This window comes from Mesocryomonas fontinalis (assembly GCF_055730125.2).
Genome location: NZ_JBUZWG020000001.1, coordinates 112293 through 167927, shown reverse-complemented (window position 1 = coordinate 167927; position 55635 = coordinate 112293). Strand labels below are relative to the sequence as shown.

Sequence of the window (55635 nt, the reverse complement as noted above, 5' to 3'; positions counted from 1 at the left end):
GGCGTCGGGCTTCTGGGTCATGACCTTCGGCTTCGCACTGCTGGCGACCGACGCCTTCACCCGCCTGCGGCCGACGCCGTTGCAGCGCATCGCGATGCTGGCGGGCGTTTTCCTCGCGGCATGGGGACTGCTTGCCTCCGGCCAGTGGGACGGGCTGTCGATCATGAAGGAATATGCTGGTCGCGCCGACAGCTTCTGGACCGAGATGGGCCGCCACGCGGTTCTGGCGTTCGGCTCGCTCGCCGCCGCCGCGCTCGTCGGCCTGCCGCTTGGCGTCGTCTGCCACCGCGTGCCGCGGCTGCGGGCGGGGGTGCTGGGCGTCCTCAACATGGTGCAGACCATTCCCTCCATCGCACTCTTCGGCATCCTGATCGCGCCGCTCGCCTGGGTGGCGGCCAACGTGCCCGGTGCGTCCGCCGTCGGCATTCGCGGGATCGGCGGCGCCCCGGCCTTTGTCGCGCTCTTCCTCTATTCGCTGCTGCCGGTGGTGGCGAACACCGTCGTCGGCCTCGCCAGCGTCTCGCCCGCCGCCAACGATGCGGCGCGCGGCGTCGGCATGACCGACCGCCAGCGGCTTTTCGGCGTCGAACTGCCACTGGCGCTGCCGCTGATCCTCACCGGCATCCGCATCGTCCTGATCCAGAACATCGGCATGGCCACCATCGCAGCGCTGGTCGGCGGCGGCGGGCTCGGGGTCTTCGTCTTCCAGGGCATCGGCCAGACCGCGCTCGACCTCGTCCTCCTCGGCGCACTGCCGACGGTGGCGATGGCGTTTGCCGCCGCCGTTATCCTCGATGCCGGCATCGAGCTCAGCCGGCCCCGCGGGGCAGAGGGACAGAGGAAGGCGTCATGATCGAGATCGACGGTCTCACCAAGCGCTATGGCGAGACGACCGTGGTCGACGGCGTGTCGATGGTGATCGAGCCGCGCAGCATCGCCGTCATCGTCGGCACGTCCGGCTCCGGCAAGACGACGCTGATGCGGATGATCAACCGGCTGGTCGAGCCGACATCGGGGACGGTGCGCCTCGACGGCGAGGACAACCGCAGCCTCCCCGGCTTCGAGCTGCGGCGGCGCATCGGCTATGCCATCCAGGGCGACGGCCTGTTCCCGCACCGGACGGTGGCCGAGAACATCGCGACCGTCCCGGCTCTCCTCGGCTGGGACCGGGCGCGCACCGAGAAGCGCGTCGCAGAACTGCTCGAGCTCTTCTCGCTCGACCCCGCATTGTTCGCAGCCCGCTACCCGCACGAGCTCTCCGGCGGCCAGCGCCAGCGCGTCGGCGTCGCCCGGGCGCTGGCGGCTGAGCCGAACGTCCTGTTGATGGACGAGCCTTTCGGCGCGCTCGACCCGGTGATCCGCGCCAAGGCACAGACCGATCTCCTCGACATCCAGAAACGCTTCGGCACGACGATCATCCTCGTCACCCACGACATGGAGGAGGCGATCCTCCTCGGCGACAAGATCGCAGTGATGGATGCCGGCCGGCTGATCCAGTTCGCCACCCCGGCGGAGATCCTCGCGCGGCCTGCGACGCCTTTCGTCGAGACGCTGATCGGCACGGCCGAGCGGCCGTTCCGGCTGCTGTCGCTCGGGACGGTCGGCGCACTGGTGGAGCCTGGCACCGCGGAGGGCACGGCGATCGCAGCGACGGCCTCGCAGCGCGATGCGCTGGCCGAACTGCTCTGGTCCGGCCGCACTGCAGTGCCGGTGGCGGACACCGACGGGACGATGATCGGCCGGGTGACGATCGAGGCGCTGGTGCGCCATGCGGCGAGACCCGCGCCGTGAGCCGCTGGTGGCCGGTGCTGCTGCGGCTGGTGGCGCTCGCCCTTCTCATCGCGTTCCTCGTCGACCCCGAGCCCTTCGCGCCGCTGCTGCGCCCGTTCACCAACAACAACGCGCCGGCGGTCTACAACCAGGGCAGCCTGCTCGCGCTGACGCTGTCGCATCTGCGGACGGTGTTCCTCGCGACCTCGGCGGCGGCGATCGTCGCGGTGTCGCTCGGCCTCCTCGTGACCCGGCCGATCGGGGCGGAGTTCCTGCCGCTGTCGCGCAGCATCGTCAACATCGGCCAGACCTTTCCGCCGGTGGCGGTGCTGGCGCTGGCCGTGCCGGCGGTGGGCTTCGGCGAGAAGCCGACGCTGATCGCGCTGTTCCTCTACGGGCTGCTGCCGATCTTCGAGAACACCGTGTCGGGCCTGACCGGCCTGCCGCCGACGATCCGGGAAGCCGCACGCGGCGCCGGCATGACCGGCTGGCAGCAGCTGTGGCGGGTGGAACTGCCGCTGGCCTTGCCCGCGATCCTTTCCGGCATCCGCCTCTCGGCGGTGATCGGACTTGCCACCGCCACCATCGGCTCGACGGTGGCTGCCAAGACCCTCGGCGAAGTCATCATCGCCGGCCTCGTCTCCAGCAACCTCGCCTTCGTCCTGCAAGGCGGCCTGATCGTCGCGGTGCTGGCGGTGCTGATCTATGACGGCCTGTCGGGCCTCGAGCGCTGGGTGGCGCGGCGGGGCAGCAGCCGGTAAGGCGCGCCCCTCAACGCGCGAAAGGCCCCCCGGCATACGCCGGAGGGCCCTGGTTAAGCCGCGATGTGCTGGTCGCGACGGGGAGACGCGAGGTCGCCCGCGCGGCTTAAGGGGAAGCTCGGTCTCTTACTGGAAGAGACGGAGGACGTTCTGGGCCGACGAGTTGCCGATCGAGAGGGCCTGGTAGGCCAGCTGCTGCTTGACCTGCAGGGCGGTCGACTTGGCCGACTCTTCCTCGAGGTTGGCGTCGACGATCGAGCTCAGCGCGTTCTCGTTGATGCTCTTCAGCGTGGTCTGGAAGTCGAGCTGCGAGCCGAGCATTTCCGAGAAGGACGAGACGCTAGCCTGCAGGCCGACGACTTCGCCAAGGGCAGCCGTGACTTTCGTCGAGAGCGCGGCGATGTCGGCGCCTGTCGCCGCAGCCGTTGCAGCGGTCTTCAGCGCGGCATAGGCCGTACCGGTCTCGAGATCGGTGCCGACATAGGCGATCGACGCGCCGGTCTCGGTCGACAACTTGACCGTTTCGGTTGCGGTACCCTTGAGCAGGTTGGTGCCCTGGAAGCCCGAGGACGCGGTGAGCGCGGTGACCTGGGTCAGGTAGGAAGCGATCTTGCTCGACGCTGCGGAGACCTCTGCGGCTGTGGAGGTGGAGGTCGTCGACGAGGCTACATCGGCCATCTTGGTGAGAATGTCGCTGATCTTGTCCAGGCCGGCGCCGGCGGCATCGGCACGGGCCTTCGAGAGGCCGATATTCGCAGAGAGCGTGTCCTGCGACTTGACGTTGCTGCGGATGCTCTGGGCGGTGGTGAAGAGCGCAGCGTTGTCGGAGTAATTGTTGATCTTCAGACCCGTACCGATGCGGGTCTGGTTCGTCGCGATGTCCTTGTTGATCTGGCGGAGCGAAGCGAGAACTGCAGAGTTACCGGCGGTGTTGTTGATGCTGACCATTGTAGTTTTCCCCGTGAGTGCCGCAGAAGCGTTGTGCTCGTTGCTTGCAGGGATACTTATGCAGCTATTCTTTGAACGATCTCATTGCTAGCTATCGACAATTTGAATGAATCGCTCTTTCGGTGTTTGGCTACTTATATTTGGTTTATTGTTGGTTTGGGCGCTCCTGAAAATTCGTGCTTTCTGTTTCAGTAAAACTTAACCTCGATATCGGCAGCGGCGCAGGACAGCCAAGTCCGCGCCATGAAAAAGGGACCGGAATCGCTGTGATTCCAGTCCCTTACATCGAAAGCGCAGGACTATGTCCGCGCCGTGCTCGGCTCAGCCCTTCGGCTTGTAAATCTGATCGAACGTGCCGCCATCGCCGAAATGCTCGGGCTGCGCCTTGGCCCAGCCACCGAACAGCTTGTCGTCGATGCTGATGAGCTTCACCTGCGGAAACCGCGCGATGTCTTCCTTCGCCGCGAGCTCCGGCTTGAACGGCCGGTAGAAGTGCTTTGCCGCGATCGCCTGGCCTTCCGGCGAGTAGAGATAGTTCAGATAGGCCTCGGCGACTTCGCGCGTCCCCTTGGCGTCGACGTTCTTGTCGACCACCGCCACCGGCGGCTCGGCAACGATCGAGATCGACGGCACGACGATCTCGAACTGGTCGGCGCCAAGCTCCTCCAGAGTCAGGAAGGCCTCGTTCTCCCAGGCCAGCAGCACGTCGCCGATGCCGCGCTGGGCGAACGTCGTGGTGGCACCGCGGGCGCCGCTGTCGAGCACGGGCACGTGGCCGTAGAGCTGGCCGACGAATTCCTTGGTCTTGGCCGCGTCGCCGCCGTACTGCTGGTTCGCCCAGGCCCAGGCGGCAAGGTAGTTCCAGCGCGCCCCGCCGGAGGTCTTCGGGTTCGGGGTGATCACCTCGACGCCGTCCTTGATGAGGTCGCCCCAGTCCTTGATCGCCTTCGGATTGTCCTTGCGCACGAGGAAGACGATGGTCGAGGTGTAGGGCGCGCTGTTGTTCGGCAGACGGCCGCGCCAGTCGGCGTTGATCTTGCCGGATTTCTCGGCGATGGCGTTGATGTCCGCCTCCAGCGCCAGCGTCACCACGTCGGCATCGAGCCCGTCGATCACCGTGCGCGCCTGGGCGCCGGAACCGCCGTGCGACTGGCGGATGGCGACGGCATCGTGGCCCTCCGCGGCCCAGTGCTTGGCGAAGGCGGCGTTGAAATCCTTGTAGAGCTCGCGCGTCGGATCGTAGGAGACGTTGAGGATGGTCTGCTGCGCGGCCGCCGGCAGCACCGGCAGCGCAAAGGCCAGCGACAGGCCGAGGGCGGCGAGAAGCGTCGTCGATCGGGACATGGATCTCCTTTCGGCGGCCGGATTTCGGCCGGGGGGAAACGGACGGGAAGTGTCCTGCGAGGGTGCCGCGCCAAACGCGATCTCTGGCCCCGAGACTAGTCAATCTACCGAAACAGTCGATATTAAACTTTCTGTTTTACCGGCCCCCGCAGGAATTTCATTCCGCGGGGGCGCTGGCACTGACCGGCCTGGTCCCGGTGCTGCAGCATCGGCCCGAAAATCGGAATCGATTTACGGACAGTCCGATGCGTAGATTAAAGGAGTTAGAGCGTCCTTTGTGCGTGCGAACGCACGCGCGGCGCTCTAAACGGCCTTGCCCGCCGTCAGGCTGGAAAGGCTGCGGCTGACATAGGCGCCATCGGCCTTCGTGCCCTCCAGCACGCCGTCGCGCAGCATGACCTTGCCGCCGAGCACCACCGTCACCGGCCATCCGGTGATCTCGATGCCCTCGTACGGGCTGTAGTCGGCACCGTCGTGCAGGTCGGCATGGCGGATGGTGCGCTTGACCGCCGGGTCCCAGATCGCGATGTCGGCGTCGCAGCCGATGGCGATGCGGCCCTTCTTCTCCAGCCCGTAGAGTTTCGCATGGTTGGTCGAGGTCAGCGCGACGAAGCGCGGCAGGTCGATGCGGCCGGCCATCACGCCTTGCGAGAACAGGATCGGCAGCCGCGTCTCGACGCCCGGAATGCCGTTCGGGATATGGCGGAAATTCTTGGCGCCCTTCGGGTTCAGCTTGCCCGCGGGATCGTCGTAGCGGAACGGGCAATGATCTGAGGAGAACAGGTCGAAGACGCCGTCCTCCAGCCCGTTCCAGCAGGCCGCCTGCTCTTGCGTATCGCGCGGTGGCGGCGAGCAGACGAACTTCGCGCCCTCCCAGTCCATGCCCTCGAGGTCGGCTGCCGTCAAAGTGAGATATTGCGGGCAGGTCTCCGACACGACCTTGCGGCCCCTCGCCCGCGCACGCCGGATCTCGTCGATCGCGGCCCCGTTGGAGACGTGGACGATGACCACCGGCACGTCGACGATCTCGGCGAGCGACATCGCCCGGTGCGTCGCCTCGCGCTCGGCCGCCACGGGCCGCGTCGAAGCGTGCGCCCGCGGGCGCACCTCGCCCTCGGCCTCGTGCCGGCCGATGAGGTAGCGGATCGCGTCCTCGTTCTCGCAGTGGACCATGACCAGCGCGCCGGTGCGGCGGGCGACGTCCATGGTCGCGAGGATCTCGGCATCGTTCAGCCGGAGCCCCTCATAGGTCATGAACACCTTGAAGGAGGTGTAGCCGTCGGCGACCAGCGCCGGCAGCTCCTGGCCGAGCACCGCCTCGGTCGGATCGGAGACGATGAGGTGGAAGGAGAAGTCGGTGTAGCAATTGCCCTCGGCCAGCGCATGGTAGCGCTTCAGCCCCTCGCGCAGGCTCTCGCCCTTCTGCTGCAGGCAGAACGGCAGCACCGTGGTGTTGCCGCCGTAGAGCGCCGAGCGGGTGCCGCTCTCGAAGCCGTCGGCCATGACGATGCCCTCGCCCGAGGGCTGGGCGAGGTGCACATGGCTGTCGATGCCGCCCGGCAGCACGAACTTGCCGGTCGCGTCGATGGTCTCGCGCGCCGGCCCGAGGTCATGGCCGAGGGTGACGATGACGCCGTCCCGGATGCCGACATCGGCGAGGAAGGTGTCGGACGCGGTGGCGACGGTGCCGCCGGAGATGACGAGGTCGAGCATCAGAGGCTGGGCTCCAGCGCCGCGATCAGCCGGTCGACCTCTTCCAGCGTGTTGTAGTGCACCATCGAGACGCGCACGACGCCATCGGTGGCGCCGAGGCCGTGCTCCTCGACGATGCGCTTGGCATAGAAGTCGCCGTAGCGGATGCCGACCTTGGCGTCGTCGACGGCCTCGACGATGCGCTTGGAGCTCTCCGTGCCGACGGTGAAGCTGACGGTCGAGACGCGGTCCTCGATGGCAGATGAGGCGCGGCCGATGATCCGCACCGAATTGCGGCTCTGCAGGAAGTCCATCAGCTTCGCCGTGAGCACCCGCTCCTGCTCGGCGATCTGATGGAAACCCGCCTCGATCGCCACGCGGCCGGGCGACGCGCCGGTGCGGACGCCCAGTTCCTCGACATACTCCACCGCGCCGATCGAGCCCCAGGCCAGCTCGTAGTTGATGTTGCCGGGCTCGATCTTGTGCGGCACGCGGCTCTTGTCGAAGAAGTAGTGGTAGATGTTGTCGAGTTCCAAGAGCTTGTCGCGCTTGCCGAACATCACCGCGAAATGCGGCCCGAACACCTTGTAGACGCTGAAGATATAGTAGTCGCAGCCGAGCGCCTGGACGTCGACCGCGCGGTGCGGCGCGTAGGCGACGGCGTCGACGCAGACCTCGGCGCCGGCGGCATGGGCGATGTCGGCGATCTCGCGGATCGGGTTGATGGTGCCGAGAATGTTCGAGGCGTGCGTCACGCAGACGAGCTTGGTCCTGTCGGTGATCAGCGCCTGGAGATCGGCGAGATCGAGCTCGAACGTCTCGGGATCGCACTTCCAGAACTTGATGACGACGCCGCGCGCCTCATGCTTCAGCCAGGGGCCGATGTTGGCCTCGTGGTCGGTGTTCGTCAGGATGATCTCGTCGCCCGGCTGCAGCTTGCCGGTCATCGCCTCCGACAGGAAGCGGATCAGGATCGTCGTCGACGGGCCCATGACGATCTCGCCGGGATCGGCATTCATGAACGTCGCGAACGCCTTGCGCACTTCGCCGACGCGCCGTGTCGCCTCCTGGCTCGGGCCGTAGCTCGCGCCGGTCTGGACGTGCGTGGTCAGCAGATAGTCGGAGATGCGCGCGGCGACGCGGGACAGCACAGCGCTGCCGCCGGCATTGTCCATATAGGCCCACTCGCTGGAGAGGGCCGGAAACTGGTGGCGGACGAAATCGAGGTCGAGGGTCATGGCAGTACCTTTGTCGGGCGCGTGGGCGCCGAATGAGGGTCTTGGAAAAGAGGCTGGATCAGCCGCGGCGGTCGCCTTTGTGCTCGAAGCGCGAGACCAGGCGCACCAGCGGCAGCAGCAGCAGGAGATAGAGGATCGCCGCGCCGATCAGCGGCGTCGGGTTGGCGGAAAGCGCCTGCGCCTGCGTCGCCTGCTTCAGGAGATCCGGCAGCGCGACGACCGAGGCGAGCGCGGTGTCCTTCATGACGTTGATCGAATTGTTGGTGAGCGGCGGGATGACGATGCGGATCGCCTGCGGCAGCACGACCTTCGCCATCACCAGCCAAGGCGACAGGCCGATCGCCCGCGCCGCCTCGAACTGCCCGCGCGGCACGGCCTCGATGCCCGACCGGAAGATCTCGGCGGCATAGGCGGCCGAGACGGTGGTCAGCGCGAAGCAGGCGGCGACGAAGGGCGAGAAGCGGATGCCGACGAAGGGAAAGGCGTAGTAGACGATCACCAGCCAGACCAGCACCGGCAACGCCCGGAACACGTCGATGTACACGATGGCGAGAAACCGCAGGGGCTTCGCCGCATAGAGCCGCACCAGCACCAGCGCGAGCCCGCCGGCCAGCCCCAGCACGATCGACAGCGCGCCGAGCCAGATGGTGCGCACGAGCCCGTCCAGCAGCAGCGGATAGGTGCGCCAGAGGACGTCGGCGTTGAAGAAGGTGGTGATGATGTTCATGCCGGCTTTCGGGTTGGTTCAGGTGTACTCTGCCTCGCCCCTCACGCTTCGTCATCTGGCGGCGATCGGCATGCCGGCACCGGAGCGGCGGGGGAAGAGACGCGGCATGGGTCCCCGGCCTGCGGCCGAGGATGACGAGCCTGAGGAGGTAACGCCCTTCCCTTCTGGCCGCAAAGGTTGGCGCTATCGTCTGCGGAGATGAAGGACGCCATCCTTCGAAGTCGTCATCCTCGGGGCCTTGGCCCCGGGGACCCATGCCGAAACGGTGACATCGAAGGACGGGGCCGGATGAACGCACCCGGCCCCAACCGATCAGTCCGTGGTCTTCGGCGTATCGGCAACCGCCACCGTGCTGGTCGTTTCCTCGGCCTTCACGCCGAACCACTTCTCGTGCAGCTTGGCGATGAAGCCGTCCTTCTTCATGGCGGTGATGGTGGTCGAGGCCTTGGCGGTCAGCGGCGACTCCTTGGCGAACATGATGGAGTACTGCTCGCCCGACTTGATGCGCTCGACGACCGCGAACTGCGGCTTGTCCTTGATGTAGTAGGCGACCGCCGGGATATCGGAGATGTAGCCGTCGATGCCGCCATTGCCGAGGTCGAGCATGGCGGGCGCCAGGCCCTCGAAGCGGCGGATCTCGGCGATGCCGAACTCGGCCTGGTGGGCGGTAGCGTAGATGTCGCCGGTCGAGCCGGTGTCGACGCCGACGGTCTTGCCCTTCAGCGTGGTCGTGCCCTTCACGTCGGAGGTCTTCAGCGTCGAGAGCGACTGGTCGCTGTCGTAATACGGCTGGGCGAAGGAGACCGACTTCAGGCGCTCCTTGGTGATGGTGATCGACGACACGGCGGCGTCGACGCGGCCCGACTGCACGGCCGAAAACAGGCCGGAGAACGGGATGTTGGAGAACTCGACGCCGTCATAGCCGAGGCGCGAGGCGACTTCCTTGACGAGGTCGATCTCGAAACCGACGGTCTCGGACTTCTCGTCCTGGAACTCCCAGGGGACGTTGCCGATGTTGGCGCCGACGGTGAGGGTTTCGGCCAGTGCCGGGCCGGCGAAGGCGGCGGCGAGCGTGGCGGCAAGGAGGATGGATCGGCGCATGAAAGTCTCCTGTTGGGGTTGGCGGCGGGGGTGGAAGGGGTCGGCGGAGCTTAACTCTCCGCGGCAAAGAGGTGAGGCATCGCGCCTTCCGGCGCCGGCACCGCCTCGCCTGGCCTCAGCAGCCGCGCGAGCGGGCGGACAAAGGTCTGGCGGCCGCGCTTGAAGCCCATCAAGGGCGCGGCGATCTCGGCCAGCGCCAGCACCGCATCGGGCGCGTCGAGCACCACGAGGTCGGCGGGATGGCCGACCGCGATGCCGTAGTGCGGGATCCGCATCAGCTTCGCAGCATCGGTGGTGACGAGGTCGAGGCAACCGTCGAAACCGGCGGGCCCGATCTGCGCCGTGTTGGCGTAGAGGTTGGCCATCCGCAGCAGCGAGCCGTCGCCGAAAGGCGTGAACGGGTTCAGGACGTTGTTGGTGGCGAGCGAGGCGGTGACGCCCCTCTCGGCGAGGAGATGCACGGGGGCGATGCCGCGCGGCCTGTCGGCGAGGCGGTCGCGGCCGCCGAGGTAGAGATCGGTCGACGGCAGCGCCGTGACGGCAACGCCCGCCTCCACCAGCGTCAACGCCGCCGCTTGAAAGGCCGCGGGACCCATGGCGGACAACTTCGTCGCATGGCCGATGGCGACCCGGCCGCCCCAGCCATGCGCCACCGTCTGGCGGCAGACCTCGCCGATATGGCTCCCGCTCGGATCGAGGTCGAAGTCGAGGTGGAAGTCGAGATCGACGTCGAACCGCACGGCGATGGCGAAGAGACGCGCGATCTGCGCCGCCGGATTGCTGTCGGTATAGGGGCATCCGCCCAAGAGGTCGGCGCCTTGCTGCAAGGCCTCGACCAGCAGTTCCTCGGTGCCGGGATCGTTGGTCATACCCTCCTGCGGGAAGACGCAGATCTCGAGGTCGATCGCAAAGGCATAGTCGCGCTTCAGGCCGAGGATCGCCTCGAGGCTGCGCAGGCCGATGCGCGGGTCGATCTCGACATGCGTGCGCATGTGCATCGTGCCTTGCAGGATCGCCTTCTCCAGCGTCCGCTCGGCCCGCTGGCGGACGTCCTCGACGGTGAAGCCTTGCTTCAGCGCCGAGACGGTGCGGATGGCGTCCTTGAGGTCGCCGGGGCCGCAGCAGGAGAGCAGGCACGACTTGTCGAGATGGATGTGGCTGTCGACGAAGCCGGGGATGACCAGCCGGCCGCCGAGATCCTCCGAGCGGGTGCCGGGCGGCAGTGTCGGCGCGATCGCCGCGATCCGCTCGCCGGTGACGCCGACATCGCGCAGGCCCTCGACGCCGCGGAGCGCGGCGTGGTGGAGGACAAGATCGAAGGGCTTCGCTAGCATGAGAGGATCCCAGAGACGTCTGCACACATCCCGACCAGACTGCGCATTTATTCTGCATGCATTTTCTGGGCCAAACTGTATGACTGATTTTGCCCGCTGTGAAGAGGAAATCCCATGTCCGCGCTTTCCACCCCCGATGCGATCCCGGGAACCACCCTCTCGGCCGATGCCGCGATCGTCCGCGACTACCTGGAAGCCTCGATGATTCCCGACCCGGATGCGGCGGCCGCCTACATGGCGCCCGGCTGCACCATCACCTTCACCGGCGGGCGCGAGTTCGACCATCCGCGCGGGCCGACCTCGGTCAATGCCGGCCGCTACGCCTGGGTGAAGAAGCGGATGCTGCGCTTCGACGTCGCGCCAGGGGACGGCGAGACGGTGGTGTATTCGACCGGCTATCTCTACGGCGAATGGCCGGACGGCACGCCCTTCGACCACAACCGCTACGTCGACCGCTTCGTCGTGCGGGACGGGATGATCGTCAAGATGGACGTCTGGAACGACAGCGCCGAATGGATCCTCGAGCCGTCGCTGCGGCGGTAAATCTCGACGCTTCGATCGGGCTCAACCAGCGGCAGCTTGCCCCCCCCTGCCCTGCCGGGCATCTCCCCCTCCAGGGGGGAGATCAGCTAACTGCCGGCGCCGCAGCTTCCGATCTCCCCACCCGAGGGGGAGATGGCCGGCAGGCCAGAGGGGGGCGCAGGCCGCAACGGTCGCATGCGCAGGCTCTGCCGCCCTACTTCACCACGCGCCGCTTCGGCGGGGCCGCCTCCGCCACCGCGTACGGCGCCAGGATGTCCATCAGGTCGCGGCCGCGCGGCTCGGGCGCGGTCAGGAGCGCCCGGCCGGCGACGAGCTCGAGATGCTCGCCCATCGCCGCCATCGCCCGGTCGGCGTCGCCGGAGGCCAGCGCCTCGATGATCGTCCGGTGCTCGTTGACGGCGCATTCCGAGGAATGCGGGCGCCCGAAGGTCGAGAGCGCGAGGCAGGAGCGGTAGGCGATCTCGCGGACATAGCGGATCAGCACCGTCTTCCCCGACATCTCGGCCAGCAGCACGTGGAACTCGGTCGCGAGGCGGATCGAGTTCGCTTCCTGTCCGCCGCGCGCCGCCTCCTCGGCCGAGACGTGCGCCTCCAGATCGGCGATCTGCCGGGCGGTCAGGCGGCCGGCCAGAGCCTTGACCACCAGCCGTTCCAGCTCGATGCGGATGTCGAAATCGTCGCGCGCCTCCTCGAACGAAGGCGTCGCGACCACCGCCATGCGGTTGCGGCGAAGCTCGACCAGGCCCTCCGATGCCAGCTGGCCTAGCGCGTGGCGGGCGATGGTGCGGCTGACGCCGAAGCGCTCGCCGAGCGCGTCCTCCGGCAGCTTGTCGGCCGGGGCGAGCGCCCGCTCGAGGATGGCGCGCCGGATCGCCCGGCAGATCGTGCCGACCTTGTCGGCCGAGGCTCTGGTGATGTCGCCGCCTTGCTGCATGACGCTTCGCTTTCCCGTCCGGTCCGCGCCAGATAGCGCCGGCCACGCCGTGCTGGCAACGATGCCGCGACACCGCCGCGCCGATAGCACGAAGCCCTGCCTATAGTGCATGCACTTTCACGTCTTACTCGTATGCATATAATTGCGCCAGACTGCTTTCATCTTGCACAGCCAGCGCACCAGATGCGGCGACGCGGGCCGGCCTGCCGGTCAGCCGGCGCGGCGCGGCACGGCGATGGCGTCGGCGATGCTGGAACGGCGTGCCGGGCGCGGCGAGAGGTCGAGGCCGGCCAGCAGGTCGAACAGGTGCTGGCGCATCAGCGAGGCCGCCTTGTCGCCGTTTCCCTCCGACAGGGCGCCGAGCAGCGCGTGATGGGCGCCGCTTGCGCACATCGCCTCCGGCCGGCGCCAGTAGAGCGCGACCACCAGCGAGGAACGCGACAGCAGGTCGCCGACGATGGCGGCGAGGACGCCATGCCCGGCGATACCGGCGATCAGGCGGTGGAAATCGGCGGAGATGTAGACCGCCTCGCCGGGATCGTCGGCGGCGATCGCCGCGTGCTCGGCCTCGATGCAGGCCGCGAGCCCGGCGGCGGCGGCCGGCGTCATCTTCAGCGCCGCCAGGCCGGCGATGCGCGGCTCGACCAGAGCGCGGACCTCGAAGATCTCGCGCGCCTCCTCTGGCTGCGGACGGGCGACGCTCGCGCCCCTGTTGCGCTCGATCACCACGATGCCGTCGCCCGCCAGCGCCTGCAGCGCGGTGCGCACGATGGTGCGGCTGACGCCGAAAGCCTCGGCGATCTCGTCCTCGACCAGCTTGGCACCGGGATCGAGGCGGTGGCGGATGATCGCCTCGTGCAGCCCGTCGCGCACCGGCTGCCATGAGGCCTCGCCGCCCGCCTGCCGCATGTCCGACCCGCTCCTTGCCATGCCCGCCCGCCTCTCGTTGCCGCAGAACCAAAGGATGCCAGAGCGCCCTCCGGAGGGCAAAGCTTATTCGTGCACAATAATTGTACACAATGATGGGATTCAACGCGCCCGGTTGCCCTGCAAGCGCTCAGCCAAGCCCTTGCAGCCCTCGAGCGACGGCCGCGAAGGCCGGACGCACCGCCCGCAGCCGATCTGGCACGGCCGATGCATAGAAGGAGGGAAGGCTGAGGGAACGAGCATGGACGACGGCAGACTGGAACTGGTGCAGGTGACCAAGCGCTACGGCGAGACCGTGGCCGTCGATGGGATCGACTTGCGCATTCCCGCCGGCACCTACTGCTGCTTCCTCGGCCCCTCCGGCTGCGGCAAGTCCTCGACGCTGCGAATGATCGCCGGCCACGAGATCGCCAGCGCCGGCGACATCCTCCTCGGCAACGCCAACATCACCGAGCTGCCGCCGTCGAAGCGCGGCACGGCGATGATGTTCCAGAACTACGCGCTGTTCCCGCACCTCACCGTGGAGGACAACATCGCCTTCTCGCTGAAGATGCGCGGACAGGACAAGGCGGCGCGCTATGCCAAGGCGGGCGCGGTGATGGAGCTGGTCGATCTCGGCAAGTTCGCCAAGCGCATGCCGGCGCAGCTCTCCGGCGGCCAGCAGCAGCGGGTGGCCCTCGCCCGGGCCCTCGTCACCGATCCCGGCATCCTCCTCCTCGACGAGCCGCTCTCGGCGCTGGACCCCTTCCTTCGGCTGAGGGTACGCACCGAGCTGAAGCGGCTGCAGCGCGAGCTCGGCATTTCCTTCCTGCACGTGACGCACGGACAGGACGAGGCGATGGCGCTCGCCGACCTTGTGGTGATCATGAAGGACGGCAAGATCGAGCAGTCCGGCTCACCGCAGGACGTCTTCCACCGGCCGCGCACCGCCTTCGTCGCCCGCTTCATGGGCGGCCACAACGTCGTCACCCTGGAGGGCCAGCCGCTGACCATCCGCGCCGACAAGGTGCGCCTCGGCATCGGCGGCGAGGCGACCCGCACCCTCCTCGGCGAGGTCCGCGGCGTCGAGTACCAGGGCGCGACCGTGACCGTGGTGCTCGCGACGACCGACGGCGGCGAGATCACCGCCGTCATCCCCGAGGAACAGTTCTACCCGGCGCCGGCAGCCCTCGGCGACAGCCGCAACATCCATTGGGCGCGGCGGGACGAAGTCGCCCTCGCCGCCGCCTGACACCGAAGACCCCACCCCACCAGAGAGGAACGCCATGACCGAGATGTTCAAGAATTTCGTCAGCCGCCGCAGCCTGCTGAAGACCGGCGGCGCTGCCGTCGCCGCCTCCGCGATCGGCGGCATCACCGGCTTCCCCTATGTCTCCGGCGCCCGCGCGCAAGAGGCAAAGACCTTGCGCTATCTCGGCACGGCGGTGAACCAGTCCAAGGAGATCGCCGACAAGGTCAAGGAAGACCTCGGCATCACCATCGAATACGTGCCGGTGACCACCGACGAGGTAACCAAGCGCATCATCACCCAGCCCAACACCTTCGACATCGTCGACACCGAATACTTCTCCCTGAAGAAGTTCGTGCCGTCGGGCAACCTGATGGGCATGGACGCCAAGCGCATCAAGGAATTCGACAACATCACGCCCGTCTTCACCAAGGGCGAGATCAACGGCAAGAAGATCGGCGCCCAGGGCACCGCACCGTGGAAGGTGCTCTACCTCAAGGGCAACAAGTCGAAGGAGTTCTCGGCCGAGCCGACGCAGTGGATCTCGCTGATCCCGACCACCTACAATGCCGACACGCTCGGCATCCGGCCCGACCTCATCAAGCGTCCGATCGAGAGCTGGGCAGAACTGCTGAACCCCGAATTCAAGGGCAAGGCGTCGATCCTCAACATCCCCTCGATCGGCATCATGGACGCCGCGATGGTGATCGAGGCCACCGGCAAGTACAAATATCCCGACAAGGGCAACATGACCCGCGACGAGATCGACATGACGATCGCGACGCTGATCGAGGCCAAGCAGGCCGGCCAGTTCCGTGCCCTCTGGTCCGACTTCAACGAGAGCGTCAACCTGATGGCCTCCGGCGAGGTGGTGATCCAGTCGATGTGGTCGCCGGCCGTCACCGCCGTGCGCGGCAAGGGCATCGACTGCGTGTTCCAGCCGCTGAAGGAAGGCTATCGCGCCTGGGCGTCCGGTTTTGCGCTGCCGGCGACGCTCGAAGGCCCGAAGCTCGACGCCGCCTACGAGTTCGTCAACTGGTTCCTCTCCGGCTGGGCCGGCGCCTTCCTCAACCGCCAGGGCTACTACGCCGGCGTCCTGCCCACCGCCAAGGCCGCCATGCAGCCCTATGAGTGGGCCTACTGGATGGAGGGCAAGGAAGCCGCCGAGGACATCAAGTCCCCGTCCGGCGAGACCATCGCGCTGAAGGGCACCAAGCGCGACGGCGGCTCCTACGAGGACCGCATGGGCGCCGTCGCCTGCTGGAACGCCGTGATGGACGAGGACGCCTACATGATCCGCAAGTGGAACGAGTTCGTCGCGGCGTAAGCGGACGACAGGTCTGCCGATCTCCCCCCTTGAGGGGGAGATGGCCGGCAGGCCAGAGGGGGGCGCCGTCGAGCGCGGCGCTCCCCGGCCCCCCGACAAAAGCTCCGGAGCACCAAGCCCCGGACCGAAACGACAGAGCGGCGCCGGCCTTCGACGTCGCGGCGGCTCGCCCCCCCTCTGTCCTGCCGGACATCTCCCCCTCATGGGGGGAGATCGGCGGCTTTACCCTCGCACCCGGATCTTCCATGGCATCACGCTCCAGCATCGCACCCTATCTCCAGGCCATGCCGCTCGGCATGGTGTTCCTGGTCTTCCTGGTGATTCCGCTGGCCTTCATCGTGGTGGTGAGCTTCTGGACCTACGAGAACTATTCGATCCAGCCGGCCTTCGTCCTGCAGAACTACATGGACGTGTTCGACCGCTGCATCGTCAAGCTGCCAACCGTCTGCACGACCTTCAAGACCTACCTGTCGACGCTCTATTTCTGCGTCACCGTCTGGGTGCTGACCCTCGTGATCGGCTTCACCGTCGCCTACTTCCTCGCCTTCGAGGTGCGCAGCAAGGCGATCCAGTCGATGCTCTTCCTCGTCTGCACCATCCCGTTCTGGACCTCCAACGTCATCCGGATGATCTCCTGGATCCCGCTGCTCGGGCGGGAGGGGTTGGTGAACAAGGCGCTCCTCGGCATCGGCGCGATCGACGCACCGCTGGACTGGCTGCTCTATTCGAAATTCTCGGTGACCATCACCTTCGTCCACCTGTTCACCTTCTTCATGGTGGTGCCGATCTACAATTCCATGCTGCGGATCGACCGCTCGCTGATCGAGGCGGCGAAGGATGCCGGCGCCAGCGGCTGGCAGACGCTGACCAACGTCATCATCCCCCTGTCGAAGACCGGCATCGCCATCGGCTCGATCTTCGTCATCACCATCGTGATGGGCGACTTCATCACCATCGGCTTGATGGGCGGCCAGCAGATCGCCTCGGTCGGCAAGACGATATCCGTCGAAATCAGCTACCTGCAGTTCCCGGTCGCCGCCGCCAATGCGGTGGTGCTGCTCGCCACCGTCCTCCTGATGATCTTCGCGCTGACGCGGCTCGTCGACATCCGCAAGGAGCTTTGAGATGAGCGAAAGACGCAGCCCGGTCTTCTACCTCCTCGCCGCCTTCTTCACGCTGTTCGTCGCCTTCCTCTACGGGCCGACGCTGACCATCGTCATCCTGTCCTTCCAGGGCCCGCAAGGCGGGCTGACCTTTCCGATGAACGGCTTCTCGACGCACTGGTTCGGCGTCTTGTGGCAAGGGCTCGGCGTCGTCGACGTCTGGGCGGCCTTCGGGCGCTCCTTCCGCCTCGGCCTCGTCGTCACCGTGCTGACCGTGGTGATCTCGGTGCTGGCGGGCCTCGCCTTCCGCCGCCGCTTCGTCGGCTCGACGCTGCTGTTCTACACCGCCATCGCCAGCCTGATCCTGCCCTCGATCGTCGTCTCGCTCGGCATCGCGCTGGAATTCCGCATCCTCGACGACTTCATCAAGGAGCATGCGCTGCTGGGTCCGGCCTTCCAGTCGGCGATGGGCCTCTTCACCTCGGCGCTCGGCGCGCACCTCACCTGGACGCTGCCTTTCGGCATGCTCATCATGTTCGTCGTCTTCAACCGCTTCAACCCGGCCTATGAGGAGGCCGCGCGCGATCTCGGCGCATCGCCCTGGCAGACCTTCCGGCATGTCGTGCTGCCGATCATCGCGCCTTACCTCATCGGCGTCGCGCTGTTCGGCTTCACCCTGTCCTGGGACGAGATCGCCCGCTCCAGCCAGGCGATCGGCGGGCCCAACACGCTGCCGCTTGAGCTGCAGGGGCTGACGACGACGGTGACGACCCCGGCGATCTACGCGCTGGGCACGCTGACCACGGCGATCTCGTTCCTGGTCATCGGCGCGACGCTCGGCACCGGGCTGCTGCTCCGTCGCCGCCGCACGCGTGGTGCCTCGGATGCCGGCAAGGGGACGCTTTAGCGCCTTCCAGATTTCTCGGACCAAAGACTCCGCCATGCGCCTCTGCTTCATCAATCCGAACTCCACCGCCTCGATGACCGACAAGGTGGCGATCGCCGCCCAGGCCGCGGCTTCCGATGGCACCGAGATCGTCGCGCTGACTTCCGTCACCGGACCTTCCTCGATCCAGGGCCCGGAAGACGGCGATGCCGCGGTGCCCGGTCTTCTCGCGCTGATCGCCGAGCATGCCGACGCCATGGACGGGTTCGCCATTGCCTGCTTCGACGATACCGGCCTCGCGGAAGCCCGGCGGCTGACGGAGAAGCCGGTCGTCGGCATCGGCGAGGCTGCCTTCATCGCCGCCATGGCCGGTGGACGGCGGTTTTCCGTCGTCACCACGCTGTCGGTGTCGATCCCGGTAATTGCCGGCAACATCGAGACCTATGGCTTCTCTTCCGCCTGCGCGCGGGTGCGGGCGTCGGAAGTGCCGGTGCTGGCGCTGGAGGAGGAAGGCAGCGCCGCCCGTGAGACGGTGGCCGCCGAGATCGCGCGCGCCCTCGCCGAGGACCGGCCCGCGGCGATCGTGCTCGGCTGCGCGGGGATGGCCGACCTTGCCGCCGACTATACCGAGCGTTTCGGCCTGCCGGTGATCGACGGCGTCGTGGCGGCCGTCGGACTTCTCGAAGCGCGGATTTTGGCTGATAAGGCCGGCACCGCCTGAGACCAACCGGAGAACGTGATATGACCAGCATCACCGTCGTCATCGACGACGAGATCTTTCCGGCGCGGCTGGAGAACGAGGCGGCGCCGAAGACCGTCGCGGCGATGCTGAAAGTGCTGCCCTATACCGAGCGGATCATCCATGTCCGCTGGTCGGGCGAGGCTTGCTGGATCCCGCTCGGCGACCTCGATTTCGGCCTCGGCTACGAGAACGCCACCAGTCATCCGGCGCCCGGGCAGATGATCCTCTATCCCGGCGGCGTCAGCGAGACCGAGATCCTGCTGGCCTACGGCCCCGTCGCCTTCGCCAGCAAGGCCGGGCCGCTCGCCGGCAACCATTTCCTCACCATCACCGACCGGCTCGACGTTTTGACGCGGCTGGGGCGCGAGACGCTGTGGACCGGGGCGAAGACGATGGTGCTGCGGGCGGGCTGAACCCGCCGGACGCGAACCTCAGGCGTCTCTCCCGTTGCGACGACCGGCGCGAAAACGCCAACGGGGGGCGACGGTCACAGACCGCCGCCCCCCGAGGCAAAGGATCAGGTGCTCAGGCGGGCGTCGATGCCTGCCGCAGCAGCGATCAGAACTCGCGCTTCAGCTCGAGATAGCCGGCGGTCTGGTCGAAATTGTCGACGCCCGCCGGCAGGTCGATGTCGCGGTAGGAGACTTCGCCGAGCAGCGACAGGTTGGTGGTGATCTCGTAGCCGACATTCAGGCCGAGGCCGTAATAGTCGGCCGAACCGACCTTCTGCGTGCCACCGACGAACTCGTTGCCGTTGAAGAAGCCGCCATTGGCCACTTCGAGCTCGAAGGTCTCGCCGTAGACGCCGTCGACCGCGAGGGTGAGCTTGCCGAAGGTCTGGCTGTAGCCCGCGCCGATCTGGTATTCGCTCGGCACGTTCTGCCCGACGAAATTGCCGTCGAGGAGCCCCTCGCCGTAGGCGGTCTCGACCACCGCATATTCCGTCGGCTCGAAAGCGTAATGGCCCTCGATCTTGAACGACGAGTCGTCGGCGACGAGGTTCTCGAGGAGGACGCCGGCCTTGAGCGCAAAGGCGCTGTCGTTGGCGGCGTAGCCTTCCGGCAGGACCAGCGTGCCGAAGATGTCGCTGTCGACGCCGAGCGAGGCGAAGTCGACATCGTTGGCGAAGGTCCGGCTGTAGGCTTCCTCGTCGAACACGCCGATGAGGTAGGCGCCACCGAAGGCGCCGGTGTAGGCGAGCTTGCCGAGGACGTCGGGGACGAAATCGCCGGTGCCGTCGTCTTCGGTCGAGATCGTCGCCGAGAAGCCGTTGTCGGTGTACATGTAGGAGATGCGGTTCTGCGTGAAATCGCCGGCGGCGAAGTCGGCTTCCTCGAGCAGCAGGCCGTCCTCGATGCCGCCGTCATTGTGCGTCCAGAGCGAGTCGACATAGCCAGCCGTCAGGCCGCCGAGCTGCAGATAGCCCTCGTCCATGCCGTAGCTCTCGTCGCCGGTGGCGAAGCCGTTGCCGGTATTCTCGGCCTGCACGCGGACCTTGGCGCGCAGCGTGCCGAACTCGGTCTCCTCGCGGGCGTCGAACTCGAGCCGGGCGCGGACCCTCGTGCCCATGCGCGCGGCATCGTTGTCGAAGACGACGTCGCCATTGGCATCGCGCCCGGCATCGTCGAGGTCGTTGTTGCCGATCTTGTCCTCGACGATGACGCGGGCGCGCACATAGCCACCGACCTTGAGGCAGGTCTCGGTGCCCGGGATGTAGAAGAAGCCGGCGCCGTAGACGTCGCAGACGCGGACATATTCAGCCGGCTCGGGCTCGACCATGACCACGGCATCGGCGGCCTGCGCCGACATCGCGCCGCAAAGGACGGCAGCGGAGCTGAGAAGAAGGGTCTTGATGCGCATGGGAACGCTCCTGGTAACCGCGGCCTGACGCGCCGGCAGCAATTGCGGCGGCGATGGGGCTGGACTAAGGTTGCAACGCGAAGTCTATATGACGATAAAGTGGTCGCTGCACGCGAAGATAGGTCTAGCTTACTTGTCCGGGGCTGGCTGTTGCAGCGGGGCAACGATGGTGGGGGCGAGGCGTGAACCCGGCCCCAAGGCGCGGCTGATCACCCCCGGCCTGCTTCAACCGGTGCCGACGACGCCCGGGCAACTCCTTCGAACGTCAGCCCCAACTAAATAGAAAATTTTTTATTGACCCGCTTCCGTTGCCGTGATGATCTCTCGGCAAATCGGGGGGAGCGGTGATGGCGACCGGGCGACCGACGCTGGCGCGACAGGCCTATGCGGAAATTCAGAACAAGATCCTGTCGGGCGAGCTCAGCGCCGGGCAGCGGCTGTTTCCGGACGAACTCGCGCAGGAGCTGGCCATCAGCCAGACGCCGATCAAGGAGGCGCTGGCGCTGCTCGAACGCGACGGCCTCGTCACCGGCAACGACCGCCGGGCCTCGCTGGTGCGGCGCTTCCTCGTCGAGGACATCGTCGAGATCTACGAGGCGCGGATCCTGATCGAGACCAATGCGGTAACCGCCGGCTGGAGCGCCGGTCGCGTCGACGCGGCCTTCATCGACGGGCTGGCGACGCTGGCGGACCAACAGTTCCAGATCCTGCCGGCCAGGAGCAAGGCGGCGCTCAGTAAGGCGATCGCGCTCGACCGGGAGTTCCACGACCGGCTGGTGAAGCTCGGCGGCAATTCGGTGCTCGCCGGTTGGCACCAGTCGATCCAGATGCGGCTGCAGACCGCCCGGACCTACTCGATCGACACCTATGTCGCCGAGCGGGTCCGGATCGAGCATACCGCCATCATGGACGCCTTCCGGTCGGGCGACGCGGAGGCCGTGGTCGCCGCGCTCCGGCACCACCTCGAATCCAGCCGCGACGACCTGGTGGCCCGCCACCCGGACGAGCTGCCGGTGAAGTAAGACGTCTCGCGGCCTTTCCGGGCCGCAAGAAGACCAGCATTCCTGGCGGAGCAGCGGATCAACCGCGCCCGCCGGCCCCGAACGGGGCAAGGATCACGGCATGCTCCGCGCCGGCATGACGATGACACCGCAGAGCGCCTTTGGGAGGAATAGAATGTCATCGTATCGCATGAGCCGCCGCGGCATCCTCGGCACCGTCGCCGTCGCCCTTCTCGCCGTCTCCAGCCTGGTGCCCGCGGGCCCGGCGGTGGCGCAAGGGGTGACGATCCCGATCATCGTCAAGGACACCACGTCCTTCTACTGGCAGATCGTGCTGGCAGGTGCCCGCGCTGCCGGAAAGGACCTCGGCGTCACCGTGCCCGAGCTCGGCGCGCAGGCCGAGACCGACGTCAACGGCCAGATCTCCATCCTCGAAAACGCCGTCTCCGGCGCCCCGGCGGCGATCGTCATCTCGCCGACCGAACGCGCCGCGCTCGGCGCCCCGATCACCGAGGCGGCCGCGTCGGTTCCGATCATCGGCATCGATTCCGGCGCCGACTCCGACGCCTTCTCCTCGTTCCTGACCACCGACAACGTGCAGGGCGGGCGCATCGCCGCCGACGGCCTCGCCGCGGCGATCACCGCCAAGCACGGCAAGGCCGAGGGCGACGTCGCGCTGATCACCAACACGCCGGGCGCCGGCTCGCTGGAACAGCGGCGCGAGGGCTTCACCGCTCAGCTGAAGGAGAAGTATCCCGGCCTCAAGCTCGTCGCCGACAAGTATGCCGACGGCCAGGCGGCGACCGGCCTCAACATGACGACAGACCTTCTGACCGCCAACCCGAACCTCGTCGGCATCTTCGCCTCGAACCTCATCATGGCGCAGGGCGCCGGCCAGGCGATCGCCGAGAACAAGGCGCAGGACAAGGTCGCGCTGGTCGGCTTCGACAGCGACGACAAGCTGGTCGGCTTCCTGAAGGAAGGCGTGATCTCGGCGCTGGTGGTCCAGGACCCCTACCGGATGGGCTATGACGGCATCAAGACCGCGCTCGCCGTCTCCAAGAAGGAGAAGGTCGAGAAGAACGTCGACACCGGCGCCAACCTCATCACCACCGCCAACATGAACGAGGCCCGCTCGCAGGAACTGCTGAACCCCAAGGTGAACTGAGCAAAAGCCAGGCCCGCCGTGAACCAAGCCCGGAAGCAACCGGGCCGGCACGGCGGCGCTCGACCATCCTCCGGGGGCAACCGCTCCCGGAGACATCCTGGGAGGGACTGACAGCGTGACGCAAGCATTGGCCGCCCGAGGGGCGGCAGCGGCCGAGACGCCGGGGCCGATCTTCGAGCTCAGGGGCCTCGAGAAAACCTACGGCCCGGTCCGGGCGCTGAAGCCGCTGACGCTGGCCTTCGATGCCGGCGAGATCCACGCCATCGTCGGCGAGAACGGTGCCGGCAAGTCGACGCTGATCAAGCTCCTGACCGGCGTCATCCGCCGCACGTCAGGCGAGGCGTTCTGGCGCGGCGAGCCTGTGGCGCTCGCCCAGCCGCAGGATGCGATCGACCTCGGCATCAATGCGGTGCACCAGGAGGTCGTGCTCTGCCCGCACCTCTCGGTCGCCGCCAACATCTTCCTCGGCGACGAGAAGGCGCGTTTCGGAATCTTGCAGAAGCGCGAGATGACCAAGGCCGCGCAGGCGATCCTCGACGACATGGGGTTCCGGCTGCCAGCCGCCGCGCCGCTGGAATCGCTGACCATCGGCCAGCAGCAGCTCGTCGCCACCGCCCGCGCCTCGCTGCGCGGCACGAAGTTCCTGATCTTCGACGAGCCGACCGCCTACCTCACCCGCCAGGAGGCCGACCAGCTGTTCGCCCTCATCCGCCGCTTGAAGTCGGAAGGGGTGACCATCGTCTACATCAGCCACCGGATGGAGGAGGTGTTCGAGCTTGCCGACCGCGTCTCGGTGCTGCGCGACGGCGTCCTCGTCGGCACCCGGCTGATCGGCGAGACAGATGACGCCGAGCTCGTCGCCATGATGATCAACCGCTCGCTGGAGCAGATCTACCACAAGGAGACGATCGCGCTCGGCGCTCCCCTCGTCGAGGTCCGCAACCTCTCGGGTCCCGGCTTCAGCGACGTCTCGCTGACGGTGCGCGCCGGCGAGATCGTCGGTCTCTACGGCCTCATCGGCGCCGGCCGCAGCGAGTTCGTCATGGGCCTCTACGGCCGGACCAAGAAGACGGCGGGCGAGACGCTGTGGAAAGGCCGGCCGGTCGAGATCTCCGACGAGCGCGTCGCCATCGGGCTCGGCATGGCGCTGGCGCCGGAGAGCCGGCGCGACCAGGGGCTCTGCCTGAACCTGCCGATCGGCCTCAACCTGAACCTGCCGATCTACGACCGGCTGACCCGCGGCCTCACCGTCTCGCGCACGCTCGAGCACGAGCACGCCGACCGGCAGATCAAGAGCCTCGGCATCAAGACGCCGAGCCGGCGGAGCCTTGCCTCCTCGATGTCGGGTGGCAACCAGCAGAAGATCGTCATCGGCAAGTGGCTGAACCACGGCGCCGAGCTGTTCATCTTCGACGAGCCGACGGTCGGCGTCGACGTCGGCACCAAGGCCGAGATCTACCGGCTGTTCGGGGCGCTGCTGAAGCGCGGCGCCGGCATCCTCCTGATCTCGTCCTACCTGCCGGAGGTCTACGAGCTCGCCGACACGCTGCACGTCTTCCGCAGCGGCCGCCTCGTCGCCACCCGCGCCTACCAGCAATCGAGCCACGAGGACGTGCTGGCGCAAGCCATCGGCGTCTGACGGCACGGCCCCACCTCGCCTGCCGGAAGCCCCGGCCTTCGCCTCCCGACAAACCCTGCCCGCAGGAGCTGCCCATGACGACCGAACCCGTGCCGGCCAAGCCGCGCCGCAATTTCAGCTTCCTGTTCGCGCTGACCCTCCTCGGCTTCCTCCTGCTGCTCTGCACGATCCTCGCGGTCGCCACGCCGAACTTCGCCACCGCCAGCAACATCGCCAACCTCCTGCGGCAAGGCTCGATGATCGCGATCCTGGCGATCGGCCAGACCTTCGTCATCATCACCGCCGGCATCGACCTCTCGGTCGGCGCCATCGTCGGCTTCTCGACGGTGATCGTCGCGCTGCTGCTGCAGGCGCAGTTTCCGATCTGGGCGGCGGTCCTCCTGACGCTGGCGATGGGCCTCGGCATCGGCCTGTTCCACGGCTTCGCCATCGTGCGGATGGGCCTGCCGCCCTTCATCATCACGCTGGCGACGCTGACCTCGCTGCGCGGCATCGGCCTGCTGATCACCAACGGCTCGACCATCAGCATCAAGAACGAGGCCTTCAACGAATTCTCGCGCGGCAGCCTGATCGGCGTCCCCAACCTCTTCTGGATGGTAATCCTCGTCGCGGTGCCCGCCTTCATCTTCCTGCACCAGAGCCGCTGGGGCCGCTATCTCTTCGCCGTCGGCTCGAACGCGGAGGCCGCGCGCCTTTCGGGCGTGCGGGTCTCGACCATGATCTACCTCGCCTATTCGCTGTCGGCGCTCTGCGCGGCCTTCGTCGGCATCCTCCTCGCCGCGCGCATCGGCATCGGCAACGCCACCCAGGCGGAGGGCTGGGAGTTGCAGGCGATCGCCTCCTCGGTGATCGGCGGCACCAGCCTGTTCGGCGCGATCGGCTCGATACACGGCCCGCTGATCGGCGCCTTCATCCTTGCCACCATCAACAACGGCGCCAACCTTCTCAACCTCAACTCGTTCTGGCAGAGGATCATCACCGGCGTCCTCATCATCGTCATCGTCTTCTTCGACCAGCTGAGGCGCCGCGGCCGCTGAGCCGCCGCCCTGGAGAGAGCCACCGCATGAAAGCCCTGTTCATCGACGCCGTCGGCACCACCGCCCTCGGCAGCACCCCGGAGACCACGCCCGGCCCCGGCGAGGTCGTCGTCGCCATCCGCCATGTCGGCCTCTGCGGCAGCGACCTCAACACCTTCCGCGGCCTCAACCCGCTGGTCAGCCTGCCGCGCATTCCCGGCCACGAGATCGGTGGCGAGATTGCCGAGGTCGGCAGCGGGGTGCCAGCGCATCTTTCCGTCGGCACCCGCGTCACCGTCCTGCCCTACACCGCGTGCGGCACCTGCTCGTCCTGCCGCAAGGGCCGCACCAATGCCTGCCGCTACAACCGCACCCTCGGCGTGCAGCAGGATGGCGGGCTGAAAGAGCGGCTGACGGTGCCGTTCGAGAAGATCATCGTCAACGAGGTGCTGGCGCCCCGCCATCTAGCCTTGATAGAGCCGCTCTCGGTCGGCTTCCACGCCGTCGAGCGCGGCCTTGTGGAGAAGGGCGACCGCGTGCTGGTGATCGGCTGCGGCATGATCGGCATGGGCGCGCTGCTCGGCGCCGTGCGCAAGGGGGCGGAGGTCACCGTCCTCGACATCGCCGGCGACAAGCTGGCGCTCGCCCGCTCGCTCGGGGCAGCCGCCAGCATCAATCCGGCCGAGGAGGACGCGTCGGCCGCCGTATCCCGCCTCACCGGCGATGACGGCTTCGACGTCGTCATCGAGGCGGTCGGCTTGCCCGAGACGTTCACCCAAGCCGTGGAGTTCGCAAGCTTCGCCGGCCGCGTCGTCTACATCGGCTACTGCAAGGCGCCGGTCAGCTACCAGACGCAGCTTTTCAACCTGAAGGAGCTCGACATCTTCGGCTCGCGCAACGCGACCGCCGCCGACTTCGCCGCCGCGGCCGCGTGCCTCGAGGCGATGGGCGACGAAGCCGACCGGCTGATCTCGGACACCTTCGCCTTCGACGATGCCGCGGCCGCCCTTCCCTACTGGGACGCCAACCGCGGCGCCGTTCTGAAAATCCTCGTGGAGCTGCCGGCATGAAACGCTATGCGATGACCATCGGCCTCCGGGCCGACAAGGTGGCGGAATACAAGGCGCTGCACGCCGACGTCTGGCCGGCCGTGCTGGCGACGCTCCACCGCCAGAACATCCGGGCCTTCTCGATCTTCCTGCAGGAGCCCGAAAACGTCCTTTTCGGCACCTATGAATACCACGGCAACGACCACGCCGCCGACCAGAAGGCCATCGCCGCCTGCCCCGACACCCAGCGCTGGTGGAAGCTCACCGACCCCTGCCAGGTCCCCCGCGAAAACCGCGCCGAGGGCGAATGGTGGGCGCCGATGGAGGAAGTGTTCCGGATGGAGTGAGGCGGTCAGTCCTGACCGTCTTGTCCCTCCGCGCCAATGCGAGGAACGCTCCGCTCGGGGCGACAGCCGGATCACGCTGCGCTTCGATACGCCTCGGCGCGGCGGATGATGGACTCGGCCTTCAAGAGGACCTGATCGAGGCCGACGCCCTGCCCCTCCGCGAGCTGCGCCATCCCGTCCGCGTCCGCAAGAATGTCGGCTCCCTCACCGCGCAGATACTGGGACAACACTCTCTGGATGATCCAGTCTCGTTCGCGCTCCGTCACGGCAGCGATCCGATCGACGCTCGCCGCCTGCGACACGGGCAAAGAAACCGTCAGCTGCGTTTTCGCCTCATCCATCACCGGCACCTCGTTCTCTTCCTGCGCGAGGGTCCCTCCTCCAGCACATCCTGTCAACGCGGCAAACGGGGCGCGACGAACGACTTCGGCTGGGCGTAGGGCGGATCGCTTTTCCACCCGCCGGCCTTCCCCCGCACGTTCCTTCCTTGCACGCGGCAGTTCGAGGCGGCATGTCTTCCTCTTCCTGGAGTCGGCTTCGTGCCGGACGCCCCCATTCGAAGTTGTGCCGTGCCCGTCGCCGAGAAGTCCGCCGAACCGATCATCCGGTTCTCCGCCGTCCGCAAGGAGTTTGCCGCCGCCAAGGGCCAAGCCGCCTTCGTCGCGCTCCGCGATGTCAGCCTCACCGTGCCGCGCGGCAGCATCACCGGCATCATCGGCCGGTCGGGCGCCGGCAAGTCGACGCTGGTGCGGCTGGTCAACGGGCTGGAGCGGCCGAGCGCGGGCGAAGTGCTGGTCGACGGCGTCGACGTCGCCGGCCTGGACGAGGCGGGCCTGCGGGGCGTGCGCCGTTCCGTCGGCATGATCTTCCAGCACTTCAACCTCCTGTCGTCGCGCACCGCCTTCGACAATGTCGCGCTGCCGCTGGAGATCGCCGGCGTCAGCCGCCGCGACATCCGCGCCCGCGTCGGCCCGTTGCTCGACCTCGTCGGCCTCGGCGACAAGGCCGGCCGCTATCCCGCCGAGTTGTCGGGCGGTCAGAAACAGCGCGTCGGCATCGCGCGGGCGCTGGCGACCGAGCCGAAGGTGCTGCTGTCGGACGAGGCGACTTCGGCGCTCGACCCGGAGACGACGCGCCAGGTGCTGGCGCTGCTCCGGCAGATCAACGCCGAGCTCGGCCTCACCGTCCTCCTCATCACCCATGAGATGCAGGTGGTGCGGGAGGTGGCGAGCCGCGTCGCGGTGCTGGATGCCGGGCGCGTGGTCGAGGAAGGCGAGCTCTACTCGGTCTTCGCCCGGCCGCAGCATGCGGTGACCCGTGCCTTCCTCGAAGGCGTCACCGGCGTCCGGCTGCTGCCGGCCTTCGTCACCGAGCGCCTGACGCAGGCCGCCGGGCCGGACACGCAGGCGGTGGTGAAAATCCTGTTCACCGGGCCGACCGCCACCGACCCGATCCTCGCCGCCCTCGGCCGGGAGCTTGCCATCGACGTCAACATCCTCGCCGGCGCCGTCGACGAGATCGGCGGCCAGCCTTTCGGCACGCTCGTCGTCTCGTTGCCGGAGCCGAGCCTTGCGCCAGCGCTCGCCTTCATCGCCGCGCGCGGCCTTTCTGCGGAGGTTCTCGGCCATGTCCGCTAACATGATCAACCTGATCCTCGCCTCCACGCTCGACACGCTGTTCATGGTGGCCGTGGCGGCGGCGATCGGCATCGTCTTCGGTGCGCCGCTCGGCGTCTTCCTCGCCACCAGCCGGAAGGGCGAGCTCTACGCCGCGCCGATGGTCAACCGGCTGCTCGGCGTCGTCGTCAACGCGCTGCGCTCGACGCCCTTCATCATCCTTGTCGTTGCCATCATCCCGCTGACGCGGTTCCTGACCGGCACCTCGATCGGCACGACGGCGGCGATCGTGCCGCTGACCATCGCCACCATCCCCTTCGTCGCCCGCCTTGTCGAATCGGCGATCCGCGAGGTCGATCCGGGCCTCACGGAAGCCGCCCGCGCGATGGGCGCGACGCCGCTGCAGATCGTCTTGAAGGTGCTGGTGCCGGAGGCGCGGCCGTCGATCACCCTCGGCGTGACGATGACCGTGGTCAGCCTGATCGGCTATTCCGCCATGGTCGGCGCCGTCGGCGGCGGCGGCCTCGGCGATCTCGGCATCCGCTACGGCTACCAGCGCTTCATGCCGGAGATGATGCTGGCCGTCGTGCTCGTGCTGATCGTCCTCGTCCAGGCCGTGCAGTCGACCGGCGACCTCATTGCCCGGCGCTTCGACAAGCGCAGCCGCAAGGCCTGACGCCGACCCCGCATCCCCAACCCGCCCCGCATCCCGCAAAGGAACTTCCATGCGTCTGAAATCCATCCTCGTCGCCGCGCTTCTCGCAGGCGGCTTTGCGCTGCCGGCTTCGGCCGAAAGCATCAAGATCGGCGTCACCCCCGGTCCGCATGCGGAGATCATGGAGAAGGTGAAGGCGCTCGCCGCGCCGAAGGGCCTCGATATCGAGATCCTCGAATTCTCCGACTACGTCGTGCCGAACCAGGCGCTGGCGGACGGCGACCTCGACGCCAACTCCTTCCAGCACCAGCCCTATCTCGACAACCAGGTGAAGGACCGCGGCTACGACCTCGTCAGCGTCGCCACCTCGGTCAACTTCCCGATGGGTATCTATTCGCAGAAGGTGAAGGCGATCGCCGAGCTCGCCGACGGCGCCCAGGTGGCGGTGCCGAACGATCCGACCAATGGCGGCCGCGCGCTGCTGCTGCTGGCCGATCTCGGCCTGTTCAAGCTCGACCCGGCCGCCGGCCTGAAGCCGACGCCGCTCGACATCACCGAGAACCCAAAGAACATCAAGATCGCCGAGCTCGACGCCGCCCAGCTGCCGCGCTCGCTCGCCGACGTCGATGCCGCCGTCATCAACACCAACTACGCGCTGGAAGGCGGCCTCGACCCGCAGAAGGACGCCATCGCCAAGGAGGCCGCGAAGTCGCCTTACGTCAACGTCATCGCCGTGCGCGGCGCCGACAAGGACAAGCCCTTCGTCAAGACGCTGGTCGAGACCTATCACAGCCCCGAGGTGAAGGCCTTCGTCACCGAGCGCTTCAAGGGCGCGGTAATCCCGAGCTGGTAAGGCGGGTTTGGGGGGAGGTGGCGGGAACGCGGTCGCGGCGTCAGCTCGCGTAGTTGCTATCGCCGCGGCAGTTGGCCCCTCTGCCCTGCCGGGCATCTCCCCTCAAAGGGGGGGGAGATCGGCTTATCGCGGGCGGTCCCGTGCTTGATCTCCCCCCTTGAGGGGGAGATGCCGGCAGGCAGAGAGGGGTGGGCATGGCGCAAGCCTCCTTCCCTGCCAGCGGCCTCTCCGCTCACGCCCCGCGCGGCCCCCAGAGAATGATCCCCGCCCCGACCAGGCAGATCGCCGCGCCGGTGATGTCCCAACGGTCGGGGCGGACGCCCTCGGCGGCGAAGAGCCAGGCGATCGAGGCGGCGATGTAGACCCCGCCATAGGCGGCATAGGCGCGTCCGGCCTGATCAGTGGGGACGAGGGCCAGGAGCCAGGCGAAAGCGGCAAGGCTGAGCAGGCCCGGCATCAGCCAGAGCACCGATCTCCCCAGCCGCAGCCAGGCCCAGAAGGCGAAGCAGCCGCCGATCTCGGCCAGCGCGGCAAGGGCATAGATCAGGATCGTTGGCATTCGGCCCTCTTTCAACGACGTTCGATATCTGCCCGGCGGCTCCCCGCGCGCCGGCCCGACGACGGTGCAACCGGCTTCTCACCGCCGCATCGGCCTTCCGCATAGCCTTTGCCGGCCCGGCGATATAGAGACGCGGAAAAGCCGATTGGAAATTCCCGTGTCCCAGATCATCCCCACCGGCGTCTATGGCGCCCCGCCCGCCGACCTCGTCGATCTCCCCGACGGCGCCATCCAGTTTTCGCCGCTGGTGCCCGGCGCGTCCGCGCTCGAGGCGGCCACCCCGGCGAGCTTCGGCGCCATGGTGCTGCTCGCGCCGCCCGGAACGCTCGAGCGCCGGGCGATCATCGCTTTGGCGCTGAAGGCGCTGAAGCCCGGCGCGCCGCTCACCGTGCTGGCGCTGAAGGACAAGGGGGGCCTGCGCATCGCCAAGGAGCTGAAGGCTTTCGGCTGCGACGTCGGCGAGGACTCGCGCCGGCATTTCCGCATCTGCGAAACGCTCCGCCCCGAGAGCTTCGACCGCGACGCCCGCGAAAACCTCGGCACTGCGATCGCCGAAGGCGGTCCGCGCCAGGACGAGGCGGGCCTCTGGACCCAGCCCGGCATCTTCTCCTGGGACAGGCTCGATCCCGGCAGCGCGCTGCTCATCGAACAGCTGCCAAAGCTCTCCGGCCGTGTCGCCGATCTCGGCTGCGGCCTGGGCACCCTGGCACTGGCGGTGCTGGCCTCGCCGAAGGTCGAAAGCATCGCGCTGGTCGACATCGACCGCCGCGCCGTCGAGGCCGCCCGCAAGAACGTCGGCGATCCCCGCGCAACGGTGCAGTGGGCGGACGTCCGCGGCGGCGCCAGGCTGCCGGACAAGTTCGACTTCGTGGTGACGAACCCGCCCTTCCACGACGGTGGCACCGAGGACAGGACGCTCGGCCAGAGTTTCATCCGCCAGGCCGCGGACATGCTGAAGCCCGGCGGCTTCCTCTGGCTCACCGCCAACCGGCACCTGCCTTATGAAGAGGTGCTGAAACCGATCTTCAAGCTGGTGAACCTCAAGGCCGAGAGCGGCGGCTACAAGATCTTCGAGGCGCGCAAGTGAAGGGGCCGGCCAGCGTCCGGCTCGACCGGCTGCTCGCCAATCTCGGCTACGGCTCGCGCCGCGAGATGCAGCAGCTGGCCCGCAACGGCCGCATCGTGCTGGACGGCGCGCCGATCCGCGATGCCGAGGACCGGGTCAAGCTAACGCCGGAGCTGGCTTCCGGGCTCGTGGTCGACGGCGAGGCGCTCGATCCGTTGCCCGGCGTCTGCCTGTTGCTCCACAAGCCGCTCGGCGTCACCTGCTCGCACAAGGAGGCGGGACCGCTGGTCTACGGCCTGTTGCCGCCGCGCTGGCGCCAGCGCGACCCGGCGCTCTCGACCGTCGGCCGGCTCGACAAGGAGACGTCGGGCCTGCTGCTTTTGACCGACGACGGCGCACTGCTGCACCGGATCATCTCGCCGAAGCACCATGTGCCGAAGCGCTATGTCGTGACGCTGGAGCGTCCGCTGAAGGGCGACGAGGCGGCGCTCTTCGCCGCCGGCACCCTGATGCTCGACGGCGACGACAAGCCGCTGCTGCCGGCCGAGCTCGAGGTCACTTCGGAGACGACGGCCCGCATCGTCCTGCACGAGGGGCGCTACCACCAGGTCCGGCGGATGTTCGCCGCCGTCGGCAACCATGTCGCCGCGCTTCACCGCGACCGGATCGGCCGCCTGGCGCTGCCGGAGGACCTTTCCCCCGGCGCATACCGCGTCATGACGGCGGCCGACATCGCCGAGGTATTTCCGGCGAAGGCCACGGACGCCGCCGCGTGAGGCGCTTGCCGCTCGCGGCGCAGAGGCCGAAGGGTCCGGCATGGACATAGAATTTGAAACCTCGTTCGATCCGCGGCATGGCGAGGCCGTGCCGGTGGCGCACCGCGTGCTCCGGGTCACCGGCCGCAACCTCGGCCCGTTCACCTTCCAGGGCACCAACAGCTACGTCGTCGGCGACGGCTCCGTGGTCGTGGTCGATCCGGGCCCGGACGAGGACGGGCATTTCGAGGCGCTGATGGCGGCGATCGCGGGGCGGCCGGTCGACGCCATCCTCGTCACCCACACCCACCGCGACCATACCGCGCTGGTGGGCAGGCTGCGGGACGCCACCGGCGCCCCGGTGGTGGCCGAGGGGCCGCACCGCGCCACCCGCCCGCTGCAGGAAGGCGAGGTCAACGCGATGGAGGCCGCCGCCGACCTCGCGTTCCGCCCCGACCGCATCGCCCGCGACGGCGAGATCCTCGACTTTCCCGCCGGCCGCTTCGAGGCGGTGGCGACGCCCGGCCACACCGCCAACCACATGGCCTTCGCCTTCGGCGACACGCTGTTCTCGGGCGACCACGTGATGGTCTGGTCGACCACCATCGTCGCCCCGCCGGATGGTTCGATGGCCGACTACATGGGCTCGCTCGACCGCCTGCTCGCCCGCGACGAGACGCTCTTCCTGCCCGGCCATGGCGGGCCGGTCCGCAAGCCGAAAGCGTTCATGCGCGGGCTGAAGACGCACCGGCGAATGCGCGAGACGGCGATCCTCGAACGGCTGCACGGCGGCGACAGGACGATCCCAGAGATCGTCGCGGCCATCTACCGCCAGACCGATCCGCGCCTCCACGGCGCCGCCGGCCTCTCGGTCCTCGCCCATCTCGAGGATCTCGTCGCCAAGGGCGCGGTGACGACGGAGGGGGCGGTGCTCGTCGACAGCATCTACGTTCCGGCGGGATAGCGGCGCTGGGATCTCAGTGCCGGTCGCCACTTGCGGCGCGGCCCGTCGTCTTCGAAGAGCGATCGGATGGCGACTGAGGCCGTGCGTTTCAGAAACCCCGGTGGATCGGACGGGTGATCCTAGATCACGCCCTGAAGCGCGTAGTGCAAGCCGTGCGGATGGTAGGCGAGAGACGCCTTGCCGCTGAAATAGGTGGGCACGACGCGTTCCGTCAGCTTGGATCCGAAACCCTTACCGGTCGGCGGCGCGACCACGGGCCCGCCGCTCTCCTGCCAGTCCAGCTGCAGCTGCCCGTCGTCGATGGTCCACGACAGGTGGATCCGTCCCGCTCCGTTCGACAGGGCGCCGTACTTGGCGGCGTTCGTCGCGAGTTCATGGATCGCCAGGGACAGTCCCATTGCCTGCTGCGCCGTCAGGTCCGCCCGCGGCCCGTCGATCACGAAGCGTTGGCCGCCGTCGAGGTGCGGCGCGATCGAGGCGGTGACCACGTCCCGAATGTCCGCGGTCTCCCAGTTCGTCTCGGTCAACATATCCTGGGCGCGCCCGAGCGCCTGGATCCGCTCCGTCGCCAGATGGGCGGCGTCTTTCAGCGACGTCGCGCTTCGAAGGCTCTGCGTGACGACGGCCTGTACCATGGCCAGCGTGTTCTTCATCCGGTGCGACAGTTCGCGCTGCAGGATGCGCTGACGGCGGTCGGCATCCCGGCGTTCGTCGAGCAGCCGCTGGGTGTCGGCCAGCTTGCGGGCGGAGTCGAAATGGAATGCGATCAGCTCGGCGAAGAGCTTGAAGGTCCCGATGATCTCGGGCGTCTTCAGCTTTCGCGGATGCGGGTCGATCGCGCAGAGGGTGCCGAAGAACGAACCGTCCGGCAGCACGATCGGGAAGGATGCGTAGCTTTGGAAGCCGTAGAGCGCCGGCGTCGGGTGCTTACAGTAGATGCGATCCTCGGCGACGTTCTCGATCACGACAGCCTCGGAATTCTCCCGAACCTCGTGGCAGATCGTCGTCTCGACCTTCAGCTCGCCACCGGGAGCCAGACCGAAACGGATCTCATCCTTGACCGCGCAGATGATCCACCGGCCTTCGGTCACCCGTGCGATGGTCGCAAAGCCCATGCCTGTCAGCCGGCAGACGACGTCGAGGATCGAGGGGATGGCCGGGATGCTGGCGATGAGGTCGATGTCAGCTGTGAACGCGTCTGGCAATTTCTGGGTCCGGTTGGCTCAGCCGTTAGGCGAAAGGCCCGGTCAGCGGTGCGGGGACCATACACGCCGGCAGGACCTCGCTCAACTCGTGGGCGTCCGAGCGGATCAGGCATGACCGATGGTAGATCAGTATGTTGACGTGCCCTAGCGGCACCCCGCCGCACCGCCAACCGTGCTCCGCTGGCGATCGGCGAGCGCCGCGCCCAAGGCCGGCGTCTTCCGGCGGTGGCAAATGCCGGCGGCGCCTTATGCGGCAGAAAGCCGCAGCTCCGCTACCTCAGCCCTCGACCACCGGGCCGATGGCGACGAGGCCGGCCATCGCGGTATCGAGGTCGGCGAGGAAGGTCTCGAGGAAGCGGCGGTTCTGGCCAAGATCCCAGTCGACGAGGCGCGAGGTCGCGCGCAGGTCGACATAGGTCTGGTCGTCGTCCTCCGAAATCCGGATGACGACGTCGCTCGGCAGCGCGAGGATCGGCCCGGTGGCGACGGCCTTGAGCGTGTAGTCGCGCGATTCCGGCCGATCGAAGGGATCCGGCGGTGCCGTTACCGAACCGCGGGCGGTCGGCAGCGGAATGTCGACGGTGCCGGAAATACCGAGGTCGCCGGAATCATCGAGCGGCTCGGCCGGTGCGTCGGGCTCGGCGGTCGAGACGTCCTCCAGCGCCCATCCCTCGTCGGCCAGCACCGTGCGCACGAGGATGTAGACCTGCGCGGCGCGCGCCTGGTAATGCCGACCGCCGAGCACCGGCGCTCCTTCGTCGTTCGGCAGCGCCTCGGCGAGCGTCGCGCCCTCGGCGATGTCGGAGGCGAGCATGCCGTCGGTCTCGGCGCGGTCGACCATCGGGCTGCGGCTGGCGATCACCGCGGCGGCGGCGAAAGGCGCGGCGACCAGCAGCGCGATGAACAGCGCCCCTGCCGCCTTGCCGCCGCCTTCGTGGCCGTGCCGCCAGACGCGGCCAAGCCCCGCCAGCGCGAGGACGAGCGTCAGGCAGACCAGCGCGAAGACCAGCCGCAGCACCGCTTTCAGCGCCGCGAAGTCGATGCCGCCGAAACGGTAGACGAGAATGCCGATGACCAGCAGCAGGCCGGCGAAGGCCGCGATGCGCCGCGCCCAGCCCGCCGTCCGCAGCTGCTTCCTGATATAATGCCCTGACAATGCTGCCACGCTCATAGAATGCCCCTTGCGACGCATCCTAGACCAAGCGGAGTTACCGCTCCAGTAACGAGGCGCCGTCCAGCCTGAACACGCCGGTCGCCGGCGTCGCGCCTTGCAAGCCTACTCGAGGGGAAACCGGTAGTCCGCGAACTGCTCGCGCAGCGTCGTCTTCTGGATCTTGCCGGTCGCGGTGTGCGGGATCTCGTCGACCACGACGACATCGTCGGGAAGCCACCACCGCGCGACCTTGCCGTCGAGAAAGGCGATGAGGTCCGCCTTGCCGGGGCTTCGTCCCTCCTTGACGACGATGACCAGGAGCGGCCGCTCGTCCCATTTCGGATGGCGGATGCCGATCACCGCCGCCTCGGCGACGTCGGGATGGCCGACGGCGAGGTTCTCGAGGTCGATCGAGGAGATCCATTCGCCGCCGGACTTGATCACGTCCTTGGAGCGGTCGGTGATCTTCATGTAGCCGTGCGGATCGACATGGGCGACGTCGCCGGTGTCGAACCAGCCGTCGGCATCGAACGCCTCCGCCCCGACGCCCTTGAAATAGGCCGACGCCACCGCCGGCCCGCGGACTTTCAGGCGGCCGAAGGTCTCGCCGTCCCAGGGCCGCGGCACGTCGTCGTCGTCCACCACCTTCATCTCGACGCCGAACGGCGGATGCCCTTGCGTCTGCGCGATGTCGAGCAACGCCTCGCCGCTGCGGTCGGCATAGTCGGCGGTGATCGAGCAGAGCGTGCCAAGCGGGCTCATCTCGGTCATGCCCCAGGCGTGGATGACGCGGACGCCGTAGTCGTCCTGGAAGGTGCGGATCGTCGCGCGCGGGCAGGACGATCCGCCGATCACCACGCGGTCGAGGTCCGGCAGCGCGCCGCCGTGCTTTTCGAGGTGCTGCAGGAGCATCATCCAGACCGTCGGCACCGCCGCCGACATCGTCACCTTCTCCTCGGTCAGAAGCGCGAAGATCGAGGCGCCGTCCATCCGCGGACCGGGCATCACCATCGCAGCGCCGGCCATCGGGCAGGAGAAGGCGAGGCCCCAGCCATTGGCGTGGAACAGCGGCACCACCGGCATCACCCGGTCGCGCGACGACAGGCCCATGGCGTCGCCGCCGAGCGCGATCATCGAGTGGAGGATGTTGGAGCGGTGGGAATAGACGACGCCTTTCGGCGCCCCCGTCGTGCCCGAGGTGTAGCACATGCCGGCGGCATCGTTCTCGCCGACCACGGCCCAGGCGAAATCCTCGTCCGCCTCGGCAAGCCATTCCTCGTAGGGCACGACGCCGGGGAGGCTGGTCTCCGGCAGATGCGCCGCATCGGTGAGGACGACGATGCGGCGAAGGCTCGGAATGGCGGGGGCGATGGCCTCGAGGATCGGCAGGAAGGTGAGGTCGACGAAGATCAGGCGATCTTCCGCGTCGTTCATGATCCAGGCGATCTGCTGGGGAAACAGCCGCGGGTTGAGCGTGTGGTAGACCGCGCCGATGCCGGTGATGCCGTACCAGCATTCGAGATGGCGCCAGGTGTTCCAGGCCATGGTCGCCACCCGGTCGCCCGGCTGCAGCCCCTCGGCCGCCAGCCGTTTGGCGAGCCTCAGCGAGCGCTGGCGCACCTCGGCATAGGTGGTGCGGTGGATCGGCCCCTCGACCGAGCGGGACACAACGGCGCGCCCGCCGTGATACGTGGCGGCGTGGTCGATCACCTTCGAGCACGCCAGCGGCCAGTCCTGCATCAGTCCCTGCACGGGCAGCTTCCTCCCTTTCGTCGCATTTCTCGGTTTGACTGGCTTCTCTGGGGAAGCCTCAGCCGGACCGAAGCCGGAGCTGCAGTGTGTTCACCCGCCGGATCTTTGTCCAGCGAAGCCAAGCCGCCACCGCCACCAGTGGAAACGGCGCCATTCGAGGGGAAAACAGATGCTCGAGAATCACACTGCCATCCCGGCCGCGGACAGCGCCATCGAGCCCTTCGAGGCCGTGGAGTTCGAACTCGCCCTCGACCTGCAGGACGTCACCGCGGCGTCGTTTGCCGACTGCGTCAGCAGCGCCGCCCATGTGATCGGCGGCGAGATCCTGTTCGAGATGCCCGCGGACGGCTCGATCGAGGATGCCCAGCGGATCGCCGCGGTCCGGATGGCCGGCGACAATTCCGGCCGCATCCTCTTCGCCATCCTCGACCAGGACGGGCTGACCGTGCGCATGGCGTCGAGGGCCGAGGTCGGCGAGCGCTTCCACGGCTTCGCCCGCGCCTTCATCGGCGTGCTCGAGCGCATTCGCGGCGACCTGCCGATCGCCGGCATGCGCCCGGCCGGCACCGCCTGAGCGCGCCGGAACACCTTAAGGGCGCGGGGTCGGCCTCAGCGATCTCCGGATCACGTCGAGGCTTCCCGCGTCCATCTGCGCAACGTTGAAGCGCATCATATCGCTTGCCGATCGGCTGACGCTGAAGATGTCGCCCGGCGCCAGCACCAGGCCCTCAGTCATCGCAGCCCTCGCCACGGCCGCGGCGGAGCGCCCCTCCGGCAGCCGGCACCAGAGAGTGAAGCCGCCGCGCGGGATCGTCCATGCCGCAATGCCAAGGTCCGCCAGCGCACCGGCGACGTCGCGGCGGCAATGATCGAGGCGGGCGCGTAGCGTTTTCAGATGCCGCCGGTAGGCGTCGTCGCCGATGACGCCGAGCACGAGTTCGGCCGCGATCGGGCTCGGGCCGCCGAAGTTCGTGGCGATCTGCAGGTCCACCAGCGCCTCGATCCAGTCGGCCCGCGCGAGGATGTAGCCGCAGCGGGTCGAGGCCGACAGTGTCTTCGAGAAGCTGCCGATGCGCACGACGCGGCCGAGCCCGCCGAGGGCGGCGAGCCTCGGAGAAGGGTCCGGCTCGAAATCGGCGAAGATCTCGTCCTCGACGATGACCATGTCGTGCGCCGCCGCGGTCTCGAGCACGGCCCGCGCCGTTTCCGCCGAAAGGGACGCGCCGGTCGGGTTGTGGATCGCCGAATTGGTGAGGTAGAGCCGCGGTCGATGGGTGGCGGCGGCGGCCGCGAACAGGGCGACGTCCGGGCCGGTCGGGGTGTGGGGGACGCCGAGGATGCGGACGCGGTGCGCGCGCAGCAGGGCCTGGAAGTTGAAGTAGCAGGGATCGTCGACCAGCACGCAGTCGCCGGGCTGCAGCAGCAGGCGGCAGAGAAGGTCCAGCGCCTGCGACCCCGAGGCGGTGAGCATGATCTCGTCGGCGCCGGCATCGATCCCCTCGCCGGCAAAGCGGTGAGCGAGGTGGCTGCGCAATCCGATGGAGCCGCGCGTCGGCCCGTAGTCGGCGAGGACGGCGGGATCGGCGTGGGCGAGGCGGCGGAGGCCGCGGCGGATGGCGGCTTCCGGCATCCAGTCCGCCGGAAGCCAGCCGCAGCCCGGGCGCAAGGCGGTGCCCGGCGCATCGAGCGACTGGCGCGACACCCAGAAGGGATCTATCTGGCGATCGGCCCTCGGCTCCACCTCGGCAAGCGCCAGCGGCGGCAGGACACCGGCGACGTAGAAGCCGGAGCCCGGCCGCGACCGGATGAGGCCCTCCGCCGCCAGCCGGTCATAGGCGTCGGCGACCGTCGACGGCGATACGGCGAGCGTGTCGGCAAAGCCCCGGATCGAGGGCAGCCGATCGCCGGCGGTCAGGATGCGGGCCGCCATGCGCCGGCGAATTTCCTGCATGACCTTTCCCGTGCGGCTTCCCGGCGTCGTCCTCTCCAGCATCGCCATCGCTTTTCCCAGCCGCCTGACCCATACGGTTTCGACCAACCGTACTGAACTGTCTCTGTCCGCGCCAGCTGCCGCCGCGCTATTCCGGCGTCCAGACAAAGGCGGGGAGACGGCATGGACAGGACCACGGCGGGATGGGGCAGCGGGCTCATCGGCGTCATCATCTTCAGCGGCTCGCTGCCGGCGACGCGGGTCGCGGTGCACGGCTTCACGCCACTGTTCCTGACGTCGGCACGCGCCGTCATCGCCGCGCTGATCGCCGCAGCCGTCCTCGCCGCCCTCCGTCAGAAGCGGCCGGCGAAGGGCGACCTCCTCTCGCTGGCGATCGTCGCCCTCGGCGTCGTCATCGGCTTCCCGCTGCTGACGGCGCTGGCGCTGCAGCAGATGACCTCGGCGCATTCGATCGTCTTCATCGGCCTGTTGCCGCTCGCCACCGCCGTCTTCGGGGTTCTGCGCGGCTGCGAGCGGCCAAAACCCGCCTTCTGGCTCTTCTCGCTTCTCGGCAGCGGCGCCGTCGCCGGCTTCGCGCTGGCCGGCAGCAGCAGCGCATCGCTCTCCGGCGACCTGATGATGGTCGCGGCGATCGTCGTCTGCGGCCTCGGCTATGCGGAAGGGGCGGCGCTGTCGCGGCGGCTCGGCGGCTGGCAGGTCATCTGCTGGGCGCTGGTCCTCGCGCTGCCGTTGATGCTGGCGCTGGCGCTGCTCGTCCGTCCCGCGGGGCTCGCGGATGTCGGCGCCTCCGCCTGGCTCGGCCTCGGCTACGTCTCGGTCTTCAGCATGCTGATCGGCTTCGTCTTCTGGTACCGCGGCCTCGCACTCGGCGGCATCGCCGGCGTCGGGCAGCTGCAGCTGCTGCAGCCATTCTTCGGCCTGGCGCTCGCCGCGCTCCTGCTCGGCGAGCCCGTCGCCTGGAGCATGGTGGCCGTCACGGGGCTGGTCGTCCTCTGCGTCGCCGGCGCCAAGCGCTTCGCCTGAACGGAACACTCCCGACCGGAACGCGTCCGGGATTTGGACGCGAAAGCACCTCTCCTATCCCCGCCCGCGTCCCTTGGCCGGACCGCGCAGAGCGCGCGTCGCGCGGATCGCCGCCTGCGCCGCCGCAAGCCGGGCGATCGGCACGCGGAACGGCGAGCAGGAGACGTAGTCGAGGCCGACCTGCTCGAAGAAGGTGATCGAGGCGGGGTCGCCGCCCTGTTCGCCGCAGACGCCGAGCGAGATGTCCGGCCGGGTCCGCCGCGCCTTCTCCACCGCCATGGCGATGAGCTCGCCGACGCCCTCGACGTCGATCGACTGGAACGGATCGCGCTCGATGATGCCCTTGCGCTCGTAGGTCGAGAGGAAGTTGGCGCTGTCGTCGCGCGAGATGCCGAAGACGGTCTGCGTCAGGTCGTTGGTGCCGAAGGAGAAGAAGTCGGCGACCTCGGCGATGGTATCGGCCCGCACGATGGCGCGCGGCAGCTCGATCATCGTGCCGACGAGGTAGTTCACCCGCTTGCCGCGCTCGATCGCGACTTCCTCGGCGACCTCGTCGATCAGCTGCTTGACGAAGTCGAGCTCTTTGCGAAGGCCGACCAGCGGCACCATGATCTCCGGCACAACCGCTTCGCCGGCGCGCTCGCCCGCCTCGATCGCCGCCTCGAAGATCGCGCGGGCCTGCACCTCGACGATCTCCGGGTAGGAGATGGCAAGGCGGCAGCCGCGGTGGCCGAGCATCGGGTTGACCTCCTGCAGCTTCTCGATGCGCTCGCGCAGCACACGCTCCTCGATCCCCATCTGCTGGGCGGTCTCGGCGATCTCCGCCTCGCTCTTCGGCAGGAACTCGTGCAGCGGCGGGTCGAGCAGGCGGATCGTCACCGGCTGGCCGGCCATGATCTCGAACAGCTCGACGAAGTCCGAGCGCTGGATCGGCAGCAGGTGCTCGAGCGCCGCCCGCCGCCCCTCCTCGTCGGGCGCGAGGATCATCTCGCGCATGAACCTTATTCGATCACCGTCGAAGAACATGTGCTCGGTGCGGCAGAGGCCGATGCCCTCGGCGCCGAAGGAGCGGGCGGCGCGCGCCTCGATCGGCGTCTCCGCATTGGTCCTGACGCCCATCCGCCGGGCCCGGTCGGCATACTGCATGAGCGTCGCGAAATCGCCGGAAAGGACCGGCCGCTTCAGCCGCGCCGAGCCCTCGATCACCTCGCCGGAGGTGCCGTCGATGGTGATCTGGTCGCCCGCCCGCAGCGTGAGGCCGCCGGCCTTCAGCGCACCGGCTTCGGCATCGATCCGCAGCGAGCCGGCGCCGGTGACGCAAGGCTTGCCGATGCCGCGGGCGACGACGGCGGCATGGCTCGTCGTGCCGCCGCGCACCGTCAGGACGCCCTCGGCGACGTGCATGCCGTGAATGTCCTCCGGATGCGTCTCGTTGCGCACCAGGATCACCGGCCGCCCCTCGCCGGCGAGCTGCTGCGCCCGCTCGGAGGTGAAGACGATCTCGCCCGTCGCCGCCCCCGGCGAGGCCGGCATGCCGCGGGCGATGATGACGTGGTCGGGATTGTGCACAATCGTTGCATGCAACAACTGGTCGAGCGAGGCCGGGTCGATCCTGAGGATCGCCTCCTCCTCCTCGATCAGCCCCTCGCGGACCAGCTCGACGGCGATGCGTACCGCCTCGGCCGCGGTGCGCTTGGCGACCCGCGACTGCAGGAGGAAGAGCTCGCTGTCGCCGACCATGAAGTCGACCTCGACAGCGTCGCCGACATGCGCCTCCAGCCGGCGGACATGGTCGGCCAGCGCGCCGAGATCGCCCGGAAAGCCGTGCGGCAGCGCGGCGGCGTGGCTGTCGAGCAGCGCCTCCAGCCGCCAGCGCTCGACGCGGTGACCGATGTCGCTGCGCTCGCGCCCGCCGAGGCCGAACTCGCCGGTGAGGCGCGACTGGCCGGTCTGCGGATCGCGCGACAGCGCCTTGCCGGTGCCGGAATTCTCGTCGCGCTCGTTGAAGATCATCGCGTGCACGGTGACGGCGAGGCCGGCATTCTCGGCGATGCCATGCAGCACGCGGAAGGCGCGGGCGAGCGGGTTGCGCCAACTGGCGAATGCCGCCTCGACCACCTTGAACAGCTGCTCGACCGGGGTCTGCGGCAAGGTCTCGCCGATCTCGTCCTCGATGAAGGCGAGGTAGCGGGCGATCAGCGCCCGCCACTGCTCGGCGCTGCCGGGCTCGTGCCCCGGCCAGCCGGCATCCACCCGCTCGGCATCGGCGAGATCCTCGAAATCGCCGGGCTCGACGCTGTAGACGAGGACGGCGAAGGATTCGATGAAGCGCCGGTAGCTGCGGAAAGCGAAGTCGAGATCCTCCAGCTCGGCGCTCAACACCTCGACCGTCCGGTCATTCATGCCGACGTCGAGCACGGTGTCGGCAAGACCGGGAATGGCGGTGCGCGAGCTGGTGCGCACGGCGAGCAGCAGCGGCCGCTCGGCATCGTCGAAGCGGCGGTCGCTCGCAGCTTCCAGCCACTCAACCGCCGTGGTGATCTCCGAGCGCAGCGCCTGCGGCAGGCCGCCTTGCCCGGCCGATGCCTCGCGCCAGGCGGTTGAGGTGATGGTGAAGCCGGGCGGGACCGGCAGGTCGAGCGAGGCGAGCAGCGCGAGGTTCGCGCCCTTGGCGCCGAGCGCCTCGAAAGCGTCGGCCGTGCGCTCGGCCGCGCCGCGCTTGAAGGTGTGGACTCTTTTCGCCATCGGACGGTGCCGCGTGCTTCCCAGATAAGATGTGCCCCGCCTTCAGATGGGCAGGTGATCAAACACTTACGGGAAATCGGCGAGCCCGCCAATTGTTGCGACGCAAAAAGCCGCGGCGGGCTTGTTTTGGAGTATCGCACCGCGTCGACCACCGACCCGGTGCAATTTCTCTGATATTCGCCGGCTGTATGGCGGTCGGCTGAGACGCCTACTTCGCCGCGGCGATGATGGCGCCGAATTCGGCGGCGCTCATGGCGCCGGGGTATTTGGCGCCGTTGATGAAGAAGGTGGGCGTGGCGTTGACGCCGAACTCGGTCTCGCCGCGCTTCTGCATCTCGACGACCTTCGCCTGCAGCGCCTTGTCGTTGAGGCAAGCCGCGAAGGTCTCCTGGGTGAAGCCGGCGAGCTTGGCGATGCCGAGGAGGGCCTCGGACGCGTTCTGGGCGCGGGCCCATTGCTCCTGCTGGTGGAAGAGCACGTCGACCATGGCGGTGCGCCGGTCGTCGGGCGCGCAGCGGGCGAGCATGAAGGCGGCGACGGCGCGCGGATCGAACGGGAACTCGCGCAGGATCAGCTTGGCCTTGCCGGTGTCGATGTAGTCCTTCTTCACCGTCGGCCAGATGTTGACGGCGAAGTCGGCGCAATGGCTGCAGGTCATCGAGGCGTATTCGACGATGGTCACCGGCGCGTTGGCGTCGCCGATGACGACGTCGGGCAAGCTGCCCGGCGCCATCAGCTTGGCGACATCGACGGTGCCTTGCGGCGCGGGGGCCTCGACGGCAGCGGTCTCGCCGGCTGCCGGCGCGGCGGCCGGAGCGGCCGGGGTTGCGGCGGGGGCGGTCGCCGCGCCCGGCACCGGCGTTGCGGCCGGCGCTGCGGGGGTGGCTTCCTGCGCCTGCGCGGCGGAGACGACGTTGGTCGAGGCGGTCTCCTCGCCGGAGCAGCCGGCGATCGCCAGCATGGCGGCGCCCGCCGCGAGCAGCACCGACGTGCGCGCGATGGACCTGGCGTCGTTGCGAATAAGTCTGCGCATCGTTGTTTTCCCGTCTCTCGTGCCGGCCGGCCCCGCCTGCCGCTGGTTTACATGCTGCATAGAAAGAGATTGTGGCAAAGCCAATAGACGTTGGCGTGAGCCAGGCTTACCGTTTGGTCACAGGCAGGCGGCGCAGCACGCTGTCGCCGAGGGCGGCGAGCGCTGCCTTGAGCTTTGGATCCTCGATGCGGCTGGTCATCTCGGCAATGCCCTCGGCCTCGCCGGGCTGCAGCGGACGCAGCTGCGGCTTGCGGTTGGGCCGCCCGCCGGCCACCGCCTTCTGGACGATCTTCATCCGGGCGACGGCGGGATAGCCGAAGAAGGCGTTGACCCGGCCGACGAGCTCGGAGGTCTGGTGCTGCAGCCGCAGCACCGAGGCGCCCTCGCAGGCGACGACGAGCGTCGCCGGCTCGAACGGATCGTCCTCGTTGCGGCGCGGCGGCCAGACCAGCTTCTCCGGCCGGCAGACGCCGACGAGGCGGGTGCCGACGAGATCCGGCCAGGCGGCGATCAGCCCGGTGGTCATGCCGGCCTTGCGGGCCAGCACCGGATCGAGCAGCGCCGAAGCGAGATCGCCGACCGGCTTGGCGCCATAGCTGACCCAGGGCCTCTTCATCGGCGGCCCGGCGCCGGTGACGCCGGCGACACCCGTGAAGCCGGTGACGCCCGTGAAGCCGGCGCGCCCGCTCCCGTCACGGCCGGGACCGAAGCGGCAATCAGCGCCAGCGAAAACACCCAGACGGCATCGAGAATGTCGTGGAACAGCATGATGTTGGTCATGCCCGCGCCGACAAAGGCGACGAACAGGATCAGCGCCGCTGCCAGCCGGCGTCCGCCGCCGAGCGTGCCGCGGGCGCGCCAGGCGACGTAGAGCGGCGACAGGATCATCAGGATCAGCGCGGCGATGCCGATCAGGCCGGCATCGACCCCGACGGTCAGGAAGATGTTGTGGAAATGCGAGAAGGTCAGCCCCTCGAAGGTCGTGCGGTTGAGATAGGGCGTCACCGCTGCCCAATGGTTCTCGGAACCGTAGCCGAACCAGGGCTGCGCCTCGATCGCCCGAACCGCGGCGCCATACATTTCCTTGCGCAGGTTCAGCGAGGTCGGGGTCTCGGCATTCGCCGCGATCAACCCGAGATCGGCCCACATCTGTCCGATCCGGCTGTGGATCACCGGCAAGGCGACGACCACGACGGCCGCCGCGATGGCGCCGAACAGCAGGAGCACGGCGGCGCGCAGGCGCCCGGATGCCGCACGCCAGAGCGCTGCAAACTCCCGCCGCCGCGCGAAGATGGCGATGCCGACGCAGACCGGGAGCAGCGGCCAGGCGCCGCGCATGCCGGAGAGGATCACCGCGACGCAGGCTCCCAAGACGCCGCAGAGCGTCAGCAGCAGGCGCCAGCCGCCTTGCGTGCGCGATACCGAGAGGATGGCCCAGCCGGCACAAAGCAGCGAGGTCACCGACAGCGGCCCCGGATTGCCGGCAAGGCCCTGCACCCGCGGCGAGCCGAGGGCGTATTCGAAGAGCACGATGGGCAGGAGCACCGCGCCGCCGACGACCGCCCCGAAGAAGGCGGGCGGTAGCGTGTCGGCGAACTGCGAGTGCCGCATGCGCGGCACCAGGAAGAGCGGGATGACGAAGGGCAGCAGGGCCGCGACGTCGAGAAGCGCGCTCGGCCGGCTGTCGTGGAAGAGTTCCGAGCCGGACATCACCAGGAAGAACAGCAGCGAGGCGAAGACGATCGGACGGTCGGACGGCTGGAGCCGCAGCGCAAACCGCCGCAGCAGGATCGACAGCAAGGCCCAGACGCCGAGGAGGCCGCCGATCACCGAGGCGCCGGAGCCGCCGGCGGCCGCCAGAAAGTACAGGGTAAAGTTCGACAGCCGGTTGCGCCGTCCGAGCCGGACGGGATCGCGGTTCAGGACGAAAGCCCGTGCCCGCTCGAACGGCGACAGGCCGACGACCGGCGCCACCGGGGCCCCGGCGATGAGGCTGGGCACGGCGCTCCGCGACAGGTCCGGTGCAGACAGCGGCCGGGCAGCCCTCACGACCGCGCCCCGACAGCGCCATGGCCGGCTTGCTCGATCGACATCGGGTAGCTCACATCATTCATTCCAGGAAAATTCCACCGCAGCACGAAAATCGAAACCCTTGTCCATCCCCGCCGACTTGGAGGACCAGCTTGACGCCTTCTTTATGGCAAGGACCGTGGCGTCGGGCCTTGCGATGGCCGCACGGCGCCCATCCGGTGATGCCGCGCGGTCAAAGTAGCCGCGCCAGGTCGCTGCATTGCCAGCCGTCTCGCCGGTCCGATGCTGTCTGCTGCGCCGGTTCGCGGTGACGTTAGCGTGCAAGGCTTGATGGATCGTTTCAGGGATCGTTTCGAGGAAGACAAGGCGGTGCCCCTCGCTTAAAGCCTTCGTCCAAGCCCCTCCGCCGCGCCGCCGGCATTCCTTTTGCGTGCGATGGTTACGCCATGAAAGTCAAGGCCTCCCTCCCCGCGGGCCCTTCTGCCAGCGCTCCGGATAGCGCCGAGCCCGTGGCCGCCGCAGATCTGCTGGCGTGGTACGACCGGCATGCGCGGGTTCTGCCCTGGCGCGTCAGTCCGGCGGACGGCCAGCGCGGGGAGCGCGCCGATGCCTACCGGGTCTGGCTGTCGGAAATCATGCTGCAGCAGACGACGGTGGCGACCGTCATCGCCTATTTCGAGCGGTTCGTGCAACAATGGCCCGACGTCGACGCGCTCGCGGCCGCGCCGAGCGAGTCGGTGATGGGCGCCTGGGCGGGGCTCGGCTACTACGCCCGCGCCCGCAACCTCCATGCCTGCGCCAAGGCGGTGGTGGCGTTGCACGGCTCGCGCTTTCCCGAGACGGCGGAGGGCTTGCGAACCCTTCCGGGGATCGGCGACTACACCTCGGCGGCGGTCGCGGCGATCGCCTTCGGCGAGAGGATCGCCGTGGTCGACGGCAATATCGAGCGCGTCGTCAGCCGGCTCTTTAGGATCGCGACGCCCCTCCCCGCCGGCCGCGACGAGATCCGCCGCCGGATGCAGGTGCTGACACCGGCGGGCCGGCCGGGCGATTTCGCGCAGGCCATGATGGACCTCGGCGCGACGATCTGCACGCCGAAGCGTCCGGCCTGCGTCCTCTGCCCGATCTCGGCCGACTGCCAGGCGCGGCGGGACGGGACGATGGAGAGTTTTCCGGTGAAGGCGGCAAAGCGCGCCAAGCCGGAGCGCCGCGGCGCGGCCTTCGTCGCCGTGCGCGAAGGAGACGGCGCCGTCTGGCTGCGGCGCCGGCCGGAGAGCGGCATGCTCGGCGGCATGGCCGAGCCGCCGACGACGGACTGGCGCGTCGGCCAGGACGGGGCGCTCGGCGCTGAAGCGGCGCCGTTCAAGGCGGCGTGGACGCCCGCCGGGGCCGTCGTCCACGTTTTCACCCACTTCACCCTGACGCTAGAAGTCTGGCGCGCCACGCTCAAAAGCGACCCGGGAACCGAAGGCTGGTGGGCGGGACCGAACCGGCTGCCCGGCGAGGCCTTGCCGACCCTCATGAAGAAGGCGATCGCCCTCGCCGCGCCGGACGCCCTCGCGCCCGAACCCGCCAAGCCCCAACGGAAGAGAACGACATGATCGACCACATCGTCTTCGACATCGGCCGGGTTCTGATCCACTGGGACCCGGAAAAGCCTTTCCTCGACCTCATCCCCGACGAGGCGGAGCGCGCGCACTTCCTCTCGGAGGTCTGCAACTCGGCCTGGAACCTCGAACAGGACCGCGGCCGCCCGTGGCCCGAGGCCGAGGCCCAGCTGATCGCCGTTCACCCGGAGAAGGCAGAGCTCATCCGCAGCTACCGCCGGCACTGGTCCGCCATGGTGCCGCACGCCTACGACGAGACGGTGGCAATCCTGCGCGCCCTCCTCGCTGAGGGCCGCGACGTGACGCTGCTCACCAATTTCGCCGCGGACACGTTTCGCGAGGCGCAAGGGATCTACGGCTTCCTCAAGGAGGCCCGCGGCGTCACCGTGTCGGGCGAGATCGGCCTGGTGAAGCCCGATCTTGCGATCTACGCCCACCACGCGGAACGCTTCGCGCTCGATCCCGCGCGCAGCCTGTTCATCGACGACAGCCTCGCCAATGTCGAAGGCGCACGCGCTGCCGGTTGGCGGGCCATCCACTTCCAGGATGCGCAGCAGCTTCGCGAGGATCTCGCCTCGCATGGCATCAGCGTGCCGGTGAAAGGCTAACCTCGGGATCAGCCGCGGCCGCAATAGCCGCGGAGACCCCTTCCCCGCGGCCGATCTTCGGCGATCAGGCGTTGACGGCCGCCATGCGGTCGCGGATTTCCTGACGCAGCTCGTCGATGACGCGCAGCGTCTTGCCGTGGCGCACGTGCCAGAACGTCCAGCCATTGCAGGCGTCGAGCCCCTGCACCTGGGCGCCCAGGCGGTGGATCGAGGCGGCGTGGTCGCCGATGGCGATGGTGCCGTCGGCCCGCACATTGGCGACCCAGCGGCCCTTGGAGTCCGTCAGCTCGGCACCAGGGGCGACGAGGCCGGCCTCGATCAGGCTGTTGAACGGCACCCGCGGCTCGGCACGCTTGGAGGTGACCGCCTGCAGTGCGCGCAGGTCGAGCGGCTCGACGGCATCGATACGGGCCTGCGCCGCCTCGATATAGGCGTCCTCGCGCTCGATGCCGACGAAGTGCCGGCCGAGGCGCTTGGCGACCGCGCCGGTGGTGCCGGTGCCGAAGAACGGATCGAGCACGACGTCGCCGGGCTTGGTCGAGGACAGCAGCACGCGGGCGAGCAGCGCCTCCGGCTTCTGGGTCGGGTGTGCCTTGCGGCCGGCCTCGTCCTTCAGCCGCTCGCCGCCCGAGCAGATCGGGAACAGCCAGTCCGAGCGCATCTGCAGGTCGTCGTTCGCCGCCTTCATCGCATCGTAGTTGAAGGTGTAGGCCTTGGCGTTCTTGTCGCGCGAGGCCCAGATCATCGTCTCATGCGCGTTCTGGAACCGCCGGCCGCGGAAATTCGGCATCGGGTTGGCCTTGCGCCAGACGACGTCGTTCAGCATCCAGAAGCCGAGGTCCTGGACGATCGAGCCGACGCGGAAAATGTTGTGGTAGGAGCCGATCACCCAGATCGTGCCGTTCGGCTTCAGCAGGCGGCGTGCCGCGAGCAGCCAGGCACGGGTGAAGTTGTCGTAGGCCGCAAAACTCTCGAACTGGTCCCACTCGTCGTCGACGGCGTCGACCTTCGACTGGTCCGGCCGGTGCAGGTCGCCGCCGAGCTGCAGGTTGTAGGGCGGATCGGCGAAGATCACGTCGACCGAGCCGGCCGGGAGCGACTCCATGCGGGAGATGCAGTCCCCCTTGATGATCGTGTCGAGCCAGGTGGCCTTGGCGGCAACGGGATCGAAGCCCAGCTCGGAAGTCGTCAGAGGACGCGCTTTTGCCATTTTTCTCACCGGTTACGCAGAACAATTACCATCCGCATGGTTACCGAACAGCGTAAACAATCGATGAAGCAGCGCGCGAATTCGGCCGCCTCGCCGCCAGTGCATGGCAGCCGCGCCCTCGACAGGACAGGCGTGACGCGATAGTGCCGCGGCCTGCAGATCCGAAAATTCCAGACACAGACGCCCCAGACACAGACGCCGGAGTTACCATGCCCGCTCTCGCCCTCGCCATCTTCGACTGTGACGGCGTTCTCGTCGATTCCGAGATCATCGCCGCGCGCATCGAGGCCGAGATGTTCGCCGAGGTCGGCTACGAGATCTCCGCCGAGGAATTGGCCGAGCGCTTTGCCGGCCTCACCTTGCCGCGCATCCTCGAACTGGTGAGCGAGGAGACCGGCATCCGCTTCGCCGAGGAATTCGCCGACCGGGTGGAGAAGGAAACCGACGTCCGGTTGGGCCGCGACCTCGAGGCGATCGCCGGGGTGCAGTCGATGCTCGACGCGATCGATCTGCCGCGCTGCATCTGCTCGAACTCGTCGTCGGCCCGGCTGGAACTGTCGCTGACGCCGCTTAAGCTCTGGGACCGGTTCAAGCCCTATGTCTACGCTGCACGCGAGGTCGGCAGCAAGAAGGGCAAGCCGGCACCCGACGTCTACCTCTACGCCTGCGCCGAGTTCGGCGTCGCCCCGGCCAATGCCATCGTGCTCGAGGACAGCGTCCACGGCGTCGCGGCCGGCGTCGCCGCCGGCTGCCGCGTCGTCGGCTTCACCGGCGGCAGCCACAGCTATCCCGGCCACGCCGAGGCGCTGAGCGAAGCCGGCGCCGAAACGGTCATCGCCCGCCTCCAGGACTATCCCGCCGTGGTCGAGGCGATGACGGCCTGGGACGCCGTCTGACGCCCATTCCCTGTCGGAAGCCGGCATAGTACGCTGCAGCGGGTGCACGCGGAGACGGCCGATGGCGAAGAATTCACGGCATGTGGTGGCGACTAGGGATGGAGGCTGGGGCGTCCGCCGATACGGTGCGTCGCGCTCCGGCAAGGTCTTCAAGACACAGGCGGATGCGGTTTCCTACGCGACCGACGTCGCCCGGCGCGAGCGGACCGAACTTTACGTTCATCAGCGCGATGGCAGCGTCCAGCAGAAGATCAGTTTCGGTGTCGATGCCGGTTCGCAGCAGGGCTGATGCGGCGGATCGAGGGATTCGAGACCAGCGTCTTCATCAATTGCCCGTTCGACGAAGCTTACATGCTGATGCTTCGGCCGATCCTCTTCACCATCATCGACCTCGGACTCTATCCGCGCCTGGCACTCGAGAGCCTCGATTCAGGTCGGCCGCGGATCGAGAAGATCGTCGGCCTCATCGAATCCTGCAAATATGCCATCCATGACCTCTCGCGGCTGCAGGCCGCCGAAGTCGGCGAATATTTCCGGCTGAACATGCCGCTGGAACTTGGCATCGACATCGGCTGCCGGCTGTTCAAGGAAGGCCAGTGGTCCGAGAAGAAGTGCCTGATCCTGGAAGCCGAACGGTTTCGCTACCAGGCCGCCATTTCCGATATGTCCAACTCGGACATCGCTGTTCACGGCAACGACCCCATCGAGGCGTCCGCCGTGGTCCGGAACTGGCTGAATGCCGAAGCACAGTTGCGCGCTCCGGGACCGGCGACGATCTATAACCGCTTCAACGACTTCACCACCGACAACTACGATGCCCTGTCGCTTCGCGGCTACTCCAGCCGCGACATCCTGCGACAGCCCATCGTCGAGCTGATCGACGATATGTCAGGCTGGAAGTGCCTGAACTGAGGACCAGACCTGCCCTGAAAGGCGCGTCGTTACTTCTTCGGGCCTTCGTCGAAGCCGGCGAAGACGGTGATGTCCTTCTCGGTCGGCTCGGGCACGGCGACCGACTGGTCGACGTAGACGAACGGCTCGGCGCCACCGCCGGGCTTGACCGTGACGGCGCGAGATCCGATCTGCGAGTACAGCACCTCGGTGCCGCGCACGACGACGACGCGGATCGGCAGGCCGACCTCGCCGGCCTTGGCGGCAGGGCCGGGCACGACGCGGCCGGCGACACCGATCTTCATCCGCAGCTGGCCGTCGACGATCCGGCAGTCGCGGGTGGTCGAGGTGATCGACGCGACATATTGCAGCGCCGCGCCGTCGCCCTTGCGCAGGATAGCGGTGCCTTCACGCAGCGAGACACGTGGGCAGTAGTCGGGAATGGTGCCGTCGGAACCGGCGGCATTCATGCTGGCGGGCGGCGGCACCAGCGGCGCGTCGTCCTTGGTCGAGGCACAAGCGGACACCAGCGCGGCTGCGCCAAGAAGTGCGGTGATCCGGGCGGCGTTGAACATATCCATCCGTCGGTTCTTCCCTTATTATGGCGCGCCGTTCTATATCAGCCCTTTGCGCTTTAGGCGACGGGCGCGACAAAATCGAGATGGCCCCGCGACGATCCAGAGGATTGGCGCAGCGGCGGGGAGTGAAGACCACGTGAAATATGTCAGCTCGCGGGGCGAGGCGCCCACCCTCGGCTTCGCCGACGTGCTCCTGGCGGGACTGGCCACCGATGGCGGCCTCTATGTTCCCGCGACCTGGCCGCAGTTTTCGGCGGACGAGATCCGTTCGTTCCGCGGGCGGCCCTATGCCGAGGTGGCGCTGCGCATCCTCAGCCCCTTCGTCGGCAGCGACATCCCGCAGCCCGCGCTGAAGGCGATGGTGGACGACGCCTATGCGACCTTCCGCCATCCCGCCGTCGCGCCGCTGGTGCAGATCGGCGACCGACATTTCGTGCTCGAGCTCTTCCACGGCCCGACGCTCGCCTTCAAGGACGTCGCCATGCAGCTGCTGGCGCGGCTGATGGACCATGTGCTGAAGGAGCGCGGCAACCGGGCCACCATCGTCGGCGCGACGTCGGGCGACACCGGCGGCGCGGCGATCGCGGCATTCTCGGCGAGCGAGCGGACGGACATCTTCATCCTTTTCCCGAAAGGCCGCGTCTCCCCCGTCCAGCAACGGCAGATGACGACGTCGGGCGCCGGCAATGTCCACGCCGTCGCGGTCGACGGAACGTTCGACGATTGCCAGGCGCTGGTGAAGGGCATGTTCAACGACGCGAAGTTCCGCGCGACGACGCAGCTTTCGGGCGTCAACTCGATCAACTGGGCGCGCATCATGGCCCAGATCGTCTACTACTTCACCGCCGCCGCCAGCCTCGGCAGTCCGGACCAGAAGGTGTCCTTCACGGTGCCGACCGGCAATTTCGGCGACATCTTCGCCGGTTATGCCGCCAAGCGCATGGGCCTGCCGGTCGACCAGCTGGTGATCGCGACGAACGAGAACGATATCCTCGCCCGGACGCTCGCGACCGGCCGCTACGAGATGACCGGGGTGCATGCGACGACGTCGCCCTCGATGGACATCCAGATCTCCTCCAACTTCGAGCGCCTGCTGTTCGAGGCCGGCGGCCGCGACTCGGACAGCCTCCGCCGGCTGATGCAGCAGCTCGCCCAGTCCGGCGCCTTCGATCTGCCGGAGGCGACGCTTGCCGCCATCCGCGCCGAGTTCGAGGCCGACCGGACCGATGATGCCGAGACCGCCGAGACCATCCGCGGCTATTTCGGCACCGCCGCCTATCTGCTCGACCCGCACACCGCCGTCGGCGTCAAGGTCGCGGACGGCCGCATCGGGGACAGCCCGATGATCACCCTCGGTACCGCCCATCCCGCCAAGTTCCCGGCGGCCGTGGAAGCCGCCTGCGGCTTCAGCCCTGCCTTGCCGCCGAGCCACGGCGACCTGATGCGGCGCGTCGAGAAGTTCGACGCCGTGCCGAACGACCTCACCGCCATCGAGACGTACATAGCCGAGCGCAGCCGCGCTGTCCGGACCGGAGCTGCAGCATGAGCATGAATGTCGAGATCACCAAGCTTTCGAACGGCATTACGGTGGCGACGGAGACGATGCCGCATCTCGAAAGCGCGGCGCTCGGCATCTGGGTCAAGGCGGGAGCCCGCGACGAGACGGAGAACGAGCACGGCCTTGCCCATCTCCTCGAGCACATGGCCTTCAAGGGCACCTCGACCCGCACCGCCCGGCAGATCGCCGAGCAGATCGAGGATGTCGGCGGCGAGCTGAACGCTGCGACCTCGGTCGAGACCACCTCCTACTACGCCCGCGTCCTGAAAGACGACGTGCCGCTGGCGATGGACATCCTCACCGACATCCTGATCGACTCGAACTTCGACGAGGCCGAGCTCGAGCGCGAGCAGCAGGTGATCCTGCAGGAGATCGGCGCTGCCGAGGACACGCCGGACGACATCGTCTTCGACCATTTCCAGGAGACCGCGTTCCGCAACCAGATCATCGGGCGGCCGATCCTCGGCACAAGGCAGACGGTGAAAAGCTTCACGCCCGCGAGCCTGCGGACCTACCTCGCCAAGCACTACTCGCCGGACAAGATGGTGGTGTCGGCGGCGGGCGCCGTATCGCACGAGGATATCGTCCGCCGCGTCTCCGAGGCGTTCGGCACCTCCGGCCCGGTGGTCGAGCCCTCGGGCATGCCGGACCGGCCGCTGGCCGCCTATACCGGCGGCGACTTCCGGCAGCCGCGCGATCTGATGGACGCGCAGATGGTGCTGGGCTTCGAGGGTCGGCCCTATTACGCCCGCGACTTCTACGCCAGCCAGGTGCTGTCGCTGATCCTCGGCGGCGGCATGTCCTCGCGCCTGTTCCAGGAAATCCGCGAGACCCGCGGCCTCTGCTACGCGATCTACGCCTTCCACTGGAGCTTCTCGGACTCTGGCATCTTCGGTGTCCATGCGGCGACCGGCGAGGAGGAGCTGAAGGAACTGGCACCGGTGATCATCAACGAGCTGATGAAGGCCGCCGAGGGCATCCACGAGGACGAGGTGACCCGTGCCCGTGCACAGATGCGCGCCAGCCTGATGATGAGCCAGGAGAGCCCCGCCTCGCGCGCCGGCCAGATCGCCCGCCAGCTGCTGTTCAACGGTGCGACGATCTCGAATACGGAGCTCATGGACCGGCTGTCGGCGATCACCGCGCCGCGTCTGGCGGAACTAGCCGAGCGCACCTTCGTCGGCAAGGTGCCGACGCTGGCGGCCATTGGTCCGGTCGGCCAGCTCGCCAGCATCGAGGAGATCGGCGCGCAGCTGGCTGGCGGCGTCGCCGTGCCCGGATTGCGGGCCGCCGCGCACCACTAGCCGCGGCCATGCGGCTCCTCGACGCGCTCTTCCAGGCAGGCCTACCGGTCCTCCGCGGCGAAGGCCTGCTGCTGCGCCTGCCGAAAGCTGGGGATTACGAGGCCTGGCGGGACCTGCGCGCCGCAAGCCGACGGTTCCTGACGCCCTGGGAGCCATCCTGGTCCGCCGACGAGCTGACGCGCCGCGCCTATCGCATCCGCTTGCTGCGCTACCGGCAGGATGCCCGGGAACGATCGGGCTACACCTTTTTCGTCTTCGACCCCGATGGCCGCACGCTTTACGGTGGCGTCACCATCGGCCTGATCCGTCGGGGCGTCGCCCAATGCTGCACGCTCGGCTACTGGATGGGCGAGGCGCACGCGGGGGCCGGCATCATGTCGAGGGCGGTCGAGGTGTTGAAGCCTTTCGTGTTCGACGTCGAGTCCCTGCACCGGATCGAGGCCGCTTGCCTGCCCAGCAATGCCCGATCGATAGGGTTGCTCGAAAAATCCGGTTTCCGCCGCGAAGGCTATCTGCGAAACTACCTGAAAATCGCCGGGTCCTGGGAGGACCACTACCTCTACTCGCTGCTCGCCGAAGATTGGACGCGATCTGGGGCCACGAGCAGCACCGATTCTGCCGCAGCAGGAAATGACGCCGCTTCGGCACGATGAAACGCTTCAGCGCAGCCACCCCGGACGCGCCGACCATGGTCCCCATTGCACAATGCTTCAGCCTGCTCGCCTCCTCGTCCGTCTCGCCTGCGCGCTCGTCGCCCTCGTCGTGCTGGCCATGCCAGCGCTGGCGCTGGAGCCGGTCGGCATCTCGCGTGACGACGTCGCCATCGACCTCGCTCCGGCGGTCGACATCTACCGCGACCGCGGCGCGAGCTTCCAGGTCTCGACCGTGCCCGGTGCCGACGGCATCGTGCGGCGCATCGAGGTGGAAGCGAACGCGC

The 55635-nt window shown here is 68.1% G+C and carries 55 protein-coding genes (2 of these 55 running past the window's edge); 33 read left to right on the top strand and 22 right to left on the bottom strand.

What is annotated here, in order from left to right; genetic code table 11:
* The 3 genes in view from ACZL02_RS00810 to ACZL02_RS00800 are tightly spaced (each overlapping or abutting the next) and all read left to right on the top strand, a layout consistent with a single transcriptional unit that may run on beyond the window.
* Positions 1–853 carry the 3' portion of an ABC transporter permease gene (locus tag ACZL02_RS00810; RefSeq protein ID WP_472939079.1) on the top strand. 377 nt of this gene lie to the left of the window's left edge, so only the last 853 of its 1230 coding nucleotides appear in the window; its start codon lies off the left edge, out of view; the stop codon is at positions 851–853.
* Positions 850–1791: an ABC transporter ATP-binding protein gene (locus ACZL02_RS00805; RefSeq protein WP_472938302.1), complete on the top strand. Its 942-nt coding sequence runs from the start codon at positions 850–852 to the stop codon at positions 1789–1791. Before ACZL02_RS00810 ends, ACZL02_RS00805 begins: the two co-directional genes overlap by 4 nt.
* Complete coding sequence (locus ACZL02_RS00800; RefSeq protein WP_472938301.1) at positions 1788–2531, top strand: ABC transporter permease; 744 nt, start codon at positions 1788–1790, stop codon at positions 2529–2531. Before ACZL02_RS00805 ends, ACZL02_RS00800 begins: the two co-directional genes overlap by 4 nt.
* 126 nt (positions 2532–2657) lie before the next feature.
* On the opposite strand, the gene ACZL02_RS00795 is transcribed toward ACZL02_RS00800, so the two are convergent.
* The 7 genes from ACZL02_RS00795 to ACZL02_RS00765 form a co-directional block, all read right to left on the bottom strand.
* On the bottom strand, positions 2658–3479 hold the full coding sequence (locus ACZL02_RS00795) for a flagellin (protein ID WP_472938300.1): 822 nt from the start codon (positions 3477–3479) through the stop codon (positions 2658–2660).
* Between the two features lie 321 nt (positions 3480–3800).
* The gene (locus ACZL02_RS00790) at positions 3801–4823 is read right to left on the bottom strand and encodes a sulfate ABC transporter substrate-binding protein (RefSeq protein ID WP_472938299.1); all 1023 of its coding nucleotides are present in this window, start codon (positions 4821–4823) and stop codon (positions 3801–3803) included.
* A gap of 303 nt (positions 4824–5126) precedes the next feature.
* Positions 5127–6536, bottom strand: coding sequence for a dihydropyrimidinase (gene hydA, locus ACZL02_RS00785; protein WP_472938298.1), 1410 nt, complete (start codon positions 6534–6536; stop codon positions 5127–5129).
* Positions 6536–7753, bottom strand: coding sequence for a cysteine desulfurase-like protein (locus ACZL02_RS00780; RefSeq protein ID WP_472938297.1), 1218 nt, complete (start codon positions 7751–7753; stop codon positions 6536–6538). The genes hydA and ACZL02_RS00780 overlap by 1 nt, the downstream gene beginning before the upstream one ends.
* Before the next feature lie 58 nt (positions 7754–7811).
* On the bottom strand, positions 7812–8480 hold the full coding sequence (locus ACZL02_RS00775) for an amino acid ABC transporter permease (protein ID WP_472938296.1): 669 nt from the start codon (positions 8478–8480) through the stop codon (positions 7812–7814).
* Between the two features lie 312 nt (positions 8481–8792).
* Complete coding sequence (locus ACZL02_RS00770) at positions 8793–9581, bottom strand: transporter substrate-binding domain-containing protein (protein WP_472938295.1); 789 nt, start codon at positions 9579–9581, stop codon at positions 8793–8795.
* Between the two features lie 50 nt (positions 9582–9631).
* Positions 9632–10915, bottom strand: a complete 1284-nt coding sequence (locus ACZL02_RS00765; RefSeq protein ID WP_472938294.1) for an amidohydrolase family protein — start codon at positions 10913–10915, stop codon at positions 9632–9634.
* A 114-nt stretch (positions 10916–11029) separates the two neighbouring features.
* Between ACZL02_RS00765 and ACZL02_RS00760 the strand changes: the two genes are divergently transcribed.
* Positions 11030–11458, top strand: a complete 429-nt coding sequence (locus ACZL02_RS00760; protein WP_472938293.1) for a nuclear transport factor 2 family protein — start codon at positions 11030–11032, stop codon at positions 11456–11458.
* Between the two features lie 193 nt (positions 11459–11651).
* Here the strand turns inward: ACZL02_RS00760 and ACZL02_RS00755 are convergent, their stop codons facing one another.
* Positions 11652–12392, bottom strand: a complete 741-nt coding sequence (locus tag ACZL02_RS00755) for a GntR family transcriptional regulator (RefSeq protein WP_472938292.1) — start codon at positions 12390–12392, stop codon at positions 11652–11654.
* Between the two features lie 210 nt (positions 12393–12602).
* On the bottom strand, positions 12603–13322 hold the full coding sequence (locus ACZL02_RS00750; protein WP_496258381.1) for an FCD domain-containing protein: 720 nt from the start codon (positions 13320–13322) through the stop codon (positions 12603–12605).
* Positions 13323–13560: 238 nt separating this feature from the next.
* On the opposite strand from ACZL02_RS00750, the gene ACZL02_RS00745 reads away from it, so the two are divergent.
* From ACZL02_RS00745 to ACZL02_RS00720, 6 genes are all read left to right on the top strand, one after another.
* Entirely contained in the window at positions 13561–14550 is a 990-nt protein-coding gene (locus tag ACZL02_RS00745) for an ABC transporter ATP-binding protein (protein WP_472938290.1), read from the top strand.
* 34 nt (positions 14551–14584) lie between these two features.
* Entirely contained in the window at positions 14585–15874 is a 1290-nt protein-coding gene (locus ACZL02_RS00740) for an ABC transporter substrate-binding protein (protein WP_472938289.1), read from the top strand.
* A 245-nt stretch (positions 15875–16119) separates the two neighbouring features.
* On the top strand, positions 16120–16998 hold the full coding sequence (locus tag ACZL02_RS00735) for an ABC transporter permease (RefSeq protein WP_472938288.1): 879 nt from the start codon (positions 16120–16122) through the stop codon (positions 16996–16998).
* A 1-nt stretch (position 16999) separates the two neighbouring features.
* Positions 17000–17884: an ABC transporter permease gene (locus ACZL02_RS00730; RefSeq protein WP_472938287.1), complete on the top strand. Its 885-nt coding sequence runs from the start codon at positions 17000–17002 to the stop codon at positions 17882–17884.
* Between the two features lie 34 nt (positions 17885–17918).
* Entirely contained in the window at positions 17919–18584 is a 666-nt protein-coding gene (locus ACZL02_RS00725) for an aspartate/glutamate racemase family protein (RefSeq protein ID WP_472938286.1), read from the top strand.
* Between the two features lie 20 nt (positions 18585–18604).
* Positions 18605–19018 (top strand): DUF3830 family protein, encoded by a 414-nt coding sequence (locus ACZL02_RS00720; protein ID WP_472938285.1) that lies wholly within the window; start codon positions 18605–18607, stop codon positions 19016–19018.
* Positions 19019–19163: 145 nt separating this feature from the next.
* Here ACZL02_RS00720 and ACZL02_RS00715 read toward each other — a convergent pair whose 3' ends face one another.
* Positions 19164–20465, bottom strand: coding sequence for a porin (locus ACZL02_RS00715; protein WP_472938284.1), 1302 nt, complete (start codon positions 20463–20465; stop codon positions 19164–19166).
* 347 nt (positions 20466–20812) lie between these two features.
* Between ACZL02_RS00715 and ACZL02_RS00710 the strand changes: the two genes are divergently transcribed.
* The 6 genes from ACZL02_RS00710 to ACZL02_RS00685 all read left to right on the top strand — a co-directional run bounded on the left by ACZL02_RS00710 (position 20813) and on the right by ACZL02_RS00685 (position 26685).
* A complete protein-coding gene (locus ACZL02_RS00710; protein WP_472938283.1) occupies positions 20813–21487 on the top strand; it encodes a GntR family transcriptional regulator in 675 nt (224 codons plus the stop codon).
* 169 nt (positions 21488–21656) lie between these two features.
* On the top strand, positions 21657–22634 hold the full coding sequence (locus tag ACZL02_RS00705; RefSeq protein WP_472939078.1) for an ABC transporter substrate-binding protein: 978 nt from the start codon (positions 21657–21659) through the stop codon (positions 22632–22634).
* 115 nt (positions 22635–22749) lie between these two features.
* The gene (locus ACZL02_RS00700; RefSeq protein WP_472938282.1) at positions 22750–24273 is read left to right on the top strand and encodes a sugar ABC transporter ATP-binding protein; all 1524 of its coding nucleotides are present in this window, start codon (positions 22750–22752) and stop codon (positions 24271–24273) included.
* 74 nt (positions 24274–24347) lie between these two features.
* Positions 24348–25310 (top strand): ABC transporter permease, encoded by a 963-nt coding sequence (locus ACZL02_RS00695; RefSeq protein ID WP_472938281.1) that lies wholly within the window; start codon positions 24348–24350, stop codon positions 25308–25310.
* Between the two features lie 26 nt (positions 25311–25336).
* Positions 25337–26359 (top strand): zinc-binding alcohol dehydrogenase family protein, encoded by a 1023-nt coding sequence (locus ACZL02_RS00690; RefSeq protein ID WP_472938280.1) that lies wholly within the window; start codon positions 25337–25339, stop codon positions 26357–26359.
* Positions 26356–26685: an L-rhamnose mutarotase gene (locus ACZL02_RS00685; RefSeq protein WP_472938279.1), complete on the top strand. Its 330-nt coding sequence runs from the start codon at positions 26356–26358 to the stop codon at positions 26683–26685. Before ACZL02_RS00690 ends, ACZL02_RS00685 begins: the two co-directional genes overlap by 4 nt.
* Positions 26686–26756: 71 nt before the next feature.
* Here ACZL02_RS00685 and ACZL02_RS00680 read toward each other — a convergent pair whose 3' ends face one another.
* Complete coding sequence (locus ACZL02_RS00680; RefSeq protein WP_472938278.1) at positions 26757–27026, bottom strand: CopG family ribbon-helix-helix protein; 270 nt, start codon at positions 27024–27026, stop codon at positions 26757–26759.
* Between the two features lie 258 nt (positions 27027–27284).
* Here ACZL02_RS00680 and ACZL02_RS00675 point away from each other — a divergent pair, with 258 nt between their 5' ends.
* The 3 genes from ACZL02_RS00675 to ACZL02_RS00665 are packed head-to-tail and all read left to right on the top strand — an operon-like array spanning position 27285 to position 29809.
* Entirely contained in the window at positions 27285–28322 is a 1038-nt protein-coding gene (locus ACZL02_RS00675) for a methionine ABC transporter ATP-binding protein (RefSeq protein WP_472939077.1), read from the top strand.
* Complete coding sequence (locus ACZL02_RS00670; RefSeq protein ID WP_472938277.1) at positions 28312–28977, top strand: methionine ABC transporter permease; 666 nt, start codon at positions 28312–28314, stop codon at positions 28975–28977. Before ACZL02_RS00675 ends, ACZL02_RS00670 begins: the two co-directional genes overlap by 11 nt.
* Positions 28978–29026: 49 nt before the next feature.
* Positions 29027–29809 carry a MetQ/NlpA family ABC transporter substrate-binding protein gene (locus ACZL02_RS00665; protein ID WP_472938276.1) on the top strand — a complete coding sequence of 261 codons (783 nt, stop codon included), beginning with the start codon at positions 29027–29029 and terminating at the stop codon, positions 29807–29809.
* Between the two features lie 232 nt (positions 29810–30041).
* Here ACZL02_RS00665 and ACZL02_RS00660 read toward each other — a convergent pair whose 3' ends face one another.
* Positions 30042–30368 (bottom strand): YnfA family protein, encoded by a 327-nt coding sequence (locus ACZL02_RS00660; protein ID WP_472938275.1) that lies wholly within the window; start codon positions 30366–30368, stop codon positions 30042–30044.
* A gap of 157 nt (positions 30369–30525) precedes the next feature.
* On the opposite strand from ACZL02_RS00660, the gene ACZL02_RS00655 reads away from it, so the two are divergent.
* From ACZL02_RS00655 to ACZL02_RS00645, 3 genes are read left to right on the top strand one after another with little or no spacing between them, the layout of a single operon-like run.
* Entirely contained in the window at positions 30526–31455 is a 930-nt protein-coding gene (locus ACZL02_RS00655) for a class I SAM-dependent methyltransferase (RefSeq protein ID WP_472938274.1), read from the top strand.
* Positions 31452–32210 (top strand): pseudouridine synthase, encoded by a 759-nt coding sequence (locus ACZL02_RS00650; protein WP_472938273.1) that lies wholly within the window; start codon positions 31452–31454, stop codon positions 32208–32210. Before ACZL02_RS00655 ends, ACZL02_RS00650 begins: the two co-directional genes overlap by 4 nt.
* Before the next feature lie 40 nt (positions 32211–32250).
* Complete coding sequence (locus ACZL02_RS00645; RefSeq protein ID WP_472938272.1) at positions 32251–33153, top strand: MBL fold metallo-hydrolase; 903 nt, start codon at positions 32251–32253, stop codon at positions 33151–33153.
* 119 nt (positions 33154–33272) lie between these two features.
* On the opposite strand, the gene ACZL02_RS00640 is transcribed toward ACZL02_RS00645, so the two are convergent.
* The 3 genes from ACZL02_RS00640 to ACZL02_RS00630 form a co-directional block, all read right to left on the bottom strand.
* Positions 33273–34358 carry an HWE histidine kinase domain-containing protein gene (locus tag ACZL02_RS00640; RefSeq protein WP_472938271.1) on the bottom strand — a complete coding sequence of 362 codons (1086 nt, stop codon included), beginning with the start codon at positions 34356–34358 and terminating at the stop codon, positions 33273–33275.
* A 277-nt stretch (positions 34359–34635) separates the two neighbouring features.
* Positions 34636–35529: a DUF1499 domain-containing protein gene (locus ACZL02_RS00635; protein WP_472938270.1), complete on the bottom strand. Its 894-nt coding sequence runs from the start codon at positions 35527–35529 to the stop codon at positions 34636–34638.
* A gap of 105 nt (positions 35530–35634) precedes the next feature.
* Positions 35635–37263: a long-chain-fatty-acid--CoA ligase gene (locus ACZL02_RS00630; protein ID WP_472938269.1), complete on the bottom strand. Its 1629-nt coding sequence runs from the start codon at positions 37261–37263 to the stop codon at positions 35635–35637.
* 169 nt (positions 37264–37432) lie between these two features.
* Between ACZL02_RS00630 and ACZL02_RS00625 the strand changes: the two genes are divergently transcribed.
* The gene (locus ACZL02_RS00625) at positions 37433–37837 is read left to right on the top strand and encodes a hypothetical protein (protein ID WP_472938268.1); all 405 of its coding nucleotides are present in this window, start codon (positions 37433–37435) and stop codon (positions 37835–37837) included.
* A 15-nt stretch (positions 37838–37852) separates the two neighbouring features.
* On the opposite strand, the gene ACZL02_RS00620 is transcribed toward ACZL02_RS00625, so the two are convergent.
* A complete protein-coding gene (locus tag ACZL02_RS00620) occupies positions 37853–39262 on the bottom strand; it encodes an aminotransferase-like domain-containing protein (RefSeq protein WP_472938267.1) in 1410 nt (469 codons plus the stop codon).
* A gap of 114 nt (positions 39263–39376) precedes the next feature.
* Here ACZL02_RS00620 and ACZL02_RS00615 point away from each other — a divergent pair, with 114 nt between their 5' ends.
* Positions 39377–40237, top strand: a complete 861-nt coding sequence (locus ACZL02_RS00615; RefSeq protein ID WP_472938266.1) for a DMT family transporter — start codon at positions 39377–39379, stop codon at positions 40235–40237.
* Positions 40238–40291: 54 nt separating this feature from the next.
* Here ACZL02_RS00615 and ppdK read toward each other — a convergent pair whose 3' ends face one another.
* The 4 genes from ppdK to ACZL02_RS00595 all read right to left on the bottom strand — a co-directional run bounded on the left by ppdK (position 40292) and on the right by ACZL02_RS00595 (position 46016).
* Entirely contained in the window at positions 40292–42982 is a 2691-nt protein-coding gene (gene ppdK / locus ACZL02_RS00610) for a pyruvate, phosphate dikinase (RefSeq protein ID WP_472938265.1), read from the bottom strand.
* A 208-nt stretch (positions 42983–43190) separates the two neighbouring features.
* Positions 43191–44015 carry a DsbA family protein gene (locus ACZL02_RS00605; RefSeq protein WP_472938264.1) on the bottom strand — a complete coding sequence of 275 codons (825 nt, stop codon included), beginning with the start codon at positions 44013–44015 and terminating at the stop codon, positions 43191–43193.
* A gap of 106 nt (positions 44016–44121) precedes the next feature.
* Positions 44122–44631 (bottom strand): DUF721 domain-containing protein, encoded by a 510-nt coding sequence (locus ACZL02_RS00600; RefSeq protein ID WP_472938263.1) that lies wholly within the window; start codon positions 44629–44631, stop codon positions 44122–44124.
* A complete protein-coding gene (locus tag ACZL02_RS00595; RefSeq protein WP_496258374.1) occupies positions 44628–46016 on the bottom strand; it encodes an O-antigen ligase family protein in 1389 nt (462 codons plus the stop codon). The genes ACZL02_RS00600 and ACZL02_RS00595 overlap by 4 nt, the downstream gene beginning before the upstream one ends.
* A 539-nt stretch (positions 46017–46555) precedes the next feature.
* Here ACZL02_RS00595 and mutY point away from each other — a divergent pair.
* Complete coding sequence (mutY, locus tag ACZL02_RS00590) at positions 46556–47647, top strand: A/G-specific adenine glycosylase (RefSeq protein WP_472938261.1); 1092 nt, start codon at positions 46556–46558, stop codon at positions 47645–47647.
* Positions 47644–48261, top strand: a complete 618-nt coding sequence (locus tag ACZL02_RS00585) for an HAD family hydrolase (protein ID WP_472938260.1) — start codon at positions 47644–47646, stop codon at positions 48259–48261. Before mutY ends, ACZL02_RS00585 begins: the two co-directional genes overlap by 4 nt.
* A gap of 64 nt (positions 48262–48325) precedes the next feature.
* Here the strand turns inward: ACZL02_RS00585 and ACZL02_RS00580 are convergent, their stop codons facing one another.
* A complete protein-coding gene (locus ACZL02_RS00580; RefSeq protein ID WP_472938259.1) occupies positions 48326–49471 on the bottom strand; it encodes a site-specific DNA-methyltransferase in 1146 nt (381 codons plus the stop codon).
* Between the two features lie 209 nt (positions 49472–49680).
* Between ACZL02_RS00580 and ACZL02_RS00575 the strand changes: the two genes are divergently transcribed.
* From ACZL02_RS00575 to ACZL02_RS00565, 3 genes are all read left to right on the top strand, one after another.
* Positions 49681–50367, top strand: coding sequence for an HAD family hydrolase (locus ACZL02_RS00575; protein ID WP_472938258.1), 687 nt, complete (start codon positions 49681–49683; stop codon positions 50365–50367).
* Positions 50368–50428: 61 nt separating this feature from the next.
* A complete protein-coding gene (locus ACZL02_RS00570) occupies positions 50429–50656 on the top strand; it encodes a DUF2188 domain-containing protein (protein WP_472938257.1) in 228 nt (75 codons plus the stop codon).
* Entirely contained in the window at positions 50656–51279 is a 624-nt protein-coding gene (locus tag ACZL02_RS00565; RefSeq protein WP_472938256.1) for a hypothetical protein, read from the top strand. The genes ACZL02_RS00570 and ACZL02_RS00565 overlap by 1 nt, the downstream gene beginning before the upstream one ends.
* A 29-nt stretch (positions 51280–51308) precedes the next feature.
* Here ACZL02_RS00565 and ACZL02_RS00560 read toward each other — a convergent pair whose 3' ends face one another.
* Positions 51309–51839 (bottom strand): hypothetical protein, encoded by a 531-nt coding sequence (locus ACZL02_RS00560; RefSeq protein WP_472938255.1) that lies wholly within the window; start codon positions 51837–51839, stop codon positions 51309–51311.
* A gap of 133 nt (positions 51840–51972) precedes the next feature.
* Between ACZL02_RS00560 and thrC the strand changes: the two genes are divergently transcribed.
* The 4 genes in view from thrC to ACZL02_RS00540 are tightly spaced (at most 52 nt apart) and all read left to right on the top strand, a layout consistent with a single transcriptional unit that may run on beyond the window.
* Complete coding sequence (gene thrC, locus ACZL02_RS00555) at positions 51973–53382, top strand: threonine synthase (protein WP_472938254.1); 1410 nt, start codon at positions 51973–51975, stop codon at positions 53380–53382.
* 2 nt (positions 53383–53384) lie between these two features.
* Positions 53385–54698 carry a M16 family metallopeptidase gene (locus ACZL02_RS00550; RefSeq protein WP_472939076.1) on the top strand — a complete coding sequence of 438 codons (1314 nt, stop codon included), beginning with the start codon at positions 53385–53387 and terminating at the stop codon, positions 54696–54698.
* Positions 54699–54706: 8 nt separating this feature from the next.
* A complete protein-coding gene (locus tag ACZL02_RS00545; protein ID WP_472938253.1) occupies positions 54707–55351 on the top strand; it encodes a GNAT family N-acetyltransferase in 645 nt (214 codons plus the stop codon).
* Between the two features lie 52 nt (positions 55352–55403).
* Positions 55404–55635, top strand: the 5' end (the start) of a protein-coding gene (locus tag ACZL02_RS00540; protein ID WP_472938252.1) for an EAL domain-containing protein. The gene runs 2657 nt beyond the window's last position; only the first 232 of its 2889 coding nucleotides appear in the window; the start codon lies at positions 55404–55406; the stop codon falls past the right edge of the window.

Coding starts and splice junctions, on each gene's coding strand:
- ACZL02_RS00685 (WP_472938279.1), top strand. CDS start 26,356: ATGAAACGCTATGCGATGACCATCGGCCTCCGGGCCGACAAGGTGGCG.
- ACZL02_RS00775 (WP_472938296.1), bottom strand. CDS start 8,480: ATGAACATCATCACCACCTTCTTCAACGCCGACGTCCTCTGGCGCACC.
- ACZL02_RS00720 (WP_472938285.1), top strand. CDS start 18,605: ATGACCAGCATCACCGTCGTCATCGACGACGAGATCTTTCCGGCGCGG.
- ACZL02_RS00615 (WP_472938266.1), top strand. CDS start 39,377: ATGGACAGGACCACGGCGGGATGGGGCAGCGGGCTCATCGGCGTCATC.
- ACZL02_RS00620 (WP_472938267.1), bottom strand. CDS start 39,262: ATGGCGATGCTGGAGAGGACGACGCCGGGAAGCCGCACGGGAAAGGTC.
- ACZL02_RS00795 (WP_472938300.1), bottom strand. CDS start 3,479: ATGGTCAGCATCAACAACACCGCCGGTAACTCTGCAGTTCTCGCTTCG.
- ACZL02_RS00670 (WP_472938277.1), top strand. CDS start 28,312: ATGTCCGCTAACATGATCAACCTGATCCTCGCCTCCACGCTCGACACG.
- ACZL02_RS00690 (WP_472938280.1), top strand. CDS start 25,337: ATGAAAGCCCTGTTCATCGACGCCGTCGGCACCACCGCCCTCGGCAGC.
- ACZL02_RS00780 (WP_472938297.1), bottom strand. CDS start 7,753: ATGACCCTCGACCTCGATTTCGTCCGCCACCAGTTTCCGGCCCTCTCC.
- ACZL02_RS00635 (WP_472938270.1), bottom strand. CDS start 35,529: ATGAGCGTGGCAGCATTGTCAGGGCATTATATCAGGAAGCAGCTGCGG.
- ACZL02_RS00755 (WP_472938292.1), bottom strand. CDS start 12,392: ATGCAGCAAGGCGGCGACATCACCAGAGCCTCGGCCGACAAGGTCGGC.
- ACZL02_RS00740 (WP_472938289.1), top strand. CDS start 14,585: ATGACCGAGATGTTCAAGAATTTCGTCAGCCGCCGCAGCCTGCTGAAG.
- ACZL02_RS00560 (WP_472938255.1), bottom strand. CDS start 51,839: ATGGATATGTTCAACGCCGCCCGGATCACCGCACTTCTTGGCGCAGCC.
- ACZL02_RS00585 (WP_472938260.1), top strand. CDS start 47,644: ATGATCGACCACATCGTCTTCGACATCGGCCGGGTTCTGATCCACTGG.
- ACZL02_RS00695 (WP_472938281.1), top strand. CDS start 24,348: ATGACGACCGAACCCGTGCCGGCCAAGCCGCGCCGCAATTTCAGCTTC.
- ACZL02_RS00580 (WP_472938259.1), bottom strand. CDS start 49,471: ATGGCAAAAGCGCGTCCTCTGACGACTTCCGAGCTGGGCTTCGATCCC.
- ACZL02_RS00725 (WP_472938286.1), top strand. CDS start 17,919: ATGCGCCTCTGCTTCATCAATCCGAACTCCACCGCCTCGATGACCGAC.
- ACZL02_RS00730 (WP_472938287.1), top strand. CDS start 17,000: ATGAGCGAAAGACGCAGCCCGGTCTTCTACCTCCTCGCCGCCTTCTTC.
- ACZL02_RS00605 (WP_472938264.1), bottom strand. CDS start 44,015: ATGCGCAGACTTATTCGCAACGACGCCAGGTCCATCGCGCGCACGTCG.
- ACZL02_RS00660 (WP_472938275.1), bottom strand. CDS start 30,368: ATGCCAACGATCCTGATCTATGCCCTTGCCGCGCTGGCCGAGATCGGC.
- ACZL02_RS00760 (WP_472938293.1), top strand. CDS start 11,030: ATGTCCGCGCTTTCCACCCCCGATGCGATCCCGGGAACCACCCTCTCG.
- ACZL02_RS00805 (WP_472938302.1), top strand. CDS start 850: ATGATCGAGATCGACGGTCTCACCAAGCGCTATGGCGAGACGACCGTG.
- ACZL02_RS00745 (WP_472938290.1), top strand. CDS start 13,561: ATGGACGACGGCAGACTGGAACTGGTGCAGGTGACCAAGCGCTACGGC.
- ACZL02_RS00550 (WP_472939076.1), top strand. CDS start 53,385: ATGAATGTCGAGATCACCAAGCTTTCGAACGGCATTACGGTGGCGACG.
- ACZL02_RS00790 (WP_472938299.1), bottom strand. CDS start 4,823: ATGTCCCGATCGACGACGCTTCTCGCCGCCCTCGGCCTGTCGCTGGCC.
- hydA (WP_472938298.1), bottom strand. CDS start 6,536: ATGCTCGACCTCGTCATCTCCGGCGGCACCGTCGCCACCGCGTCCGAC.
- ACZL02_RS00710 (WP_472938283.1), top strand. CDS start 20,813: ATGGCGACCGGGCGACCGACGCTGGCGCGACAGGCCTATGCGGAAATT.
- ACZL02_RS00750 (WP_496258381.1), bottom strand. CDS start 13,322: ATGGCAAGGAGCGGGTCGGACATGCGGCAGGCGGGCGGCGAGGCCTCA.
- ACZL02_RS00565 (WP_472938256.1), top strand. CDS start 50,656: ATGCGGCGGATCGAGGGATTCGAGACCAGCGTCTTCATCAATTGCCCG.
- ACZL02_RS00735 (WP_472938288.1), top strand. CDS start 16,120: ATGGCATCACGCTCCAGCATCGCACCCTATCTCCAGGCCATGCCGCTC.
- ACZL02_RS00705 (WP_472939078.1), top strand. CDS start 21,657: ATGAGCCGCCGCGGCATCCTCGGCACCGTCGCCGTCGCCCTTCTCGCC.
- ACZL02_RS00665 (WP_472938276.1), top strand. CDS start 29,027: ATGCGTCTGAAATCCATCCTCGTCGCCGCGCTTCTCGCAGGCGGCTTT.
- ACZL02_RS00545 (WP_472938253.1), top strand. CDS start 54,707: ATGCGGCTCCTCGACGCGCTCTTCCAGGCAGGCCTACCGGTCCTCCGC.
- ACZL02_RS00575 (WP_472938258.1), top strand. CDS start 49,681: ATGCCCGCTCTCGCCCTCGCCATCTTCGACTGTGACGGCGTTCTCGTC.
- ACZL02_RS00680 (WP_472938278.1), bottom strand. CDS start 27,026: ATGGATGAGGCGAAAACGCAGCTGACGGTTTCTTTGCCCGTGTCGCAG.
- ACZL02_RS00765 (WP_472938294.1), bottom strand. CDS start 10,915: ATGCTAGCGAAGCCCTTCGATCTTGTCCTCCACCACGCCGCGCTCCGC.
- ACZL02_RS00625 (WP_472938268.1), top strand. CDS start 37,433: ATGCTCGAGAATCACACTGCCATCCCGGCCGCGGACAGCGCCATCGAG.
- ppdK (WP_472938265.1), bottom strand. CDS start 42,982: ATGGCGAAAAGAGTCCACACCTTCAAGCGCGGCGCGGCCGAGCGCACG.
- ACZL02_RS00770 (WP_472938295.1), bottom strand. CDS start 9,581: ATGCGCCGATCCATCCTCCTTGCCGCCACGCTCGCCGCCGCCTTCGCC.
- ACZL02_RS00600 (WP_472938263.1), bottom strand. CDS start 44,631: ATGAAGAGGCCCTGGGTCAGCTATGGCGCCAAGCCGGTCGGCGATCTC.
- ACZL02_RS00570 (WP_472938257.1), top strand. CDS start 50,429: ATGGCGAAGAATTCACGGCATGTGGTGGCGACTAGGGATGGAGGCTGG.
- ACZL02_RS00645 (WP_472938272.1), top strand. CDS start 32,251: ATGGACATAGAATTTGAAACCTCGTTCGATCCGCGGCATGGCGAGGCC.
- ACZL02_RS00715 (WP_472938284.1), bottom strand. CDS start 20,465: ATGCGCATCAAGACCCTTCTTCTCAGCTCCGCTGCCGTCCTTTGCGGC.